This window comes from Streptomyces sp. NPDC001604 (assembly GCF_042893475.1).
Classification (GTDB): Bacteria; Actinomycetota; Actinomycetes; order Streptomycetales; family Streptomycetaceae; genus Streptomyces.
The window spans coordinates 646,881-701,731 of sequence record NZ_JBIAUY010000003.1 but is presented as its reverse complement, the minus strand read 5'-3'; the positions used below and the strand labels follow the sequence as shown (position 1 = coordinate 701,731).

Sequence of the window (54,851 nt, the reverse complement as noted above, 5' to 3'; positions counted from 1 at the left end):
CTTCCTCGGCTATCACGTCACCGTCTGCGACGCCCGGCCCGTCTTCGCCACGGCCGCCCGCTTCCCGCACGCCGACGAGGTGGTGGTCGACTGGCCCCACCGCTACCTGGAACGCGCCGAGGTGGACGCCCGTACCGCAGTGTGCGTCCTCACTCACGACGCCAAGTTCGACATCCCGCTGCTGCGCCTCGCCCTCGGCCTCCCTGCCGGCTACGTCGGCGCGATGGGCTCCCGACGCACCCACGACGAACGTCTGCGCCTCCTGCGCGAGGCCGGTCTCACCGAAGCCCAGCTGGTCGGGCTGCGTTCGCCGATCGGCCTGGACCTCGGCGCGCGTACCCCCGAGGAAACGGCGATCTCCATCACCGCGGAGATCATCGCTCATACCAACCGGGCAAGCTGCTTGCCGCTTTCTCAGGGCACTGGCCCGATTCACGGACCGACCGCTCCGGCGCACGGTGACAAGCAGGCCATCGGCGAAGCCTACGGGGCCGTGCCTATGTCTGCCGGGCAGGCTGCAGCGGTTCCGTGATTGCCCCTGGCCGACAGTGCACAGCAGGGGGCTGAAGGTCCAGAGCACGAAGGACACCGCGAACCGCGAGCGGCCGACTCCGCTGACACCCGTCCACCAGCTCAGGCGGGCACGACCGGGGCCGGCCGGGGCCCCGAAGCGCTCGGAGGATGTCCTGGCCGTACCGCCCGCTCGTGCTGGGCCGCCACTGCGGTCGTTCTGGGCGAGGGCCAGACCGTGGCGCGGCACTGAGGTCGGCACAGCCGGCCGCACGAGAACGCGTCGGCTTTCGGCGGCATGCGTGCGGATCTACGCGACTTTGTCTCAACGGCCCCTGCGGCAGCCTAAGTTCGCGGCGGTAGCCGCTCTCGTACCCAATGTTCCAGGAGGCCCGAATGCACCGCACGCTCAGTACCGCCCTGGCAGGGGCGGTGGCCGCCGCCCTTCTGGTGGGCGGTTCCGCCCATGCCACGCCCGCGGGACCGGGGGTGACCGGCCGTGTGATCAGTCGGACCACCGCGAACGGCACCGACTACATCCTTCGGGAGGTCACGATCCCGCCCGGCCAGGCCACCGGCTGGCACTACCACGACGGGCCGCTGTACGGCTTCGTCAAGCAGGGCACCCTCAGCCACTACGACTCCACGTGCGAGACCGACGGCGTCTACCGCACCGGCGACACCATCCAGGAACCGGCCGGACCCGCCCATGTCCACATCGGCCGCAACCTGGGCGACACCCCGCTCGTCCTGGTCGGCCTCTACGTCTTGCCCCACGGCTCCCCGTTCTCCGAGGACGCCCCGAACCCGGGCTGCTCCTTCGAGTGATCACCCGGCGGCCGATGACGGCGTAGGTGGCGTCGACGACGTGGAGGTCGCTCATGGCCGGGAACAATGGGTTTGGTCGCAGGGCTCAGGACCAGGAGACGGCCACCACCTCGATGGTGATGGCCGCGACGACCGGGCATACGGCGGGCTGCGGCTGCCGACGACCTGGACCGCTCCGTCGGTCCCAGGATGGTTCAGGGGCGAGGCGGATCGATCAGGTTCCGCCACGCCTCTTCTCCTATGGCGGAACGGACGTGGTCGCGCGCCGCCTCGGCCAGTCGGCGCGCCCGTGGGAGGTTGAGGCCGATCAGCTCGCCCCGGTGCTTGAGCACTCTGCCGTTCACGACGACGGTGTCGACGTCCCCGCGCCCGGCATGGAACACCAAGTGCCCGAAAGTGCTGTTCACCGGGGTCATGGAAGGGGTGTCCTGTCGGAGCAGCACGAGGTCGGCGAGCTTGCCCGGGGTGATGGAGCCGATCCGGTCGGCCATGCCGAGGGCCTCGGCGCCGCCGAGGGTCGCGTAGTGCACGACGTCGGCGGTGCGCAGGTCAAGGGTGGTCACCATTTCTCCACGCTCGTGTGCGCGCAGGTAAACCAACCCGCGTTCGGCGCTGAGGATGGCCCGCATATTGGAGAACATGCCGCCGCTCCACCCCAGCAGGCTGTCTACGGACAGGGAGATGGGGATGCCGAAGCGGCGTACCGCCCCCGCGGGCGGGTAGCCCTGTCCCATGTTCAGGTCGCTCTCCGCCGACAGCGACACGAAGGCACCACTGTCGGCGATCCGCCGGTAGGAGTCGTCCGACATCTCGGTGGCGTGGACGAGAGTCGTCCTCGGGCTCAGGAACCCGTTCTCCACCAGGCGTGTGACTTCCGAGTCCGAGGCCGAGCCGAAGACGCCGACGTGCGAGGACACCGGGAGGTCACGTTCCACCGCGTAACGCCATGCGGCGTCTCCTGCGGCGTCCGACGGCGGGTGCAGGGCAAGCTGCATGGTCACCAGCTGGTCGTCGCTGCTGAACCGGGCCTCCCTGATCCGGTCGACCTCGCCGCTGGTGACCCAGGAGGCGTCAAGGGGGAACCGGCCGTACGCCCAGCGTGCCCGGCCGGGTACGGCCATAAGGGCATCGACGGCGGCGTCGGCGTGGGCGGGGGTGACGGACCCATGAGACCAGTCCAGGACGGTGGTGACGCCGTCGGCCACCGCATCGACCATGCCGAGGTAGTTGCCGGCGTAGATGTCCTCCGGGCGGAAATGTGGGAGCAACTTCCCCATCGCGTCCAGGTAGTTGGTCAGTGTCCAGTCGGCGCCCATGCCGCGCAGCACGGACTGCCACATATGACGGTGGGTGTCGACGAAGCCCGGCATCAGCAGAGCGCCCTTGGCGTCGATGACCGCCGCACCGTGCGGCGCGGACAGCCGTCGGCCCACCGCCTTGATCCTCTCGCGCACGACGAGCACATCGGTGTCCGGCAAGATCCCATGCGCTCGGTCCATCGTGATGACGGTGGCCCCGCGGATGAGCAGCGGCCTCCCGGCGGGGAAGCGGTCGGGCTCGGTCACGCTCGTCGTGGCGGCCTGCGCGCGGGAAGCCGTCGTCATCGCGACACCTGCAGCAGCGACCGTCCCTGCCAGTAGCCCGCGGCGCTTCATGGGGAGAGGGCCGCTCTGTGTGTCCGTCCTGGCGTCCGAGTTCATGAGTCCCCTTACTCCTGATCAGTAAGGGGCGCGTCACCTCAAGGGACGCGCCCACCCTGTTCACTGATAAATCAAACGGACAGTACTCTCCGCTTATTTCGCTCTTTGTGTGTGGCGTACATCACTCGCCGGTGACCTCGGGCGCGGCCCCGTGGTGCCCGTGACGAGGTGTCGCCACGCGGGGCTGCCCTGCCGGTCGTCTTCGTGACGGCCCCTGGGTACTCCGGAACAGGAGGAGATTCTCCGGAACGAGGGCATCCCGGGCGACGCCCCTCCCGCACGGCGCGCGGGTGGCGAGCCACTGGTCATGGGTGTACTGGCAGTACATCCCAACCTGCAGGACTCCGTCGTACGGTCGTGGTGTGGACAGCCGTGATGAAGTCGGCGAGTTCCCGATCTCGCGGCGAGCCGACGCAAGCGTGGGGACTTCCGACCAGTTCACCGCGTTCCATCACCACATAGACAGGAGAGGACTGACATGGCACTGATCCTGGTGACCGGCGCAGCCGGCGGGCTCGGGCGCAACACGGCGAACGCCCTGGTCGACGAGGGACACGATGTGGTCGTCCACGTCCGAAACCCGGCCCGTCTCACCGGCGAGGAGGACACCGCCCGGTGGAAAGGTGTCGTCACGGGGGATCTCGCCGACCTCGACGAGATCCGAGAGGTCGCCCGGCAGGCCGGCGAGTTCGGCCGCTTCGATGCCGTCATTCACAACGCCGGCACTATGAACTCCCAGGATGCGGGCACCGTCAACACGGTCGCTCCCTACCTGCTGACGGCTCTGATGGACAAACCGGGCCGGCTCATCCACCTCAGCAGCTCCATGCACCGAACCGGCTCCACGGACCTTCGAAGGCTGGCCGCCGGCACCGCTTCCTACGACGACAGCAAGCTGTGGGTCACCACCCTCGTGTTCGCGTTCGCCTCCCGATGGGAGGGAACCACGAGTCATGCGGTCGACCCCGGGTGGGTGCCCACCCGGATGGGTGGGGCCGGCGCACCGGACGACCTGACCGCCGGGCACCAGACTCAGGTGTGGCTCGCCACGCACCACGACGTGACCCCGAGCACCGGCGGCTACTGGCACCACCGGCAGACGCAGACTCCACACCCCGCGGCACAGGACGAAGAGTTCCAGGCCCGCCTCGTTCACGTCTTGGAGAGCCACACAGGTGTCCCGCTCGGCTGACGCGACCTGCCCGCACTCAAGCGCGGCGTCCCTACGCGTTGCCGGGACGCGCTCTCACCACCAACGGGGTTCCGGGTTCTTCAGAACGCAGCGGTGGGGTGCCGGGTCGGATGTGGGCGGGAGCGCTGACTGTTCGGACGGAGTGGAGCCGTCCTGGCGCCCCTGGAACACCTCCGTGAACTGCGGCATGACCGCCGCAGCCAGGGTGGTGCCGCCGGGCGTCTGCACCATCTGCAGCAGATCGGTGGCCACGTCGAGGTCGTCGGCGGTCAGGTTCTCTCCGTCGCGCATACGGACCAGAGCGTCCCTGAACGCCTCGACGAGACGTGCCGCGTCGGTGTGCGACGGGTCGGGGGTTGTGGTCATGCCTGTCTGCTCCTTCTGAGTGGGGGATCTGGCGGCGGCGGGCGTGGAGCCGTTGGCGCCGGCTTTCACAGCGTCGGCAGGCCGAGTTCCTTGCGGATGGCGGGGGCGACCTCGGTGGCGAGGAGTTCGATGGACTCGTGGACCATCGAGGTGGGCATGCCGCCGAAGTCGACCTGGCCGAGGAACCGGTCGAGGCCCAACAGGTCGTGCTCGGTGAGGATCTTGTCGATGACCTCCTGCGGACTGCCGGCCACCAGTGCGCCGTACGGGCTCGATACGGCGTCGAAGTCGGCGCGGGAGACCTGCCAGCCGCGTCCGGTAGGCGGCTTGGGGCGCAGGTATTCGCGGTAGTACGGGAAGAGGTCGTCTCGTGCGCCCTGGGAGGTGGCGCCGACGTAGAAGTGGGTGGAGATGCCGAGCCTGAGCTGCTCGACGGGGTGCCCTGCCTCGGCGCCGACCGCCCGGTAGTGCTCGACGGCCGCGCGGGCGCGGCGGATGTCCCCGCCGATGTGGCCGAGGACCATGGGCAGGCCGAGCTGCCCGGCGCGTTCCACGCTGGAGGGGGTGCCGCCGACGCCGAGCCACAGCGGCAGTCGCGGCCGGCGGGGGAGCGGCGGGACGGGCAGGCCGTCCAGGGCCGGGCGGAAGCGCCCGTGCCAGGTGACGTGGTCGGGGTTCTTCCGGATGGCGAGCAGCAGGCGCAGCTTCTCGGTGAACACCTCGTCGTAGTCGTCCAGGTCGATACCGAAGAGACGGAACGCCTCGGTGAAGGCGCTGCGCCCGGCGATGATCTCGGCACGGCCGTCGCTGAGCAGGTCGAGGGAGGCGAAGTCCTGGTGCACCCGCACCGGGTCCGCGGTGGACAGCACGGACACCGCGCTGGTCAGGCGGATGCGGTCGGTGGCCTGCGCGATCGCGGCCAGCGGGACGGCGGGGTTGGCGACGGCGAAGTCCGGGCTGTGGTGCTCGCCGAGGCCGAAGACGTCCAGGCCCGCCTGGTCGGCGGCGACCGCGTAGGAGACGATCTCGCGTGTACGGCGCCCGGCGTCGTGCAGGGTTCCCGTGGCGGGGTCGGTCTGCAGGTCGGACAGGGACAGGATGCCGATCTCCACGGTCATCTCCTGAACGGGTAAGGGCAGTTGGGCTGGAAGCAGGCGACCCGTACCGCCGGGGTGTCGGGTCGCCGTGACAACGGAAGGGGCGGGGTCAGAAGGCGTGGGGCCCGAACCGCCCCCACATCACGAGGGCCGCGAGGATGAGCAGCAGCGCGTTGATCCCGATCGGCATGGACTCCTTGCGGCGGGCGTGGTAGCCCATGGCCAGGACCATGAGCACGGCGAGGCCGGTGGCGGCCAGCGGTGTGAGCACGGTCGCGAAGTCGAGGGCTGCCGGGAGGATCAGCGCGAGCGCGGCGGCGGCCTCGGCGGCACCGATCAGGCGCACCACCGGCAGGGGTATGTCCGGGCTCTGGGGCTTGGTGATCTTGACGATGCCGGAGGCGGCGAAGGCCGCGGCCAGGACGCCCTGCACGATCCAAAGGAACACGTTCATTCTGAGCGGAGACTTTCTTCAGGTTTTGCCGTGGCGCTGGTGCGGCGCGGCGTGATCGGGGTTCGACGAGGGAGCGGGTGCGGGGTCAGAGCCGGAAGACGCACTCGGCCTCGCCGATGCCGCCGAACTGTGTGGCGGCGTCTTTGAGCGCCTGAGTGAGTGCGGTCGCGGTCGAGGGCGTCCGCGCGGAACACGGGGGTGGTGATGCCCTCGGAGGCGAGCGTGCCGACGAGACCCACACGGGGTCACACAAGGACTGGAGACACCTATCCGTTTCTAGATTCGGATAGGATCCTCCGGTTCGCTGTGGCCAGCGTAGCACCAAAAATGGATAGGTCAATCCGATTGCTAGACTGGCTGGTATGAACCCTGGCGCCCAGCACTCCGACGGCCCCGCCGCTCAGCCTCTGCGCAGTGACGCCGAGCGCAACCGGGAGCGGATCATCGTCGCCGCCCGCACGGTGTTCGCGCGTGACGGCCTGAACGCCTCCATGGCCTCCGTGGCCCGCGAAGCGGGCGTGGGGATCGCGACCATGTTCCGCCGTTTTCCCACGAAGGAAGAACTGGTCGACGCTGTCTTCTCCGACCGCATGGGCGCCTACGCCGATGCGGTCACCGTCGCCCTGGAGGACCCCGACCCTTGGAACGGTTTCGTCGGCTACATCGAGGCCGCCTGCGCGATGCAGGCCGCCGACAGCGGCTTTGCCGACGTCCTGACCATGACCTTCCCCACGGCCAAGGTCCTGGAGCAACGCCGCAATGAGGCGTACGAGGCCATGCTCCGCCTCATCGACCGGGCCAAGGCCACCGGCCGCCTGCGTGAGGACTTCGACGCGTCGGACCTGGTGCTGATTCACATGGCCAACGCGGGCGTCGTCAACGCGACCGGCGATGCCGCCCCGGACGCCTGGCGACGCGTCGTCGCCCTGTTCATCCAGTCTCTGGAGGCTCCGGCACGCGGCGCTCTGCCCGACTCACCCGGGCACGAACCCCTGTACAAGGCAATGCTCCGCGCCGGCCAGGGGACCGCCCCGCCGCAGTCGGGCAAGAGCAGCTGACTTCAGGGCCGGATCGGATGTGGTTCCGGGGTGGTGTCGGGTGGGACCATGCGTCGTACCAGGTCTGCCCAGGTGGCTTGCAGACGGGCGACGGGGACACCGCAGTCGTGGCGCAGGTGGTCCACTGCGTCGATGTTCACGAAGGTGAGCAGGACGTGGGCGAGCATGTCGCGGTCGCCGTCCACCCCGGCTTCGTCCAAGAGCGATGACACGTGGCGGTGGTAGGCGCCCGCGGTCTTCGAGATGTATCGGCGCTCGCGTGGCAGTTGGCGTGCCAACGCCATACCCAGGTCGGTGTCGGTCGCGATGCGCTCGATGAGTGCACAGCCGAACGCCGTGAGCCGACGAGGCGCCGGTGCCCCGGGGCCGAGGGGCGGCGGCCCGGAACTGCACGCCTTCTGGAAATCGGCCTCGGCCTCGGCGAAGAGGGTCAGGAGAAGGCCGCCCCGGTCGCCGAACCGGCGGAAAAGGGTGGCCTTTCCCACCCCGGCTTCCGCTGCGATCGCCTCCATGGTGACGTGCTCGGCTCCGTGTTCGGCGACCAGGCGGCCGGCAGCTTCCAGCAGCCGGGCGCGGTTGCGGGCGGCATCGGAACGCTCGGCGACGGCAGCGGTCTCGTCCTGAACGTCCATCAATCCCTGCCTGTCACCCGTACGTACACTTTTCCTTCCTCGATCCGAACCGGATAGACGGGGACAGATCGTGTCGCCGGGGGCTCGAGAGGCTCGCCGGTCCGCAGGTCGAAACGCGAGGCGTGCAGCCAGCACTCTATCGTGCAGCCCTCGACCTCCCCTTCGGAGAGGGAGACGGCGCTGTGCGAACACGTGTCATGGATCGCGAAGACCTGCTCTTCAACGAGAACGAGACTCAGCTGAACACCGCCCACCTCGAATCGCCGAGGCGCGCCCTTCTTCAACGCACCGAGCGCGCACAGGTATGTGTAGTCGTTGTCGGGCATCGCGCTCCTTGAGACATCGGAAGGTAAGGGCGGTGATCGGGAGGGTGTCCGTGCTCGCGTCGAACGGAACGCGTGTGCTGATTCGATGACCCAAGCTAGCGACGAGGGTCGTCTCGAGGATCCGACACCGGTCTCATCCGTCTCTCGGTAGATGGGCCTAGGTCATGCATCGGAAGGGGATGGTGCTGGAGCCGCTGTGGCCGCCGAACGGGAGCGAGTCCGTGCGGTGGCGGGCATGGGCCCAACGACAGCTGACCGACGGCATACGGTTCCGCGTCCGCACCGAGATCCCGCGGCGGGACATGCCCGCCGGGGACGGGCCATGGCGGCGGATCTGTAGCGCCCTGCAGGCACGGCCGATGCGAAGGACCCCCTGTTGATCGTGAGCATGGCCGGGCGGCGGGGTGACTCCCCGCAGTTCGAGGTCGTCCCGGGCCGTGCCGGACGCCTTCCGCAAGAACCGCGCCTGCCTGCTGCGGCGTCGTAGCCGCTGGACCATCCCGGACAGCAGACCAGACGCGCAACCGCAGGCGGCGCGGCACCACGAGGAACCACCGGCTCGCAGTCCGCTACGAGGTAACGGTCCTCATAGCGGCCATCCAAGGAGTGGCCCGCACGTTCGATGCATGCCCTAGCCGAGGAGGGTGCCACCGCTGGTGTCGATGAACGCGCCGGTGATCCAGCGAGCTTCGTCAGTGGCGATGAAGGCCACCACGGTGGCGATGTCCTGCGGTGCGCCGAGGCGTTTGAACGCCGTCGTCCGGGACATCTGCTCCCGTACCTCGGGGATCTTCCAGAACTCCTGCCCGTTGTCCGTGACGCCGGGAGCCACGGTGTTGACCGTGATCTCCCGGGGGGCGAGGTGCCGCGCGAGGTGCAGCGTGAGCTGTTCGATCGCGCCCTTGCTCATCGAGTAGACGACCTGCGAGGGGTTGGCGACGCGGGTCAGGGCGGAGGACATGTTGATGATGCGTCCCCCGTCAGGGATGAGCCCGAGGGCGCGCTGGGTGACGAAGAAGGGCGCCTTGGCGTTGGCCGCGAACATCCTGTCGAACTCCTCGACGGAGACATCCTCCGGCGCAAGAGGGGAGCTTGTGCTCGCGGCGGCGTTGTTCACCAGGATGTCCAGGGTGGTCCGCCCGGTGTGCTGCTTCAGGCCGTCCTCCAGGCCGCGGAACAACTGGTCGATGTCGCCAGGCACGCCCAGTTCCGCGTGGACCGTCAAGGCTCGGCCGCCGTCCTTCTCGATGAGCTGGACGGTCTCCTTGGCGGCCTGCTCATTGCGTGCGTAGTGCACGGCGACCAGTGCCCCCTCGCGGGCCAGGGCGACGGCCGTGGCCCGGCCGATGCCTCGACTCGAACCGGTGACAAGAGCGGTCTTGCCGCTGAGTTTCCCCATGATCATGTCCCTTCGAAGGCCCGAACCGCGAGCTGCCGCCGGTGGCTGGACAGCTTCGCGGGCGCGGACGGATTTCCTTGGGCAGTGTCCAAGGCGTGTTGCGAGTATCATTGGGCGGTGTCCAAGACGTCAAACTCAGCAGACCAGCCCTGCCCAGCCGTTTCCCGGGCCCATGTCGGCCTGACCGAAGGGCAGATCGTTGCCGCCGCCCTGGCGGTGCTGGACGGCGACGGTTTCGACAGGTTGTCCCTGCGGGCCGTCGCCGGCCGGCTGGGGGTGCGGGTCAATGCGGTGGCCTGGCACGTGAAGGACAAGGTCGGTCTGCTCGGCGCGGTGGCCGACGCGATGATGGCCGGCTGTCTGCCCGCCCGCCTGCCCCGGCGTCCGGAAGACCGGGTCCGCAAGCTCCTCAAGTCGTTCCGTGCGACGCTGCGTTCCCATCGCGACGGTGCGCGTCTGATGCGGGAGGGCTTCTCGCTGACCCGCCCCCACCAGCTGGCGTTCGCCGAGGCGTTCAATTCTGCTCTGAGTGCCACCGGACGCAGCCCGAAGGAGGTGGCCTGGACGGCCTGGACCCTGATCTACTTCGTGATCAGCCTGGTCAACGAGGAGCAGGCATCGCCGGACCGTACCCCCGGTGTCGAGGCGGCGGCGGCCGATCCGGCGGCCTTCCCGTGCCTTGCGGAGACGATCGCGCACCTCACCGGGGGCAGTTTCGACGACCGCTTCGCCTACGGCGTCGACCTGATCCTCACCGGGCGTTCCACCGCGAACAAGGCCGGCTGAGGCGCTGCGGAGGGCCGCGAGTGGGCAGTCTGAGCCGGGCCCATCGAGGCGTAGGCTCACGCGGCGAAGGCGAGGTTGTGTACTCGGTGTCGATGTGGGTGCCATGCCCGTCGTGCGGTCGCGGACCGGGGATGAACGTGCCGCCCGCGATCCGCGGCCGCTCCACCGTCTCGATCGGCGCACGGACAAGAGTGCATTGACGTGTGCGCGCAGAGAAGGCTGGTCGGGGCCGTGGCTTTCACTCACGTCCATCGCCGCGGCGACGTGACCTTGATGCCTTGGACGATGCCTAATGAGGCTGTTGAGGCAACCTCGAACATCGTCCAAGGGGTCGAGTTCTCGTCGTCCGCATCACTGTCCACCCGGAGATCCCTGGGAGAACCGATGCCCACCCCCCAACCTCGGTGACCGAACTCAGCGGTTCTGTCGGCGGTTCCCGTCGGCCGCGCGACCATCTTGCCCGCGCGGGGGCGTCGGTGAGCTGCCGGGCGATCCCCACCTGGCGACCGTCGCCGGATGTACCTGGGAGGATCTCCTCCGGGGCTTCCGGCTCTCCGGCTACTTGACGGTGATACGTCCGATCTTGCTGACGGCTGCTTCGGCGAACCAGACCTGGCCGTCCGGGCCGGTCGTGATGCCGAATGGCAGGGCATTGGGAGTGAGGCCATCGGAGTACTCGGTGACCTTGCCCTTCAGCGTGATGCGCGCGATCCGATTCCCGTCGGTCGCGAAGGGCCCGCCGAACTCGGTGAACCATATGTTTCCGTCCGGTCCACTCGTGATGCCCCGGGGAAGGCTGCCCGGTGTGATGCCCGTGCTGAACTCGGTCACCTTGCCCTGCGGTGTGATGCGACCGATCCGGGCGCCGAAGGCCTCGGTGAACCACAGGTTGCCGTCCGCGCCGACCGTGATCTCGGCCGGCGAGCTGCCGGGCGTGATGCCCGTGCTGAACTCGGTCACCTTGCCCTGGGGGGTGATGCGGCCGATCCGGTCCTGCGCTACGGCGAACCACAGATTGCCGTCCGGACCTGCGGTGATGCCCTGGACCGAACTGCCCGGCGTGATTCCCTCACTGAACGTCGTGATCTTGCCGTTTGGCGTGATGCGGCCGACCAGGCCACCCCTGTCCTGGGCGAACCACACGTTGCCGTCCGGGCCCGCGGTGATGTAGCCGAGTCCGTCGGCGGGGTTCAGACCCTCGCTGAACTCCGTGACCTTGCCCTTCGGCGTGATACGGCCGATCTGCACCTTCTCGGGAGCGGGGCCGGTACCGTCCGTGGCGAATGCCTCGGTGAACCAGAAGTTGCCGTCGGGACCCGGGGTGATGAAGGCGGGAGCGGCGCCGGGGGTGATGCCCTCGCCGAACTCCGTGATCCTGCCGTCCGGCGTGATGCGCCCGATCTTGTTGGCCTTGGTCTCGGTGAACCACAGCCTGCCGTCACATCCCGGGACAATGTCCAGGGGCTGACTGTCCGCCGTCGGTGTGCTGAACTCCGTGATCCTGCCGGTCTGGGCTCCGGCTGAGGAAATGGCTGGCACGCTGAAGGCGAGCAGGGCGGCACCGAGCACCGCTGCCCTGCGGGTGACGGTCCGAAGAGTCTGGTTCACTAATGCTCTTGACATGGGGAATGTGCCTTTCCTGGGGGGAGAACGAGTTACGAAACGCGCCCGATTGGGCGCAGTGCTGCGCGTGGTGCCGGGGGGCAGCGCCAGGAAGTTGCCTGGCCCAGGCCCGAGTGGTTCATGGGTTCGCCAGTTCGGCGCGGATCTGGGGGAGCACCTTGGTGCCGAGCAGTTCGATGCCGTGCAGGAAGTCGCGCTGCGGCATGCCGCCGACGTCCATCTGCAGGATCTGGCGGGTGTGACCGAGCAGTTCGTGCAGGTGGAGGATGCGGTCGGCGATCTCGTCGGGGCTGCCGACGAAGACCATGCCGCCGGGTTCGAGGGCCGCGGCGCGATCAGCGCGTGACGGGGCCGGGCGGCCCACTTCGGCTGAGCCTTCAACCATCATGCGGTGCTCGTACTCCAGGTAGGCCGACCGGGCCTGGACGCCGGACTCGGCGACGAAACCGTGCATGGAGACCGCGATGTCGGCCCGCTCTGCGGGGTGGCCGGCCTGGTCCCAGGCCGCACGGTAGGCGTGGCCGTACCGCGCCCAGTACTCGGGAGTGCCGCCGAGGACACCGAGGAACATCGGCAGCCCCGACTCGACGGCACGGTAGACCGAGTCCGGGCTGCCGCCGGTGCCCAGCCAGATCTTCAGCGGCTGCTCGGGGCGGGGGAAGACGGTGGCCTCCTGCAGCGGCCGCCTGCGGTGCGGGCCGCTCCAAGTGACGTTCTCGCCGGCGTTGACGGCCATGAGCAGGGCGAGTTTGGAGGCGTACAGCATGTCGTAGTCGTGCTCGTCGTGGTCGAACAGCGGGAACGTGATCGTCGACGATCCCCGTCCGGCGACCGCTTCGATGCGTCCGGGAGCGAGGGATGCGGCAGTCGCGAGCTGCTGGAACACCCGGATCGGGTCGTCGGTCGACAGGACGGTGACCGTGGTGCCGAGCTTGATCCGGTGGGTGGTGGCCGCGGCGGCGTTGATCACGGAGGTGGGCGAGGACAGCGGCATCGCTCGCATGTGGTGCTCGCCCACTCCGAAGAAGTCCAGTCCCACCTCGTCGGCGAGTCTGATGGCCTCCAGCACATCGCGGATGGCTTGCGCGGTGGGGCCGCGGCTGCCGTCGGGCAGGCGCGGGGTGTTGCCGAAGGAGTAGACGCCGAGTTCGAAGGTCATGACGAGGTCCTGACTTCAGTTGCTGATGGCGGGCATGGCCCGCCGGTAGCGGGTGTCGGTGAGCTGGGCGACGAGGAACGCGGCGATGTCGGCGCGGCTCATCGCGGAGCCGACCTTGTCGTGGCCGAGGAAACCGGAGCGGAAGCGGCCGGTGGCAGGCTTGTCGGTGGGGTTGGTGATGCGGGCGATGGTGTAGTCGAGACCGGAGCCGGTGACGGCCTCGGTCATGCCCCTCAGCTCGGCCAGCGCGTTGGGGAACATCAGCCCGGCCATGACGGGGAGCACCTTGTGCTTCCAGTGCGGCTCGTCCCGCGGATCCGCCAGCGAGGGAGTGGCCAGGCCGATGAAGCGGGCCACCTTCTGCGCCTCCATGGCCTGCACGATGGTGCGGGTCCCGTCGGTCAGCGGGGTGCCGGTCGCGGACCGCTTCAGGGACGGGCCGAGCGCACTGATCACCGCGTCGGAGCCGGTGACGGCCTGCTCGACAGCGTCCCGGTCGGACAACTGCCCGGTGACAACCGTGAGGTGGGGGTGGGTGAGGGTGAGCTTGGAAGGAGTGCGGACCAGGGCGGTGACCTGGTGGCCGTCGTCGAGGAGCCGCTGGACGACGAGGCGACCGATGGCGCCGGACGCGCCGAAGACGGTGACATGCATCAGGGGTGGGTCCTTCACGGTGGATGGAGGAGCAGACGGTCGGGCCCGCCGGCGACGAGCGTGTGGCCTTGTGACCCCGGGCTTCGGTGGCTTAGTCGCCGGTCCGCACACATGTGGTGTCCTGGCCGGTGGGCCCGACCGCTGGGTGCTGCACGCCCCTCATGTGGGCAGGAGCGCGCGAAGAAGTCAGAAGGCCTCGAAGAAGTCAGAAGCTGTAGGGGCCGAAGCGTCCCCAGGCCACCAGGGCGGCCAGGATCAGCAGGACGGCGTTGAAGGCGATCGCGGCGGGTTCCTTGCGGCGGGCGTGGGTGATCGCGGCCAGCACCATCACCACCGCCAGGCCGGTCGCAGCAAGCGGGGTCAGGACGGGCGCGATGTCGGTGGCCGCGGGCAGGATCAGCCCGAGGGCGGCGGCGAACTCCACGATGCCGATGAAGCGGACTGTGCCCTGGGAGAAGTCGGCCGTCCAGGGCAACTTCTCGACCAGCTTGTCCTTGGGCTGGGTGGACTTCATGACACCGGCCATGGCGAACATGGCGGCGAGCACGGCCTGCACGATCCACAAGAAGACGTTCACGGTAGGGGTTCCTTGAGAAGGGGGAGAAGGGGGACGGGGTGGGGAGGGGCGGGTCGCCCCTCCCCTGGTGACCGGCCACCGGTCAGCCGCTGAAGACGACCTCGGAGCGGTGGCTGTGTTCGTACAGGTCCCAGTACAGGGGGGCGATCTGCTCGGGTGTGGCCGTCGGGAAACCCGCTGGCCCGCCGTCGCCGATCCACACGTTGATCGCCACGTGCGCGGCGTGCAGGCCGGTGCCGGCCAGCTCGTTGTGCAGGTTGATGACCCAGTTGCGCAGTGCCGCCGCGGCGGCGTTGACGTTGCCGAGCGCCGGCACGGGGCTCACGGAGCCGCCGCCCGTGGTGAACAGCAGCGTCCCGGCACCCGCCTCGCGCATGGCGGGCAGTACCGCCTGGGCGGCGGCGACGGCGCCGTAGAGGGTGTACTCGATCTGCGGCCTCAGATTGTCGACCGTGACTTCCGAGGCGGCGGCCATGGTGAGGCCGGGCACCGGGGAGTGCGGGGCCGGGGAGTACTCCAGTACGTCGATTCCGCCGAAGTGGGCCTTGGCCGCGTCCAGGGCGTCGGTGAGCGAGGCGCGGTCCATGACGTCGGCGGGGAAGGCGGCGGCAGTGATGCCTTCCTGGCCGAGCTGGTCGACCAGCGTCTGCAGCTTGTCCTTGGTGCGGGCGATCAGGGCGATGTCGAAGCCGCAGCTGCCGAAGGTGCGGGCGATGGCCAGACCCATGCCGGGGCCGGCGCCGACGATGGCGAGAGTGGGCACGATCGGCTCTCTTTCGTGAATCGTTGACGCGGGGCGGGGGTCAGGAGCAGGTGACGGCGAGCTTGCCGAGCGTGCCGGCGCCGAAGGCAGCGAACGCCTGCGGGGCCTGCTCCAGCGGGTAGGTGGCCGTGACCGGCACCCGCAGCGCGCCGGCGGCGGCCTGCTCGGCCAGGGCGGTGAGGGTCTGGGCGTTGGGGTCCGCCATCACCGAGTGGACCGTGACGTCCTGGCCCTCGACGGCATCCTGGGTCAGACCGATGGTGGAGGCGATCCTGCCGCCGGGCCGCAGCAGGCCGGCGAGCTGGACACCGTCGCCCGCCAGGTGCAGTACGGCGTCGACGCCGTCGGGTGCGATCTCGCGGACCTGGGCCTCCAGGTCACCGGTGAAGTCGGCGACGTGAATCTCGGCGCCGGTCAGGCCGGTGACGAAGTCGGCTTCCTTGCCGGGGCGGGCGGTCGCGATCACCTTCGCGCCGCGGGCGGCGGCGAGTTGCACGGCCAGCGCGCCCACCCCGCCGGTGGCACCCGAGACCAGCACCGACTCGCCCTCGGCCGGGGACAGCGCGTTCAGGCTGTCCCAGGCAGCCGCCCCCGCCAGACCCAGCGCGCCCGCGTCCTCCACCTTCAGACCCGCAGGGATCTCGGCGACGCCGATCGCAGCGGGCACGGTGACGTACTGGGCCAGCGATCCGGTGCCCAGGAACGGCTTCGTCACGACGCCGAAGACCGCGTCACCGACGGCGAAGCCGTCCACGCCCTCGCCGACGGCCTCGACGGTGCCCGCGAAGTCCTTGCCCAGCACCAGCGGGTAGCGGTGCTCCATCATCCCCTGCAGATATCCGGCCGCCGTAGACGCGTCGAAGCCGTTCACGGAGGAGACGGCCACCTTCACCAGCAGCTCACCGGCCTCCGGGCGGGGTGCGTCGACTTCGGTCACGGCGGGGGTGGCGGGGACGGAGCTCAGGGTTACTGCGCGCATGACGATCACCTCTCGATAAGTGGACCGGCCTTCCCGGTTCCAGCATCGATAGCGTAACAGCAGAAGTGGGCCTCCTGTTCCACTTAGGTAGGGTGGGGGCATGATTCCTTCCGCCCCCGGCGAAACCCCCGAACAGCAGCCCGAAGCAAGACTGCGCGCCGACGCCGAACGCAACCGCGACCGCATCCTGGCCGCCGCCCGCCGCCTCTACGCCACCGAAGGGCTCGGCGTCTCCATGGCCTCGGTCGCCCGCGAGGCGGGCGTCGGCAAAGCCACCCTCTCCCGCCGCTTCGCCACTCGGGAGGAGCTGATCACCGCGGTCTTCGCCGACCGCATGGACGCCTACGCCGACGCGGTCGCCGAGGCCCTCGCCGACCCCGACCCCTGGCACGGCTTCACCGGCTACATCGAGGCCGTCTGTGCCATGCAGGCCGCCGACCGCGGCTTCGCCGACGTCCTGACCATGACCTTCCCCGCCGCCAAGGCGCTGGAGGCCCGCCGCGCCGAGGCGTACAACGGCTTCCTCGCACTCATCTCCCGCGCCCAGAAAAGCGGACACCTCCGCGACGACTTCAACTCAGCAGACCTCGTCATCCTCCTCATGGCCAACGCCGGCGTGATCGCCGCGACCGGCGACGCCGCCCCCGACACCTGGCGCCGCCTCGTCGGCCACATGCTCCGCTCCTACGCCGCCCCCGGCGCCCCGATCCCCGCGCTGCCCGAAGCCCCGGCGCCCACCGCTCTGTACCGCGCCATGGTCCGCCTCACACGAACCGGCAAGGGGATCTCCTGAAGTTCCCCACCCCTCAAACCGACGGCCTCGGGACCGGCGGAGAGGGCGCGCTGGAACCGCCGACGCCGATCGACTTCTGCCGACGGCGGCGCTCGGGGTTCAGGGGTCGCGGGCGAACTGCACGTCCTGGGCGGCGAATCGGGCCAGCCAGTCCCAGCCGTACTTCTGCACGTAGAGCTGGTGGAGGAGGATAGACGCGATGCCGTCGTGCGGGCAGGAGGAGCTGTCGTCCCCTTCCATATGGCGTCTACGAGGTCGCGCGGGCTGGTGGATGGGGGCGCCCGAACAGACCTCCACCGGGCTGTGGACAAAAACCGAAGACGAAACGCCTGGATGGTGACCCAGGCGCTGTGTGGTTCCTTGAACGCTGGGTGGAGCCTGGAGACGCCGACACCGACGTGTAGGCGCCCCGACGATCTGGTCCAGCGGCCACGGTCGTGGACACGTCCATCGCGGCGACCGAATTCGCCGCCGAGAGCCTGGATGTTGCCCTGAGCCCGGAACGCTTTGCCCGCGGTGCGGTCCGCAGCGGACGGTTCGCGCTGCCCACGAGCGGCTCGTCCCGATGCGTCGGGCGCATTACCTCCTGCGCGGCGGGGACACCCCACAACTGTCCCCGGAGGCGCGGTCGTTCACGCAATGGCTGATGAGGAAAGGCATCGAGGACGGCCCGCTCGGCTCCCCCTGACGCCCGCTCAGGCCGTTGCCAGGGGCTGTGCGCGGCGACGAGGATCCGCGTCCGGATTTCGGCCTCGCTCGGCGCAGTGGCTGCGGGATCGTAGGGGCGGCGGACACCAGGACTCACTCCGCCCGCCAAGCTCGGCACAGTCAACGCAGCAGAAGACCTTGCTCAACGCGAGGGGCCGGTTGCTCCACGTCGGCATTCGGAGAGAGGGGCTGTCCGCGGAACTGGGCTTCGGCTCGGGCGTGACCTGCTGGCGTCGGCTGCCGGTCCGCAATAACAGGGTCCGGTAGCGACGGGACGAAGTAGCGTTGCCGGAGCTCCGGGTCGCGGACCGGCTGGGCTGGTCCCCGTGTTCGACAAGCTGACGCTCACTGAGGGGCTGCCGCCGAGGGCTGCGTGGAAGGTCGAGTGAGGTTCTCGGGCTGGAGGATCGTGTCCAACTCCTCGGTGGTGAGCAGACCGGTGTCCGTTGCGAGGTCCTTGATGGTGCGGCCTGTGGCGAGGGCTTGGCGGGCGAGGGTGGTGGAGGCGGCGTAGCCGATGTGCGGGGCGAGTGCGGTGACCAGTCCGATGGAGTGGTGGACCGTGTCGTGGAGGTGTTCGCGGTTGGCGGTGATGCCGGGGATGCAGCGGGTGGCGAGGGTGTCGCAGGCTGCGCGCAGGTGGGTCAGGGAGCGCAGCAGGCTGTAGGCGATGACCGGTTCGAAGGCGTTGAGCTGGAGCTGCCCGGCTTCGGCGGCCATGGTCACGGTCAGGTCGTTGCCGATGACCTCGAAGGCGACCTGGTTGACGACCTCGGGGATCACCGGGTTGACCTTCCCGGGCATGATCGACGAACCAGCCTGTACCGGCGGCAGGTTGATCTCGCCGAGTCCGGCGGTGGGGCCTGAGGAGGTCAGGCGCAGGTCGTTGCAGGTCTTGGAGAGTTTCACGGCCACGCGCTTGAGGACACCGGAGAGCTGGACGAAGGCGCCGCAGTCCTGGGTGGCTTCGATGAAGTCGCTCGCGGGCCGGACGGGTTCGCCGCTGATCTCGGCGAGGTGGGCGCAGGCGAGTTCGGCGTAGCGGGGGTGGCCGTTGATGCCGGTGCCGATGGCCGTGCCGCCGAGGTGGGACTCCAGCAGCAGTGTGGCGGCCTCGTTCAGGCGCTGGCGGTCCTCCTCGATCATGACGGCGTAAGTGGTGAACTCCTGGCCCAGCGTCATGGGGACGGCGTCCTGTAGCTGCGTGCGGCCCATCTTCAGTACGTCGCTGAACTCCGCCGCCTTCGCGGTGAAGGCCGTGGCCAGTGCTTGTAGCGAGTCGCCGAGCCGGCGCAGCGAGATGACCAGGGCCAGACGTACGGCGGTGGGGTAGACGTCGTTGGTGCTCTGCCCGAGGTTGACATGGTCCAGCGGGTGGATCACGTCGTAGAAGCCGCGGGGGTGGCCGAGGAGTTCGAGGGCGCGGTTGGCGATGACCTCGTTGGCGTTCATGTTCGTCGAGGTGCCCGCCCCGCCTTGGACGGGATCGAGGACGAACTGCTCGTGCAGGCGTCCGGCGCGGATCTCCTCGCATGCGCTGATGATCGCTTCGGCGATGTCCGGCGCCAGCAGGCCGAGGTCACGGTTTGCTCGCGCGGCCGCCTGCTTGACCGCCGCCAGCGACCTGATCAGGTCGGGGAACTGGGCAATGGTCGACCCGGTGATGGCGAAGTTCTCCACGGCCCGCATGGTGTGCACGCCGTAGTAGGCGTCGCCGGGGACCTCCTTGTCTCCGACCAGGTCGTGCTCCATGCGTGTGGTCAGCGCCATCCGATGCTCCTCGTCCATGCGGGCCCCTTGACAGGTCACCGCTTGCGGGCCCAGTGTATCCGCCAACATGCAGAACGCAATATATTGCGTATGCCAGGAGGTCTCGTGAACACTGCTCAATCCGATCCCACCAGCACAGACACCCGGCCGGCCCGGCCCTCAGGGTTCTGGCGACGATGTCTGCGGATGCCGATCGGGATCCAGTCGATCATCGCCGTCGGCCTCGGAGCCCTCATCGGATCCCTTGCCCCGTCCGCGGGCGAGCAGATGAAGATTCTCGGAGACGTGTTCCTGAACCTGGTGCAGGTCGTCGTGCTGCCCCTGGTCTTCCCGCTCATCGTGCTGGGCATCGCCCGCATGGAGTCGGTCAAGAAGGTCGGCCGGATCGCTGGCAAGGCGATCCTTTACTTCGAGCTCGTCACCACGGTCGTCCTGCTGATCGCGGTGGGACTGGCCAAGGTCACCGGCATCGGCAAGGGCGCCCCCGTGCACGGTGCCGACGCCAAGGACCTGGACGGCCTGAGCCAGGGCATCGACTTCCACGAGCTGATCCTGCACGCCGTGCCGAAGAACATCTTCGCCGCGTTCGGCGAGGGCAACCTGCTCGGCGCCATCACCTTCGCGCTGCTGGTGGGCGTGGCCATGGCCGCGATCGGGGAGAAGGCGGCACCCTTCGCCTCGGTGCTGGAGTCCGTCTCCGCGGTAATGTTCAAGGTCGTCGGCTACGTCATCCGCGTCGCCCCGCTGGGCGTGCTCGGTTTTATCTCCTACGACGTCGCCTACTACGGCTTCGGCAATCTGCGCAGCCTCGCGGGCTTCATCGCCGTCGTCTACGCGGGCCTCGCCATCGTCCTCGGCGTGCTCTTTCCGCTCATCGCCGCGCTCTACCGCATCCGTTACGTCGAACTGCTCAGGTCGATCGCCGGACTTGCGGGCATCGCCTTCGTCACCCGCAGCTCCGAATCCGTACTGGCCCCGCTCATGGGCAAGTTGGAGGCGTTCGGGGTCAGCCGTTCCACGACCTCCTTCGTCGTCCCCCTCGGCTACTCGTTCAACACCGACGGCTCCGTCCTCTACCAGGCCGCCGCCCTGGTCTTCCTCGCCAACGCCTACGGCGCCGACACCTCCGTGCCCGCCCTGCTGCTCATGGTCGGGGTGCTGGTGATCCTTTCCAAGGGCATGGCAGGCGTCGCCTCCGCGTCCATCGTCGTCCTGATCGCCGCCGGCAACTCCGTCGGACTGCCGGCCGAGGGCATCGCCCTGCTCCTCGGCGTCGACTTCATCGTCGACATGGCCCGCACCGGCGTGAACGTCATCGGCAACTCCCTGGCCGCCGCAGTCGTCGACAGCTCCGAGAACCGGCGCGCAGCCAAACACGGCAGTCGCGAACACCCCCACACCCCGGCCGAGCCCGGGGCCACGGTCCTCCAGAAGGAACCCGCACAGTGACCACCTCCACCCGTACGGAGATCATCGGCATCCTCGGCGGCATGGGACCGGCGGCCACTGCCGACTTCTACGCCAAGCTCGTTGCGACCACCCCCGGCACCAGCGACCAGGACCACCTCCGAACGGTCATCTGGTCCGACCCCACCATCCCCGACCGCACCGAGGCGCTGCTGGGCGGCGGTCCCGACCCCACCCCCTGGCTTCTCGACGGGAGCCGTGTCCTGCGCGAGGCCGGGGCCACTGTCATCGCCATCCCCTGCAACACCGCGCACGCCTTTGTCCCGCGCATCGCCGACCAAGTCGGCCTGCCCATCGTCCACATGATCGGTGAGGTCGCCCGGCACCTCACCGCCCTGAGTCCGCGCATCCGCACCGCAGGACTGCTTGCCACCACCGGCACCGTGCGCGCGGAGCTGTACCAGGAGTGGTTGGACCGTTCCGGCATCCGGCTCGTGCTGCCCGACGCCGACAGCCAGGACCACGAGGTCATGGCCGCCATCCACGCGGTGAAGGCGGGCATCCGCGACGACAGGACGACCGAGCTTCTGACCCGCGCCGCCCGGCGCCTCACCGAACAGGGTGCGCAGGCGGTCGTCGCCGGCTGCACCGAGATCCCGCTCGGCCTGCCCGCCGACGCCGTCGATGTCCCCCTCGTCGACCCGGCGCTCGTCTTGGCTCAGGCACTGGTCCGCCGGGCCACGGCCGCAGCCGCATAGTGCGGGGGAGTGCGATGTACTGTACGCAATATGTCACTTGACCAGCCTGTCTCCCGCCGTCTCCTCAGTGACGAGGTGTTCTATCGCCTGCGCGACTCCATCGTGCGTGGGGAGCTCGTCCCCGGTGAGAAGGTCAGGGACGGTGAGCTCGCCGAGCGCCTCGGTCTCAGCCGCACCCCGGTGCGCGAGGCGCTCGCTCGGCTCGCCGATATCGGCCTGGTCGAAGCGAAGCCCGGCGTCTACACCCGCATCACCACCCTCAACCGCCGTGACGTCGAAAAGACCCTCGCCGTGTTGCGCTCCCTCGACCAGCTCGCGATCGAGACGGCCGTGCCGGTCATGACGAAGCAGGACCTTGAGCGCATGCGCGAGGCCAACCGCGACTTCGAACGGGCCGTCGCCGCCAACGACACCACCGCAGCGCTCGCCGCCGACGACCGCTTCCACGCCATCCCCATCACGGCCGCGGACAACCCCGTACTCAGCCGGATCGTCGAGCAGCTCCACCCGCAGATCCACCGCATCCTCTACCGCAAGTTCTCCACCCTCCTCGGCGGCCGCAACACCATCGAACACCACGACGAACTCATCGCCGTCTGCGCGGGCGGCGACGCCAGGGCCGCCGCCGACCTCTCCGGACGGCACTGGTCCGAACTCGGCGGCCACATCAACCAGCTCTTCGACACCAACCAGTTCGCCGAGGCGCCCGCCGGTTAGGACACGGGTCTCTGTGCCGGGCCGCAGGTCACCCATCTCACCCGGATCGTGGAACGGGCCGTCAAGCGGGGCGAGTTGGCGGCGTGGCCGGTTGCCGCGACTTTCCTGCCGACGCTGCTCCTCGGAGTAACGACCACCCGCCCGATCCTCGACGGGACGTACGCCGACGCCGACTACATGACCCGTTTCATCGATGGCGTCCTGCTGCCTGCCCTGACGCACTCATGAGTGCCCGGACTTCTCGACTCCTGATCGACCACCCGGATTTCCTCCCATTCCCCCCATACCGAGCTACGCCGCGCCATCACAAGCGCTCACGGATGCAACGATGGTCATCAGCGCGCTGCTCTACCGGCGCGGCAAGCCCGCGATCGACGAGAACGCCGATGCTGCGTCGACCGTACACGTGCGACCTGCAGGTGGCGGGCCCTCTGTCCGCCACCCGCGGGAGAGCGTCAAGACGATCCCAGCAGTACACGACCACGCATAGCCGGCGCCTCCCTGGTGGGACGCGCCCTGATCGGCCAGGAGGCTGCCGTGACCCAGCCCGTATCGCTTCGGAAGGGCGCGCACCCTACGCAGAGCACGGCGAAGCAGAAGACCGAACGCGTCGTGCCGCTGTGGGAAACGGCCAGGACGCAGCGCCTGAGTGGCGCGGCGCCCCTTGCTGGAGTCTCCCGGTGAGCTGCGTCGTCACCTGCGTCCCTCGTAGTCGCGGTACGCGGCACCTGCCCGTGGCGGGCCGGACTGCGCCGCGGGAGATCCGCATCCCGCTCTGTGTGGCGGGGGACGTGACGACGGCGCTGGGTGTATAAGTCGTCCCTCCTCACCGTGTCCGGCGGTTCGGAGTCCTTCGTCGAGGCCGCCTGGATGTCGTCTGCCGCTGGACGTCTCCGCCCCTACGGGGCCGATGTCGCGGAGAAGGGGAGTGGCGTTCGAGCACGCTGCGGCCCAGGCACTTGCCTGGATCGGTGCCTCTGCCCCAGTACCCTTGGCGGTGCTGAGCCTGCTCTGGCCGGCCAGGCGCAACCAGAGGCTCCACGTGCGCCTTGCTACCGCGTTGCTGCTGTCCGGCGCGGCCGGTCTCGGCGTGGTCGTCGCGGCGGGGGACGGCCGGTGGGTGAAACGTCCCTGATTCGCGACTACTTGGCGCTGCCCGGTATGGGGGGCTGGAACATGCTGATGGCGCTGGAGGTGGTTGCAACCACGGCGAAGATCTAGCGCTAGAGCCCGATGAGCTCCTTGGCCACCCCCCGGTCGACCTCCTCGATCGTTAGGGGCTTGTTGGCGGCGTAGCAGAACTCGCCGGTCATGTACCGGTTCTCCTCGTCGAACGGGCTGTAGGTCGTGGCGTACCAGCTGACGAGGTACCACTTGTCCGGGTCGACCTGCTCCGCCAGCCCTGGCAGGCCGCTGCCCGGAATGACCGCGTACTGGAGGCACTCCTGGCTGATGCCTTCGGAGCCGAACGTCAGCTTCAGTTCCTTCATGGGGCCGATCGTCATGCCGGAGTCACGTGTGCTCTCGTACATCGCCTGCGCCGCCTCGCGTGACTCGACGCGCAGGCCGTCCATGCCCAGGAACGCTCCGCCCTGGAAGCGGTAGAGGACCGGCGCGATCGGCGCGAGCGTCGCGACGATCGCCGGGACGTCCCACACCACCTCCGCCCAGTAGTGGTCCCGCGCCGTCTCGACCATGTGACGGTGGACCGGGTTGTCGAGACGCTCGATCACCGCATTGATCTCGGTGAGAGTGTCGGTCGCCTTCGGAAGCGCTCGCGTCGCCATGGGACTCCTCCTGCCGTCGGCGCTGGATCGCCGGGAAGTGGAAGCATTCTGCCAAACGGTTGGTAGATAAACAATCGGACATGCGTTCACTCCGTGCCGGCCCCCGGCAGCGCACCGATGATGCGCACGGCGTCACGCATGATCCGGTCCACCAGCTCCGCGCACGACGGCAGGTCGTCGATCGCCCCGGCGACCTGCCCTGACGCCATCACCCCGAGGTCCGTCCGCCCTTCCACCATGGCCGCCCTCAGCAGCATCGGCGTGTTTGCGGCAAGCAGCACCTGGCCCCAGGTCAGGTGCCGCTTGCCGTGCCTGAGCGCGAGGCCGTCGCGGATCATCTGCGGCCAGGTGAGGCCGGAAAGTCTCCGGAAGCTGGACGCCCGGCCAGCCGACCGCAGCAGCGCCCGTATCGGCCCCGCGCGCTCCACCGATTCGACGAACGGGGTGCGCAGCATGCGGTGTGGCAACCCGTCCACGGCTCTGGTGACCGTGACGTCCTCCACGGTCGCCGCCAGGTATGCGGCCTTCACCGCATCGGGCACTGTCGAGTCCGAGGTGAGCAGGAACCGTGTCCCCATCGCCATGCCCGCTGCCCCGTACGCCAGCGCCGCGACCAGTCCCCGCCCGTCGAAGAAGCCGCCTGCCGCCACCACCGGGATGTCCACCGCGTCCACGACCCGCGGCAGAAGCACGCTCGTCGCCACCGCGCCGGTGTGCCCGCCCCCTTCGCAACCCTGCACGATCACCGCGTCCGCGCCCCAGGCGGCCACCTTCTCGGCATGCCGGCTGGCGCCCACGGAGGGTATGACGACCGTTCCCGCCGCCTTGAGGTCGGCGATCAGCTCGCGTGAGGGGGCCAGCGCGAAGGACGCAACCCGTACACCCTCGTCAACGATGATCCGCACCCGGTCGCCCGCATCCCCGGCGTCCGCGCGCAGATTCACTCCGAATGGAGCGTCTGTACGGGATTTCACCTCCCGTATCGCGTCCCGCAGCTGGTCCAGGGTCATGGTCGCGGAGGCCAGGATGCCCAGCGCCCCTGCGTTCGCGGCGGCCGAGACCAGCCGAGGACCCGCCACCCACCCCATACCGGCCTGCACAACCGGATGCCGGACGCCGACGAGACGGGTGAACGCGGTCTCCATCAGCTCCCGACCTCCCGTGCGCGGGCGTTGCCCGGATCGATCACCTCGCGAATCAGGCGCAGCTCCTCGGTGGTCGGTTCGCGGGTGAACGGCACCTCGTCCGGGACGGTCAGGCCGAAGGAGGTCGCCTGCGTGAGCTGTTCCACGGTGACACCCGGGTGCAGTGAGACAAGCCGCATCGAGTGGTCCGGCGTGGCGAAGTCGAAGACGCCCAGGTTGGAGACGACACGCGCGATGCGATGGAAGCGGGCAGTGCCACGGTGGCCCGCCGCCCGGTCGTATCCCAACCCGCACACCATGTCGACCTTCTCCACGAAGACCCGCCGTGAGTGCTTCGGTATCCAGTAACTGGTCGGATGGTTGAGGGTGTTGGCCGACGCGCCCCGCACACCCAGGAGTTGCCGCTCGGGCCGCTCCCATGCGCCGATGCAAGAGATGTTCTGGTTGCCGAAGCGATCGATCTGACTCGCGCCCATCATCACGTGCCGCCGTCCGGCGGTGACCAGTGCCAGATGCTGTCGGTAGGGCAGCCAGCCCTCGACAGTGCCATCCAGGCCCACCAGCAGTGCCTCACCGTCGGTCAGCAGCAGGTCCGGTGAGAAGGTCCGTTTCGCCAGCCGCGCACCGGCGGAGGGGATGAGACCCATGGGGCTGGCCAGGATCTCCCCGGCGTCCCGCCAGGCCTCGGCGCAGGCGACCACGCAGTACTCGGCGCGCGTGACCGCCTCGGCGGGGCTCATCGCCGCTCCTGGTGCCAGGCTTGGACGGCCGACCGGTAGGCCCGCTCGTCGCCGCCGAGGAACCGCTCGGCGAACTCCGGCCAGGGCCTGCTCGCGTAGTGCTTCTGGAAGGCCTCGTCCCGGACATGGTCGGGGGCGCAGGACGTGAAGTGGCTGCCGCCCGGCGCCTCGACCACACCGGTCACCGCGTGCCGTTTGACGAGCAGCGTCTGCGGCGAGGCCTCCTTCGTCAGCTCCGCTGTGTCGACGATCCGCTCGCAGGAGACGTACGCGGTGTCGGCCGCCTCGCAGAACAGGTCGTCGAAGTAGGGGTCCGGACCCAGGTACTGGCCGTTGCCCAGCCGGTCGGCGCGGTTGACGTGCACCAACGCCGCGTCCAGCCGCAGCGCGGGCATCGCGACGAACTCCTCCGCACCCAGGCCTTTCTCACCGAACGGCCACTCGTCCTCGTAGGGCGACGTCACGGTCCGCAGGCCGGGGTTGACCCGCATCACATCGGAACCGAGCCCGGCCCGCACCGGCAGGAAGGGCAGGCGGTTCGCCGCCGCGTGCAGGCCCCACATGAACATCGCCTCGTCGACCTCCATCAGCTCGAACGCCCCGCTCTCGCGCGCCGCCCGGTAGTGCGGTTCGAGCGGGATGGAGTCGAGGGTGACAAAGGCGGTGACCAGTCTCCGGATCCGCCCTGCGGCGGCCAGCATGCCGACGTCCGGGCCGCCGTACGAGACGACCGTGAGGTCTCTGACATCGGACCGCAGCAGAGCCCGCACCAGAGTCATGGGCTTGCGGCGTGAGCCCCAGCCGCCGATGCCGAGGGTCATTCCGTTGTGCAGCCGGGCGACCACATCTTCGGCGGTCATCGTCTTGTCACCCACCTACGCCCTCCCTCCCGAACGTGTCACGAATCCGGTCGGCGATCCCGGTGAGGTTCGCCTCGAAGGTGAAGCCCTGCTCGAAGCGGTAGCTGCGGCGCACGTCCACCGGGTCGATGCCGTTGATAGCGGCCTTGGCGAGCCGGAGCAGCTCACCGTCCTTCGCGGCGATCTCGCCCGCCAACTCCAGTGCGGCCTTGTGTAGTTCGCTCCGCGGTACGACCCGCCACACCGAGCCATGCGCGTGCAGCTCGGCCGCGGTCACCGTACGCGAGGTGTAGTACAAAACGCGCATCAGATGCCCGGGGACCAGCCGTGCCAGATGCGTGGCGGCGCCCAAGGCCCCACGGTCCAGCTCGGGCAGGCCGAACGTGGCGTCCTCGCTTGCGACGATCGCGTCGGCGTTTCCCACCAGCCCGATCCCGCCCCCGAGGCAGAATCCCTGCACCGCTGCCACCACGGGCACTTCGCACTCGTACACCGCGGCGAAGGCCTCGGCGCAGCCGCGGTTGGCGCCGATCAGCGCGCTTGAGCCCTGCGCCTGTAGCTCCTTGATGTCCACGCCCGCGTTGAACCCCCGTCCTGCCGCGGTCAGTACCACGCATCGGACCTCGCGGTGGCGGCCCGCCTCCCGCACGGCGTCGGCCAGGGCGAACCAGCCGCCTACTGGCAACGCGTTCACCGGCGGGAAGTCCACCGTCACGACGGCGACACCCTTCGATGGTTCCCCTGGCCGCGGGTTCTCGGGGAACGAGGTGGAGACACCCATCAGTGCATCAGCTGCCTTCCCGTCCCGCTGAATTCCACCAAACATTTGTTAGGTGTAGTCTTCGAAGCTACCAGCAGGCGAATCCGAACGACAGTCTCCGTCGAGAACCAAGCGGGAGGACCTGTGGACAACGCCCACCAAGCTCAGGCCGGCCGGACCGTCGTCGTCACCGGCGGTACCCGCGGCGTCGGGGCCGGGATCGTACGGACCTTCGCCGCGGCGGGTGCCGACGTCCTGGTCTGCGCCCGGCGGGCGCCTGAAGTCCCGCTGAAGAACGTCGAGTTCGCCCCGCTCGACCTGCGCGACCCGCCCGCCGTACGCGCCTTCTTCGCGGCGCTGCCCCGCCTTGACGTGTTGATCAACAACGCGGGTGGAGCGCCCTACCGCCCTCTCGCCGTGGCCGACGCCGAATGGCACGCCCGTGTCCTGGACCTCAATCTCACTGCACCGCTGACCGCCTCGCTCGCCGCGTACGACCATCTCAAGCGGGCCCGCGGATCGATCGTCATGATCGGTAGCGTGAGCGGCAGCCGCCCCTCACCAGGAACGGCAGCCTACGGGGCGGCCAAGGCCGGTCTGGAGCACCTGGCCCGTTCCATGGCCGTGGAATGGGCCCCGGAGGTCCGGGTCAACACCCTCGTCGTCGGCATGGTCCGCACGGAGAAGGCGCATCTCCACTACGGCGACGAGGAAGCAATCGCCGCGGTCTCGCGCACGGTTCCACTGGGCCGGCTGGCCACCCCGGTCGACGTCGGCGAGGCCGCCGTCTTCCTTGCCTCCGATGCCGCCGCGTACATCAGTGGGGCCAGTCTGCTGGTGCACGGGGGAGGGGAACGGCCTGCGTTCCTGGACGTGGCAAAGGTCAACGAAGACAGCGTGTGACAGCGGCCAACCATACGAAGGACAAGGGGGCATGAGGTGACAGGAATGGCTGAGGGGCGCGTGGTCGTCATCACCGGAGCGGGCCAGGGCCTTGGCCGTGCCCACGCCCTCGCGTTCGCCGCCGAGGGGGCCAAGGTTGTCGTCAACGACCTCGGGGTCGGCATCGACGGCACACCGGGCGCGGACAGCCCGGCGGGACGCGTCGTGGACGAGATCCGCGAGGCCGGTGGCGAGGCGCTCGCGCATCGCGGAGACATAGCCACCAGTGAGGGAGCCGTCTCGCTGATCGACACCGCCCTGGAGGCGTACGGGAGGCTCGACACCCTCGTCAACAACGCCGGATTCCTGCGCGACCGCATGCTGGTCAACCTGGATGAGGACGACTGGGACGCCGTCCTGCGCGTCCACCTCAAGGGCCACTTCCTGCCCCTGAAACACGCGGCCGCGCACTGGCGGGCCGAGGCCAAGGCCGGCCGGTCGCCGACGGCGCGGATCGTCAACACCAGCAGCGGGGCGGGGCTGTTGGGGTCGGTCGGGCAGGGCAACTACAGCGCGGCGAAGGCCGGCATCGTCGGACTGACGCTGGCCGCCGCGGCCGAACTCGGACGCTACGGCGTCCAGGTCAACGCGATCGCGCCCGCGGCCCGCACGCGCATGACGGAGCGGACGTTCGCCGAGACGATGGCGGCACCTGACACCGGATTCGACGCGATGGCCCCCGAGAACGTCTCTCCCCTCGTCGTGTGGCTGGGATGCGGCGCGAGCGCGGGCGTGACCGGCCGGGTCTTCGAGGTGGAGGGCGGGCGCATCACGGTCATGGAGGGCTGGCGGCCGGGCCCGAGCGCGGACAAGGGGACGCGCTGGAACCCGGCTGAGGCAGGGGAGACGGCGCTGAAGTTGCTGGCGGATGCAGAGGTGCCGCGTGCCGTGTACGGCGCGCGGTGAACGCGGCCGGCATTCAACCTTGCGGGCCACTTCCCCCAGGCGGTGCTCCACCAGGAGCACCGCTCTCGCCTGAGCTCTCGTCAGCAGTCCACTTCGTGACAGCTTGAGGTCAGAACATCGTGTTGTCGTTGGCCGAAGTCTCCGGAACTTCCTGCTTCGTGACCCAGTGTTCGACGATCTTCCCGCCTCGTACCCGGAACAGGTCGAGGACCGCCCTTCCCCGCTCACCTGGCACATCCACATAGTGGCTGTGGACGCCGACCAGATCGCCCTCCGCGACCATCCGCTTCGGCATGACCTGCAGCTGCGGGAACTGCTCGAAGTACCCGCCCAGCCCGGCCTTGAGGCCGGCCACCCCGTCAGCCATGCCGGGATCGTGCTCGTGGTAGTCACAGTCGACGTACCCGTCGATCGCGCCCAGATCCCTCTTCACCAGGAGCCGGTTGAAGTACGCCGTGACGAGCCGCTTGCTGTGTTCGGTCTGCCACCTCGGCCCGGGCTCCTCGGTCCGCGGCCGGCTCTCCGTGGAGAACATGTCGTGGCCGCCCGTGGAGTGCTCCGGCACGTCCTGCACGATGTCCCAGTGCTCGGCGATCTTGCCGTCCTGGAAGCGGAGGATGTCGAAGATGGCCCACCCCGGCGTGCCCGGTGTCAGGACGAAGTTGGAGTGGGCCAGGACGTAGTCGCCCTCGGAGATGATCCGCTTGATGTTCCACCGCGCGTCCGGGTACTCGCGGGCGAACATGGCGGCCGTGTTCTTCAGGGCCTGTGTCCCATTCGGCGCCGACGGGCTGTGCTGGATGTAGTCGGGAAGCATGTAGAGGTCGACGGCCTCGGTGTTTCCGTCCTCGAACACCTCATGGTCGATGCGGGCGACGACGCGCTTCTGGTACTCGAGGCGGGCGGAGTCGCCGTGCCCGGAGCCGGTCCGAGCAGCAGCAGCCGACGGAACCGCCGCAACAGGCACAGCAGCCGCGCCCACGACAGCAGCCGCAAGCGCGAAAAAAGCCCTGCGGCCGTACATGGTGGAGGTCATGATGGTTCCCTTTCGAAATAAGCGTCGATAGTGACTCTCTGGGGTGGATCTAGCCGATGCCTTCACGAGGGCCGGCGGCACCACCTGAGTGGGCGGACTGTCAAGCACCGGCACTCACGCCGCGCGCGACTGCCAGCATCTCCGTCCAGGCGTCGACCTTCACTCGTGCCGCCGATCGCAGAGCGCCCCGCGCCACCTCTGCGGCGTCGATTCCGCTCCATCCCGTCCAGTCCACGACCGTGCCGAGCTCACCGGCCGTCATCGGCCGGGCCCTGCCGCGCGGCAGGGCAGCACCGTTTTCCAGATCGGCGGCCAGCGTGGCGGCTGTGACCAGCGCGTCGGCCCGGTTCGTACCGATGACTCCGGTCGGGCCCCGCTTGATCCAGCCGACCACGTACTCGCGACTCGTCGCGCCGTCGCACCGATCCACCCGGCCGTCGACGTTCGGGACCACGCCGCGGCGTTCGTCGAACGGCAGCCCCGGAACAGGCCGGCCGTGACTGCCGACGGCGCCGAGGAGCAACTGCGCGGGCAGGACCGTCTCCCGCCCACCTCCCAGCGAGCTTCCGGTCGGCGCGAACACGGCGCGCTCCACCCTCGACGTGCCCTCGATCCGTGCGAGCGACAGACCGAAGTGAAAGTGCACCGTCCGGGGCTTGCTCGACATCTCACGGCCGCGCCAACCATCCAGTACAGCCGCGCAGGTCGCCTCGCCGGAAGCCGGACGGGCCGCGGCCGCCGTCCGGTTGTCCGCATGCACCCGCACGTCGGCGTTGGCCAAGTCCCCCATCTCGGTGAGTTCTTTGAGGGTGAACTTCACTTCGTCCGGACCGCGGCGGGCGACAACGTGGATGTCGCGCACCGTGCTGTGCGCCAGTTCCTCCAGCACCCGGTCCGGCACGTCGCTGACGGTCAGCTCCTGCGCAGACCTGGCCAGGACGCGGGCGACGTCCAGGGCGACGTTGCCCGCACCGACCACAACGGCCGAGCGCACTGCGTCGAGGCCGGTGAAAAGGTCCGCGTCCGGGTGGCCGCTGTACCACGAGACGAAGTCCGTGGCCGGGTGAACACCGGGCAGCGTCTCTCCAGGGACGTCCAGTGCTCGGTGGCCGGAAGCACCGACCGCGTAGACGACGGCGTCGTACCGGGCGCCGAGCTCCTCGCCGGTGATGTCCCGGCCGATCTCCACGTTTCCGAAGAAGCGCACCCCGGGCAGCTGCAGCACCTTCTCCAGCACCGCGGTGAGCTTCTTCATCCTGAGGTGATCGGGCGCCACGCCGTACCGGAGCAGGCCGTAGGGGGCGGGCAGGCGTTCGAATACGTCGACCGCCATGCCGTAGGTCCGCGCCAGCGTCTGAGCCGTGTACAGACCCGAGGGCCCGGCTCCGACCACGGCGACGTGCCGCTGCGGAAGCATCCTGATCGTTCTCCTTGTCTGCAGAACATCCCCGGGAGATCGCTCCGTCGGGTGGCGATCCCTGGCGTCGGGGCGTCCTTGGTCTACTCGCCGGGGATGCGGTCCGGGCCCAGCGGGACGTCGACTCCGCTGGCTCCGCCGGGCGATCCGATGCCGTCGAAGAAGGCGCGGTTGGCCTCGATGTGCGCCCGCTGTCCGTCGGCAGCACTCGCGTCGAAGAAGATCGCGGCCTGCGGGCAGGCCGGCTCACACGCCCCGCAGTCGATGCATTCGTCCGGATGGATGTAGAGCTTGCGGGGGCCCTCGTAAATGCAGTCCACCGGGCAGTGGTCCAGGCAGGAACGATCCATCACGTCGACACAGCCGCCGCCGATCACAAACGCCATGGTGCTTGTCTCCTCAAGAAATGATCAGAAGGCGGTCATGCCGCCGTCGACAAGGAAGTCGATGCCGGTGAGGAACCCTGCCTCGTCGCCGGCGAGATACAGGGCCAGCGACACGACATCTGTGGGGACACCGAGTCGCGCTGCCAGAGTCTGGGACAGAAGCCCGGCCTGGACTGCGGGATCGGCCAACGTCGCGGCCGTGCCAGGGGTTTCGATGGTGCCGGGGCTGATGCTGACGGCCCGGATGCCGTGGGGGGCGCCCTCGGCTGCGAGCTGGCGGGTCATCGCGACGACGCCGCCCTTGGTCGCCGTGTGCGCGAGTATCGGGACATGAGGGTTGCCCCGATGTGCCGCCACCGACGCGATGTTGATGATGACGCCGCCTCGTTCGGCGAGATGGGGCCAGGCGGCGCGGGTAACGTAGAAGACGAGGTCGAGTTCATTGCGGAGGGTGAAGCGCCAGTCTTCGTCGGACATGCTCGCCACCGGTGCGAAGCGCGCCGCGGAGGCGTTGTTGTAGACGACGTCGATGCGTCCGTGCTCCCGGGCGGCGCGTTCGACCCATGCGGTGGCTTCAGCGCTGTCGCCCAGATCGACGGGTGCCTGCCCGTCCATCTTCCCGCCCGCTGCCTCGACTTCGGCCACGGTCTGCTTGTTCGCCTCCTCGTCGAGGTCGCAGCCGACGACGATCGCACCCGCGGCAGCGAACTGCAGCGCCGCCTCGCGGCCCATCCCTGCGCCTGTGCCCGTGATCAGAACGACCTTGTCCTGCAGCCCTTGTCTCATGGTTCCTCTGTTCCTGGTGCGAATGCTGTTGTTGGCCGCCCGCCGTGGTTCGGCGGCTGATCACTGCCCGGTGCCCCGCCGAGGTGCAGAGCGGTGGTGAGGGGATCGGCCATCGTCCCCTCGGCAAGCAGCAGGCTGCGGACCATGGGCCCGTCGACCGCTTCGATTCGGGCACCGAGTTCCGGGACCTCGTGAAATGTCATGGGAAGCCCCGCACGCGGCCCGTCGAAGACCAGTCGGCATCCGCGGGCGGCGAGCACGTCACGGTCGCTGACGAGGTCGGCCGACCACACACCCAAGTGGTCGAATCGGGGCCCGTCCGGGGTGTGCCACGGGCTGCCGGGCGGGCCCTCGATCAGTTCGAGGAACGGCGGGCCCTCGACGGAGAGCGCCACTCGTGTCACCCAGGCCCCGATCTGCCGGGACTTCGCAGGCCCGAACTCCACCGACAGCGTTCTGCCGACGGCTGCCCGGGCGGCTTCGACGTCCGCAACGGCGAAGCCGACGTGGTAGAGGCCTCTCACCGGCGGCCGTCCTGTTCCTCAGGGACTGGCATGCCTCAGCCCCTCGGGGCGATGCCGAGTTCCTCGGACACGTCCCGCCCGGGGTCGCCGTCCGGCAGGTAGGAGTAGTCCCCGGCCTGTTGACGGGCCACGAGTTCGTTGTAGATACGCCGGTAGCGCAGACCCGCCTTGTCGAACCGGGAGCTGAGATCGCGCTGGCCCCCCGAGCTCAGGTAGCTGCCGTTCTGCGGGCGCACCGCCCAGTTGTCCTGCCGTCCCACGATGTGCGCGGTGATCGGGAACAGGGTGCGGGCGTACCCCGGCATCCTCTGCGGGTCGTAGGTGACCGGCGTGCGGGCGCGGGTGCGGGACTCGGGGTTGACCGGATGCAGCATCCGGATGTCCATGCCCGGCTGGAAGTCTCCGCGCAGCAGGCAGACGCCGCTGCGCACGTGCGTGATCGTGACCATCCGGATGTCCTGCTTCTTGGCCCCGCGGGCCAGGGGCTTCTGCGCATCCGGCATGGGCCGGCCGTGGGCCGTGCGGACCATGGTCACCGTCTCGGACGTGGACTCCACTTCGATGATGTCGTCCTCGGACAGCGCGTCGCCGGTCAGTTTGGAGTGCAGGAAGTCGGCGTGGGTGAGGTCGAGAAGGTTCTCGCAGACCAGCTCGTAGGTGCAGTCGAAGATCACCGAGCCCTGGAAGCGGCGCGGCATGCCATCGAGGGGCAGATGCGGGACGTTCGGCACCAGGTCCGGGGAAGCGTGGTCCGGGTCGCCGTACCAGACCCAGGCATAGCCGTACCGCTCGACGACCGGGTACTCACCGGTGCCGCCCGTGAACTCGCCGTCGTGGCGGAGCCCCGGCGGCCTGCCGGGCAGATCGTCGGTGGCGCGGATACGGTCGCCGTCGCGCCAGAGAAGCACCGGCTCCCCGTGCATCGCGCGCCGGACCGGCCGCCGCCGCACCTGGGCGGTGTGGACGAGCGGGAACCATGTGTCACGCAGCGCGAAGGTGCCGGGCGTGAACTCGGCGGGAACGGTCACCTCAGCGTGGGGAGTGGTGACGGCGGCAGCGCTCACGGGGTTCCTCCTTGGGTGTGCTGGAAGGCTTCGACAGGCCGCAGAGCCCGCAGGGCCTCGAGTCCGTCGTCGACCGTGGTGGCCACGCGGTCGGCGACCGCCTCCGGGATGTCGGAGGCCGTACGCAGCAGTCGGCGCCGGACGCTCGACGCGCCGGCCAGGGTGGAGCGCATGATCGCGCCGTTGCCGCGGGTCGTGGCACTCCAGCGCAGTACGGTGCGATACGGGCCGACGGGCGTGAGAGCGGCGACCACATGACACCCGCCGGACCCTCCGTGAGGCGCCACGGTGATGCGGGCGAGGCCGGTGGTCACCGCGAGCGTCGTGGTAGAGGTCAGCACGCGACGGCTCAGGTCCCCGAAGGTCGATGCGCGCGGGAGGTCACGGGCGAGCCTCGAACGCCGGACGGTCACCGTGCCGGCCGGTCCGCTTCCGCTCGTCGTCACCGACGGAGCGGAGACCTCCTCTCCCGCGCCCAGCAGTCCGGGCAGTCCGAGTGTGGCGCCCGGGTTGAGCAGCAGCGCCTCGGCGAGGTCGGTGTAGGCGGAACGGACGAAGACGGAACCCGTGATGGTGCGGCTGTCCACAGTGTCGGCGGCTGAGGATTCCTCAGGCACCGAGCCGGCGTCCGGAGGCTCGCCCGCCCCGGTCCAGACGAGTACCAGTCCGTCGGCGAGTACGGCGTCGAACATGGTGGTGCCGCCGTCCGGTTCCTCACCGGTGGGCTCTCCGACGGCGGGAGCGGGAACCGGTGTGCGCAGTCCGAAGCCCAGGGCGTCGGCGACGTTCTCGGCCGTCCTGAAGGCGGCGACCCGGATTCCCCGTGGCACCCGCTCGTGCTGGCCGAGATTGGGGATGGCGGTGCACTGGCCGGTGGCGCCGTCGAAGCACCAGCCGTGGTAGGCGCACTGCAGGTGGCCGTCTTCGGTGATCCTGCCCATCGACAGCGGCAGGCGCCGGTGCGGGCAGGCGTCGTCCACGGCCCGGACGACACCGCTGAGATCGCGGTAGACCGCCAGGTCCCGCGTGCCGATCCGGAACGCCGTGGGGTGTCTGCCGATCTCGTCGCCGTGAGCGATCGGCCACCAGGCGTCCGGAAGGCCCACCGACGGCCGCGGGCGTGATGGCCCGCCGCGGCCGGCGGCGGGACCCTGCACTGTCGTCGTATCCGTCATCCGATGAGCCTCCTCGTCGAGGTCACGTATGAGTTCGCCACCGGGTCGTCGCGTCAGTACGCGCCGACGGGTGTGATGTTGGGTTCGATGCCGAGGCGGTCGCGGCCGTAGATCTCGTAACCGACGGACGGGATGTGCGCCACGTGGCGGAGGCCGACGTGGAGGTCCTTCCAGAACCTCGAGAGGGGATTGGCGGTGGCGAACGCCGAGGAGCCGGCGATGTACATCAGCTCCTCGATCGAGTCGTGGATCAACTGCGCCGCCTGTGCGCAGGATGCCTTGTGCCGGGCGGAGTCCAGCGGAGTCCAGGGCTGCCCTGCGACCGCGTAGGTGTCGATCTCCTCGGCGGCATGCAGGATGAGCAGCCGGGCGGTGTCGAGCTGGGCGGCGATCCTGCCCAGGTGATGCACCACGACCTGGGACTGCGCCTTGGGCATGAACGTGGTAGTGACCAGCGGCTTCTGCTGTACGTTCTCCTCGACCAGCTCCAGCATCGCCACCGCGCCGCCGAGCATCAGGCCCAGTCCGGTCGCACGCAGGGTCGGGAGCAGAGGCTGGCGGTCGGATGCCTCCGTGAAGTGCCGCTTGTTGGGATCACGGAATCCGAACGGGCGATCGGCCGTGACGATCATGTCGTCGGGTACGAAGAGGGCGTCGACGACGATCGTGTCGGAGCCGGTGGCCTGCATACCGACCACGTGCCAGGTGTCCTCGATGGTGACCTGCTCCATCGGCACGTAGGCGAAGTTGATGCCCGGCGTGACCGGCTTGCCCTCGTCGCCCATGTGCACGAAGCCGCACTGGGCCCACTTCGCCTGCCGTGAGCCCGAGCTGTAGGGGAACTTGCCGGTGATCCGGTAGCCGCCGTCCACCTTGGTGCCGATGCCGGGCGGGTTGTAGGCGCCGCAGATGATGGTCGGTCCCTGTGCGAAAAGGCCCTCCTGCAGGGCGTCCGGTCCGGTGCTGGCGACCCAGGTGGTCGAGTTGAGGATCTGGACGACCCACGCTGCGGCGGGGTCGCCCTGCCCCAGCTCCATCTGGAACTCGGTGTAGGCCCGGTTGGACAGCCCGGCCCCGCCCCACCTGCGTGGGGTGGCCAGCGAGAACAGGTCGAGCTTGTGCAGGGCGGCCTCGACCTCAGGGGTCAGGGTGCGCAGTTCCTCGGCTCGTGCGGCCTGCTCCCTGAGCAGGGGGCGGAGCTTGCGCGCTTCCTCGAGAAGCTGGGGCAGGCGGCTGTCGTCGTAACCCTCGACGTCCCGGGTCTGGGGCAGTGCGTCGTCAAGTGCGGTCATGGTGGTCCGCTTCCTTCCGTGCCGGTCGCTCGGTGCTTCCGGCGATGATGTGGTGACGGGGGTCAACCGGCTTCGCGGTCAGACCTGCGTGCTGTCGCGGGGTCTGGTGCCGGCGGCTCACCCCTTGGCGTCGAGTTCGGCGACGAGCCGTTCGCGAAGCCGGAACTTCTGGATCTTGGTGGCGGACATCGGCCACGTGTCCACCAGGCGCAGGTACCGGGGGACCTTGAACTTGGCCAGCCCGGCCCGGCAGAAGTCGAGCAGTTCCTCCGTGCTGGCGGTCTCCCCGGGGACCAGTTGGACGAAGGCGGCCGGGACCTCGTCGTACTTGGTGTCGGGCACTCCGACCACGGCAGCCATGAGCACGGCCGGGTGGGTGGTGAGATATGCCTCGACCTCCAGGGCGCCGACGTTCTCGCCGCCGACCTTGAGCATGTCCTTGCTGCGGCCCCGGTACGTGAAGTTGCCGTGCTCGTCGAGCGAGGCAAGGTCGCCAGTGGTGAAGAATCCCTCCGAGTCGAAGGACTGCGCGGTCTTGGCGTCGTCCCTGTGGTAGCCGCGGAAGACGCTGTAGCCGCGCACCCAGACCGCTCCGGTCTCGCCTGCCGGCAGTACCTCGCCGGTCACGAGGTCGCGGATCTGCACCTCCATGCCGGCGAAGGGCTTGCCGCTGGTGACCCTTGCCTCCAGCGGGTCGTCGAGCCGCCCCATCACGGGCGAGCCGCCCAGCTCGGTCGAGCCGTAACAGCTGACGATCACAGTGTCGTCGCCGAGCTTCTTCTGGTAGTCGCGCAGCAGGTCGGGCGGGCCGACGCAGAGCACGGCGCGCACGCCCGAGAAGGTCTCCGCAGTACGGGAGGGGTGCTCCAGCATCGGGCCCAGGAGGGTGGGATAGGCGGGATACATCAGGGTGACCCGCTCCCGGACGACCTGCTCGACGGCCTCGGCCGGGGTGAAGTGCGACATCGACACGTACGCGGCCCCGGCCCGCAGCACGCCGGCGAGCGGGGCCTGGGCACTCACGTGGAACAGGGGCAGCGGGTTCCACATCCGGTCCTCCGCCGTGATGTGAAAGCCCTCCGCTCCGACGGCCGCGCCGAGCTCCATGACCGAGGAGTGCGGCAGCGGGCAGCCCTTGGGCATGGACGTCGTACCCGAGGTGTACATCATGATGTACGGGTCGTCCGGGGAGACGGCCTCGGCCCGGGCCCGCACCTTGGCGGGGTCCTGGTCCGCGCCCAGGTGCCCGAACTCCTTGCCGCCCAGGAATCCGGCCGCCTGACGGGACCCCAGGACGACGGCGTGCTCCAGATCCGGCGCGTCCTCCAGCGTGAGCCGCTCCCCGGATCGGGCCTCCCGGAGGGCCGGGAACACCTCGTAGACTCGGGCGACATAGTCGACGTACTCGTCGACCACATCGGTGAGCAGCAGAACCTTTACTCCCGAGTCCGGGATCACATAACCGAGCTCGCGTGGGCTCAGACGGGCGTTGATCGGCACGACCAGGGCGCCGGCCATGGTGGCACCGACCAGGGCGTGGACGAAATGCATGGAGTTGGGCATCAGCAGCCCTACGGAGTCGCCCGGTCGGACGCCCAGCGCTTGCAGGGAGGCCGCAACGGTGAGGCAGGACGCCTCCAGTTCCCGGTAGGTCTCGCGAGTGTCCGGAAAGACGAAGGCATCGCGATCTCCGTGGCGGCGGGCGCCCTCCATCACCAGTCGAGGGAGGGTGAGTCCCGAATCCGTCATGTATTGCTCCCTGGGGTGCGGGCCACGGGAACAGGGAGGGCCGTGGCAGTGCTCGAGGACACGAGTGCGGGTGTCGAAGGAAGAGGAAGGGAAGAGGGGCCGGAACGGCCCGTGTGCTCGGCCGGACGGCTGGATCGCGAGGGCTCTTCGTGCTGCCCACCAAACGGTGGGTAGGTAAAAGTCCTCTGGATTCTAGGAAGCCAGGCGCGCCGGGGCAAGACTTGCGCTTTTGTCCGCCTGATGTTCGGGCGGCCTCAGATGCGTCGCGACGTCGCCTCCAGCCCCCAGCGGACACGTGACCAGCTGATCGCGATCTCGTCCGGGGTGAGCGAGGCCTGCAGGCCGGCCATCTTCAGGTCACGTCCCCAACGCTGCCAGCGGCTGCTGTCGTACATCCCGCTGGCGTCTCCGGCGGTCAGCAGCCGCTCACCCGCCTGAAGCACCAGTTTCGCGGCCTGGGTCATGTCGCGGCGGAGGCGCACCCGTTCCTCCAGTCCCAGCTCCCGGCTCTCGTGGCCCAGCATGCGCAGCTCGGCGAAGCCGTCTCTGAGCACCTTCGCCGCGGTGTCGATCTCGAACGAGGACTCGGCGAACTTCAGCTGCGTCACCTCGCGCTGGAACGCCTTCTGGCCGGAGTGCAGGTCGACCCGGCTTCGGGCCCGCTCCTCGAAGATGTCCAGCAGTCCTTGCCCCATCCCGATCAGCGGGGCGAGCAGCAGCAGGTTGGCCACCAGGTTCGGCGGCACCTGATAGAGCGGTACGTCGGGATAGAGCTTGGCCCCGGGTGACCCGCCGGCGCGGAAGTCGGAGCCGGGCAGAATACGGTGCGGCGGCACCCACGCGTCGTCGATCACCAGCGACTTGCTGCCGGTGCCTCGCAGCCCCATGACGTACCAGTCGTCAACGATCCGGAAATCCCGGCGGGGCACCATGCAGACGCCGAGCGGGGCGGTCACGATGACCCAGTCCGCGTAGTCGATACCGCTGGAGAACTTGATCACGGTATCGGTGATGCGCGCGCCGCCACGCTCGGGGGACGCGTTCATGCGCATCACCGCGGAGGCGGTGGAGGACAGGGTGTCCGGGCCCGGACCCCAGTACTCCTGCTGGAATTCCAGCTCCATCATGCCGACCAGGAACTGGTGCCCCGGCCACTGGCTGGTCATCCATGCGGTCGACGGGCAGCCGCGGCCGACCTCGCGAGCTACCTGTGCCGCGGTGTCGAGCGAGGCGGACAGGCCCCCGAAAGGAATGGGCTGCCCGGCCAGGTGGAACTGCTTCTGCTTGAGTTCTTCGACGTTCTCGGGCGGGATGCGTCGCAGTTCCTCGGCGCGGGCGCTGCGTTCGATGAGTGTCGATCGCCACTGCCCGGCTCGGGCCACCAGCTCTTCATGGGACGGCCCGACGTCTGTCGCCCTGGTCAGCGATTCGGTCACGTTCAGTTCTCCCGGTCGCGCGGAGGGGACTCGGACGAGTCGCCGACTGGCACGGGAACGTGCACCTGAACCGGTACCCCGTCCCGACTACCAAACGATAGGTTGGTGGCTACCATAGAACCGGAATGCCGCCCGGTCGAGCCCCGTGACGAGGGAATCGCAATGAGGTGAACGCCATAGCCAAAGTTGCCATACAACCGTTTGGTGGGTGTTGACAGGAGGGAGGGGCGGCCCTTGAAAATGAAGGCGTTGATCAGCCTGGACGCCCGCAGCGGGGCTCGCCATCGGGGGCGCTCAGAAGCCTGTCCCCGACGCCCTGAAGGGCTGTCGCCGTTCCCTATCTCCCCGAGACCCCTGCGGAGTCATCTTGCGCATCGCCAATCTGGCCGGACGTCTGGTCATCGTCGTTCCCACGCCGAAGGGCCCGACCGCAGTCGACGTGGAAGACGCCACGTCAGGCCGCTTCTCTTCCGATCCCCACAGCGTCTACGGGCGCTGGGACGAGTTCCGGAGCTGGGCCGCCGAGGCGGAACTCCCACCCGGCCGTCCCTTCGCGGTCGAGGAACTTCACGCACCGTCGCCCACGCCGAGCCAGGTCCTCGCTATCGGCCTGAACTATCGCGAGCACGCCGCCGAGACCGGCCACGCCGTTCCGGACACACCTCTGCTGATGTTCACCAAGTGGCCGACCTGCCTGACCGGCCCGGTCACCACCGTCGAGCTGTCGGCGGACGGAAACACCGACTGGGAGGTGGAGGTCGTCGCGGTGATCGGACGGACGGCCCGCAACGTCGCCCCACAAGATGTCTGGGACCACGTCGCCGGTCTCACCGTGGGTCAGGATCTCTCCGAGCGAGTCATCCAGATGTCCGGTCCGCTGCCCCAGTTCAGCCTCGGCAAGTCGCTCCCCGGCTTCGGACCCACCGGGCCCTGGCTCATCACACCCGATGAGTTCACCAACCCCGACGACCTGGAGTTCGGCTGCGCGGTGAATGGCGAGGAGGTACAGAAGGGACGCACCAGCGACCTCGTCTTCAGCATCCCCGAGATGGTGGCGGGCCTCTCCCGGCACATTCCGCTGCTGCCCGGAGACGTGCTGTTCACCGGCACCCCCTCCGGCGTGGGTGTCGGGCGCAAGCCCCCGCGTTTCCTCGCGCCCGGTGACGAACTCGTCAGTTACGTCGAGGGCATCGGCGAGCTGCGCCAGCGCTTCACCGCCTGAACCTCCCTGGCTGGACCACCAGCCAACCCCGCCCCCCTCAACTGTGACAGGAGGCCGATCCGATGGCCCTGCACCGGCTCTCGTCGGTCACGATCGGCGTGCCCAACGTCGACGAGACGATTCGCTACTACATCGACTTCGGACTGCATCCGGAGGAGGACGGCTGGTTGTCCACCCTGGACGGAGGCCGTCAGCTCCGCATCGTCCACGCCCCGGTCCGGCGACTGATCGAACTCGTGATCGGCGTGGACGACAGGGACGACCTTCACCGCATCGCTTCCCGACTGCAGGGCCTTGGTATCGACTCCGTGCCCGGTCAGGGCACGCTGACCGCGGTGGAGCGGGTCACCGGCGTCCGCGCCGTCATCGCGATCGAACCGCGGATACAGCAGCCCGAGGTCCCCCCAACCCCGTACAACGGGCCGGGACGGCTTGAGCGGACCGGGACCAGGGCGCCCGGTGTTCTGCGGGAAGGGCCGGTCCGGCCGCGCAAGCTGGGCCACACGGTCATCGGCTCCACGGATTTCGAGACCTCGCAGTCGTTCTTCACTGACGGCATCGGGTTGAAGATCAGCGATCAGATGAAGGGCGCGGCGGCATTCATGCGCTGCTCGACGGACCATCACAACGTGCTGGTCCTGCGCGCTCCGGTCAACTTCCTGCATCACACGTCCTGGCAGGTGGACGACGTGGACGAGGTTGGCCGGGGTGCCTCGGCGATGCTGGCCGCCGATCCCGCACGGCATGTCTGGGGCCTCGGGCGGCACCATGCCGGCTCCAACTTCTTCTGGTATCTCAAGGACCCGGCCGGCAACTTCAGCGAGTACTACTCCGACCTCGACTGCATCGTCGACGACGCGCTGTGGACACCTGAGACGTTCGAGGGCGCCAAGTCGCTGTTCAGCTGGGGTCCGCCGCCGCCCCCGTCGTTCGTGGAGCCGGAGGACCTGGCCGCGCTGATGACGGGGCAGCACTCACTGCGCTGAGCGGCGCTTTCGCTCAAGGGCTGGATCAGGGGCCGCGACCATTCACCGGTCGCGGTCCCTGATGCATGTGTGACGTGGGGTGGGCGTGCATCACCACCGGGGCCGCCCCGGCTCCTCACGGGCCGGCCCCCGTCGTTGTCATACTGTCCGTGCCCGGCTCGGACCGTCGCCGTCCCTTGCGGCACCCGCCCGCCAGACCGGTCGAGCCGGACCTCCCGCAGCGGGCAGATCACCGCTGCCAGAAACCCGCTTGCCCCACGCGTTCCATCATCGGTTGGGATGCGGCTGCTCACAGCAGCGCCTGGACCTCGTCGCCGTGGCCAGGATCGTCTCACCGGTGGTGTAGCCGCCCGGAACCGAACTGAGGAACGCCGCGAGACTCGCCACCTCGATCGGCTGGCCGGCGCGGCGCAGCGGATTGTTTTCAAAGAAGCGGTCGAGCATGTCCTGGGAGGTGACACCGGCCTCGTTCGCGCGCGCCTGCAGCCATGCCCGCGCCCTGTCGGTCTCCACCGATCCGACCGCGATCGTGTTGAAGGTGATGCCGTACTGACCGTAGTCGCCGGCGAGGGTCTTGTTCAGACCGACGGCGCCCGCACGGGTCGAGTTCGCCAGTACGTAGGAGAACAGCGGTGTGGTTCGGATCGGTTGTCTGGCCGTGCCTGACCCGAGCGTCACCACACGGCCGAAACGCTTCTCGATCATCCAGGGCAGGACCGCGCGGACCATGTTGGCGTAGCAGATGGTGACCAGGTGGAAGGCGTACCGGAAGTCCTCGTCGTCGAGGTCGGCGAATGCCCCCGGCCTGGGCGCCTGGAGGTTGAAGACGGCGATCTCCGGGGCGCCGAACGTCGGGCGAACTCTACGGCGCGGGCGTAGCCCTCCACTTCGGTGAGATCGGTGGTGAAGCCGACGGCCTCACCACCGGCGTCGCGGATGGCATCCACTGTCTCGTCGATCGCCCTCTTTCGCGGGCCAAGACCACGACTCGAGCGCCTGCCTTGCCGAACAGCTTGCTCGCCTCGTGTCCGATGACTTTGCTGCCGCCGGTCAGGAGTGCGACCTTGCCGGCGATTCCAAGATCCGTGTCTTCCTCCTCGTATGCACACATGCCAACCGGACTTGCGGGGGCACGGGGCGTTTGGTGAGCGGGTGGCCACGGAGCGGTCGGCGGCAACTCGGCCCACTCGGCGTGAAACCGCAGACCGTGACCTTCAGCGGTCAGACAACGCCGACCGCTCGCCGCCGACTGTTCTCAGGGACGGATACGGATCGTCGCGGTCCCCTGCAGAACCCTCGTGCCGGGGCGGTCGAGCCAGACTTCGCAGGTGACCGTGCCGTCTTCGGCCGCGTCGGTGACGGTGCCTGACGCCGTGACCCGGTCGCCCGCGAAGACGTTGGCGAGCAGCCGGGTGGACAGGCCGGTGACCCGGCCTTCGGGAAACGCCTCCCGCAGCATGTTGAGCAGGTAGGCGATGTTGACGGGTCCCTGGTTGACCGGTGCTTCGCCGATGCCGAGCGCCCGCACGGCGTCGGCGTCGACGTGGATGACGTTGGGGTCGCCGAGGATCAGCGCCATGACGTGCATCCGGGTGGCCTCCACCTCGCCCGTCCAGGTGGGCAGCTGGTCTCCGCTGTTGATCACGTCTGCTCCGCCTCTCTCCGGGGCAGCACGAAGGTCTCCCGGCAGCGGGCCACCACCCCGCCGTCCGCTCCGCGGACCTCGTACTCGACGGTGACCAGGTCGAACACGCCGAGCGCGCGGCCCTTCTTGCGTGCGGCTCCCGTCACGCGCGCAGTGACCGCGTACTCCACACCGGCCTCGAAGGGCTCGAGCATGTCCAGATCGCACTCGCCGAGCATCGGTCCGTCGGCGCCACTGCTGCCGAACAGCCCGAGAAGCCCTTCGACGCCGAGGCCGATGCCGGTCTGCGCGGCGACGAAGGACCAGATCGGGTGAGGTTCGGGGGAGGGCCCAGGCGGGGTGGGAGCGAGCACCGCGGCGTCCAGCATGCGGCTGACCACCGGGTCGATCCGGTAGCGGCCCGGCGGGAGCTCGGTGCCGACGAGGGCGACGAGCTCTGCCTCGGCGGGCACGGTTGCGGCGCCCATCAGAACGACCTGGGAAGGCCGAGCCCCTCGGCGATCGTGTTGCGGGCCATCTCGTTGGTGATCGGGCCGATCCGGAAGAGCCGGGCGTCGCGCCAGTAGCGCTGCATGTCCGTCTCCGCCGAGTAGCCCATACCACCGAGGATCTGGATGCCGAGGTCGGCGGCATTGACCGCGTGCTCGGACGCGATCACCTTGGCCATGTTGGCCTCCTGACCGCACGGCAGGCCCTGCGACTGCAGCCAGGCCGCCTTCTGTACGACGAGCTCGGTCTGCGCGCGCCACATCGCGATGTTGGCGACGTGGTGCTGGAGTGCCTGGAACTCGCCGATCTTGTGCCCGAACGCCTCACGGACCTGCATGTAGGCGAGCGCGTCCTCAAGTACCCCGTCCAGGATGCCCAGGCAGAACGAGGACAGCATGATCCGCTCGTTGTTCAGGGTCGGCAGCAGCATGTACCAGGCGCGGTTGGGCTCGCCGAGCACAAGATCGTCCGGAACGAACACGTCGTCGAGATAGACGTCACAGGAACCCATGGCCCGCATGCCGAGCTTGGGGATCTCGCGGATCGTCACGCCCTCGGACTTGGCGGGCACCGCAAAGAGTGTGACGCCCTGATGGCGCTTGGGCGCGTCCTTGTCGGTGAGGGCCAGCAGCAGGATGTAGTCGGCGACATGGGCCGCCGAGCACCAGGTCTTCTGCCCGTTGAGGATCCAGCCGCCGTCGCCGCGCACAGCGGTGGTGCGCATCATGCCCAGCAGGTCGGTGCCGCCGCTGGGCTCGGTGAACCCGATGGACCAGCGAGAGCGGCCGGCCGCGATCTCGGGCAGGAAGCGCCGCTTCTGCTCCTCGCTGCCGTACAGGCCGATCGACTTGCCGCCCGCGAACGAGGTGATGCCCCAGATCCACGTCAGCCCGGCGAGTGAGCGGGCCAGCCCGCGGGCCAGGGTCATCTGGGTGAGGATGTCGCCGCCCTGGCCGCCGTACTCCTCGGGGATGCCGATGCCGTGGAAGCCGGCGTCGGCCAGCTTGTCCCACAGGGCGAAGGGGTAGTCGTGCTCGGCCTTCTCCAGCTCGCGGGCCCACTCCTTCGGGGCCTCTCGCTCGACCCAGTCGTGCACGAGCTTGGCGAGGTCCTGCTGTTCCTCGGTCAGCTGAAAGTCCATGAATGCTCCTTACCGGTCAAAGGCCTTGCTGGGCCCTGGAGTTGGGGTATCCGGCTGCAGGACCACCTTTCCGAAGACTTCGCCGCTCTCCAGCCGGGCGAAGGCCTTGGGCGCGTCCGCGAAAGAGTGGATCCCGTCGATGTGCGGGCGGATTCCGTGGTGCACGCACAGCGCCAGCACGGACTCCAGATCGCGGCGGCGCCCCATTGCGCTGCCACGAACGGTGATGTTGTTCAGCGAGAGCCGTGACAGGTCGGCAGCGGGACCGGCGCCGGTGGTCCAGCCTGCGACCACGACGGTGCCGCCCGGGCGGACACTGCGCACCGAGTGACCCCAGGTCGCCTCGCCGACCGTGTCGATCACGGCGTCCACGCGCTCCGGAAGCCGCTCGCCGGAGGCGAACGTGCGGTCGGCGCCGATTGCGGCGGCTTTCTCCCGCTTGGCCTCCGAGCGGCTGGTCACCCACATCCGCAGGCCCGCCGCCGCGCCCAGCTGGATGGCGGCGGTCGAGACCCCGCCGCCGGCGCCCTGCACCAGAACGGTGTCTCCGGGGCGGACGTCGGCGCGGTCGAACAGCATGCGAAAGGCGGTCAGCCAGGCCGTGGGCATGCAGGCGGCCTCCGCGAAGGTCAGCTGCCCGGGTTTGGGCACCAGGTTCGCGGTGGGCACCACCACCTGCTCGGCGAAGGCCCCGCCGAGGCGGTCGGAGAGGGTGCCGCGGCGGGGGTCGAGGAGTTCGTCCCCGCCTCCGCGGGCGGCCTCGGCGACGAGGGCGTGGACCACGACGGGGGTGCCGTCGGGTGTGGTTCCGGCCACGTCACAGCCCAGGACGTGCGGGAAGGCGGCGACGCCTCCCGCACCGCGCAGGGTCCACAGGTCGTGGTGGTTGAGAGAGGCGGCGGCCACCGTGACCAGGGTCTGTCCGGGGCCTGGTGCGGGGAGCGGCAGGTCTGTGACATCGACGCAACGCACTGGGTCGTCAGCGTCGGCAGAGGTAGCGACGACTGCTTTCATGAGGGCGACGCTAGCTTACCTGCCAACTGTTTGGTAGATAGGATCGGGATTCCACCTGCCAACTGTTTGGTAGATAAGGTGGAAGCCCTGTACCGGCACTGCTGTGACCAGTGCAGACGTGCCGAACCACATCTGGAAACACACGGCGAGGAGGCCGACAGTGCAGGTACAGAACTCGGTTGCCCTGATAACAGGCGGAGCGGGCGGGCTGGGAGCCGGCGTGGCCCGGATGGTCACCGCCGGCGGCGGGCGAGCAGTCCTCATCGACCTCCCCTCCTCGCCCGGCAAGGAACTGGCCGCGGAACTTGGGACGGACAGCGCCCTGTTCGTCCCCACCGACATCACCGACACCGAACAGGTGGCGTCGGCGATCGTGGCCGCCCTGGAGCGGTTCGGCCGGATCGACCTCTGCGTCAACGCGGCCGGGGTCAGCCCCGGCATCCGCACGATCGACCGCTCCGGAAAGCTCTTTCCGCTCGATGTCTTCCGCGCCGCCGTGGAGATCAACCTCATCGGGGCGTTCGACGTCTCCCGGCAGGCAGCCCTGGCGATGACCCGCAACGAGCCGGGGGAGGACGGCGAGCGGGGACTGATCGTCCAGGTCTCCTCCATCGCCGCGGTCGAGGGGCAGGTCGGCCAGACCGCCTACACCGCCTCCAAGGCGGGCCTGGCGGCGATGGTGCTGCCGCTGGCCCGGGACCTGGCCCCGTCCGGCATCCGCGTCATGGGCGTGATGCCCGGCATCATGGACACCCCGATGCTGGCTGGCCTGGACGACAAGCGCCGCTCGGCCCTGGTGGGGCTGAGCCTGTTCCCCAAGCGGCTCGGCACCCCGGAGGACTTCGCCGCGCTGGTCCGGTCCTTCATGGAGAACACCCTGCTCAACGCCGACGTCGTGCGCCTCGACGCCGCCGCCCGGCTGGTGTGAGCATGCGCAGGACACTGTTCACCGAGGCGCACGGGGACTTCCGGGACGCGTTCCGTTCGTTCCTGCTGAGGCACGCAGTCCCTCACACCCAGCGGTGGGAGGACCAGGGCTTCGTCGACCGCCCGTTCTGGAAGGAGGCAGGAGCGGCGGGGTTCCTCTCCTTCGAGGCACCGGAAGAGTACGGCGGACTGGGCGTCGACGACTTCCGCTACAACGTGGTCATCGCAGAGGAACTGGTGGCGAACGAGATCGCGGGGGACGGATTCGCCCTGCACAACGACATCGTCACGCCCTACCTGCTCCACCAGTGCAGCCCGCAGCAGCAGCGCCGCTGGCTGCCCGGCTGCGTCGCCGGCGACACAGTGACCGCGATCGCGATGACCGAGCCCGGTGCGGGCTCCGACCTGGCGGGCATCCGCACGACGGCGCGATTCGAGGGCGACGAGGTCGTGCTCGACGGTGCCAAGACGTTCATCACCAACGGGACCACCGCCGATCTGGTCTTCGTCCTCGCCCGGACCGGCGAGGCAGGCGGCCGCGGAATGACACTCGTCGCGGTCGAAACGGGCACGGCCGGCTTCGAACCGGGCCGTCCCCTGCACAAGATCGGGCGGCGGGCCCAGGACACCGGCGAAATGTCCTTCACAAGGTGCCGGGTGCCGGCTGCCAACATCGTGGGAGAACCGGGCCGAGCGCTGGAACTCGTGAAGCGGAACCTTCCACGCGAGCGGCTGTCGATCGCCGTGACCGCGGTCGCCGGAGCCCGGCGCGCCTTCGAACTGGCCCTGGACTACTGCAAGGAACGCCAGACCTTCGGCCAGACCCTCGGCAGGCACCAGACGGTGCTGCACCGCCTGGCCGGAATGCACACCGCGATCGAAGTGACGGCCAGCCATGTCGACCGCTGCGTCGAGGCGCTGAACGCCGGAGAACTGACCGCCGAAGAAGCCGCCGCCGCCAAGCTCTGGGCCACCGAGACACAGTGGTCGGTCACCGACCAGGCCCTGCAGTTCTTCGGAGGCTACGGCTACATGGAGGAATACCCCATCGCTCGCATCTGGCGTGACGCGCGCGTGCAGCGCATCTACGGAGGGACCAGCGAGATCATGACCGAGATAGTGGGACGGGGGCTGCTGCGATGAACGGACTTGACCTGACCGGGCGGACTGCCCTGGTCACCGGGGGCTCACGGGGCATCGGCAGCGCGGTCGTGCGCAGACTCGCCGCCGCGGGCGCCGACGTGGCCTTCTCCTACCGGCGCGAAGAGGAACAGGCCGCGGCCCTGCGCGACAAGCTGCTCGCGGACGGCCGTCGGGCAGAGACGTTCCAGGCTGACCTCGCCGAGACCGGGGCTGCCGCTCGGCTGCACCGCGCCTGCGTGGCGGAGCTGGGCGTGCCGACCCTGCTGGTGTGCAACGCGGGCAACGCCTCGCGCGGCAACGCCGTCACCGAGACCCCCGAGAAGGAGTTCGAGCTCCTTTGGCGGGTCCATGTCCTGTCCACGCTGGAGCTGCTGCGAACCGCCATACCGGCGATGAGGGCGTCGGGCGGCGGCTCCGTGGTTCTCGTGTCCAGTTCCTACGCAGCCTCCCGCCCCGCGGGCACGGCCCCTTACGTCGCGGCCAAGTCGGCGCTGGAAGGCATCGCGACCGTGCTGGCCAAGGAGGAACGCCCGCACGAGATCCGGGTCAACGTCGTTGCCCCGGGCCTGGTGGCCACGGACATGGGCGACCGGCTGGTCCGCTCTGGCGGCGTCCACCGCAGCGCGAGCGACCTGGACGCAGGGGCCCCCTTCGGCAGGGTGTGCCGGCCCGAGGACGTGGCTGACGTCGTCCTCACCGCCCTGGCACCCCTCTCATCCTACGTCACGGGGCACCGCTACGTCGTGGACGGCGGTGACTCCCTGTGACACTCCACTATGACGAAGTGTCCGGGGCGAACGGCGCCGTTGCAGTCGTCACCCTCGACAATCCGCCGGCCAACACACTCACCCGCGATCTCATGTGCCGGTTCCTCGACCACGTGGACAAGTGGCGCGACGACGAGAACATCGTCGTGGTCGTCCTGACCTCGGCCGTTCCGGGCATCTTCACAGCCGGTGGCGACGTGGGGGAGTTGCTCGCCTCCGCCGGCAGTGCGGACGCCGTCGCTGCCCACACAGAGCTCACCGACATGCTCTTCGGAGCACTCGATACGCTCCCTCAACCGGTTGTCGCGGCCGTCGACGGGGTTGCCGCGGGGGGTGGGCTCGAACTCCTGCTCTGCTGTGACCTGGTGGTGGCCTCCGACCGCTCCCGCTTCGGTACACCGGAGGTCACCCTCGGCCTGATCCCCGGGGCGGGCGGCACACAACGCCTTCCCCGCCGGGTGGGCCCGGGGCCGGCCCTCGACATGCTGCTCACCGGTCGCCTCGTCCCAGCCGATCATGCCCTGACGATCGGACTGGTGAACGAGGTCACCGCGCCGCAACACGTCAAGGACCGGGCGCTGAGCCTGGCCGGGCGCCTGGCCGGCCTGCCCCGTACGGCGGTACGCGCCGCGAAGGCCGCAGGCCGGGCGGCGGCCGACCCGTCGCTGTCCGATGGGCTTGCCTTCGAACGGAAGCTGTTCACCGACCTGCTCCTCGGCGACGAGGCGCGGAACCGGCTGGCCGCCTTCTCCAGGGCGAGCGCCTCTGACACGCCGGCTTTCCCAGAAGCGGAGGGAGTCGAGGTACTGCCGCAGAGCAGTGCCGCATCAGTCGGCATCTGACATGGGAGTGACGGTGCCGCCACAGCTTCTGGTCCCGGCGGGCTCAAGCTGTGGCTCAGGAGGCTGCTGCGCCACCCCGGTTGGGACGAGCGGCGTTCAGCCCGAACGGTTCAAACAACCGCCGAACTTCATTGTGTACGGTCATATGTGAGCCGACGGACGAGTCCGATCCGGTCGGTGACCGCCTCGACCAGCCGGACGGTGCGGCGTCCGCCCGGCGCGCCGTCGCTCCTGGATTCCGCGATGCCTGTGCAGAAGAGAGAGGCCGGGATACCGCGCTGGTCGTCGAGCCCGGGCAGACCTCCGTCGTACACGCCGTCGACGCGCGCCGCGAACGGGACTTCAGGGCCGGCCGAGAAGGCGTCCAGGACCGTCCACTGTGCATCCGACAGCAAGGGCCGTACGGGAACCGCGCCGACCGGACCGTCGTCGAATCGGTCGGTCCGAGCGCTGTCGAGTCCGCCTTCCCGCAGCCAATCCACAACGGAGTTGAGCGCCGTGACGTCCTCGGCCGCGACCGGAGCGCTCCAGGGGTCGTGTCCCGGTGCGCTCACGGGATCGGGGACGCCGTCGGTCAACTGTCGGCGCCTGGCGAAGTAGTCCTGTTCGACGGTGCAGTCAAGCAGCCGTGTGCCGTCCCAGTGGTAGAGGCTGACGCCGCGCCAGGCGGCCGGCCGCCCCCCGTGCCGCCGTGAGGCGCCGTGCTCGGTGAAGACCAGGGCGAGCCGTTCGCCGTTGGTGACGAGCCGGTGGACGGTGAATCCCAGGCCGGGGAACTGGTCGTACTGCCGCTGTGTGGCAGCGCGGTAGGCCGTGTCGCGGCCCCGGATCTCGTGCTCGCCCATCCGCAGCAGGTAGTCGTCCACCATCAAGGAGGCCAGCTGCGAGAAGTCGTGGGAAGCCGTATAGGCGAAGGAGTACCGGCGCATCAGGGCATGGAAGGGCGTGAGGCCCTTCGTAGCGTCTGGGGAATCAGTTCGCAAGGGCATGATGCCCACCATACGTTTGTTTGGTAAATTCCCTCAAGGTCCCCCCGGGGCGAACCGTGGACCCGGGGGTGGGGTTCTCAGGCCTCGAGGGATTTGCGGCACATGCGGGCGATCTCCTCCGCGATCTCCTCCGGTGAGGAGTTCCCTCCCGGCCGGTACCACCGGTAGACCCAGTTCGCGGCCCCGAGTATGGTCAGCGCCCCCAGGTGGGGATCGGCATCGGGACGGATCGTGCCGTCCTCCTTGCCGTCGACGACGAGCTTCTCCAGCCTGGCGATGAAACCGTGCACGGGCAGCTTGGCCCGGCGGTCCGCGGTGAGCTGATCCGCCTCGTGCAGGTACACGGTCGTCTCGGTGAGGTGCTCGATCAGGAAGATCACGTGCTCTCGGACCAGCACCTCCAGCCGGTCGACGGCCGGCCCGTCGTCCGGGACGCGCTCGGCCAGGCGTTCCTCCGCCAGTACGAGCACCGAGCGGACGAGCTCGAAGAGCAGGTCTTCCTTGGTGCGGATGTAGTAGTAGAGGCTGCCCTTGAGCATGCCGAGCTCATCCGCGATGCCCTGCAGGGTGGTCGCGGAGTACCCCTTGTCCGCGAAGGTCTTTGCGGCGACCTGGAGGAGTTCGGCCCAGCGCTCGTCCCCGGGCTTCCGGGTGGCTTCCGTGCGCCCGGACCGGCTTTTTCTGGCCGTGCGTCCGACCTCACCCACGCGCGTTTTACCAGTCACTTCGGGCACCTTACACGATCGCTGTTGACGGAACTCCGACTTGTAACGCAGGCTATTCTACCAACCGATCGTTTGACAGATGAGGTACCCATGACGATCCACCTGGCTCCCGAGCTGGGAGACCTGGACCTGCGCGGCGAGTCCGCGAGCCGGGATCCCTACGCCGTCTACGACGCCCTGCGGGCACGCGGTCCGGTCGTCCTGAGCTCCGTCCACCGCGCGTGGCTGATCACCTCGCACGCCGCCGTCGCCGACGCCTACACCCGCCCCGAACTGTCGTCGGACCGCATCGGACCGATGATCGACGCCGGCCATGTCGGTCTGGGCGCGGATTCGCTCAGCGTGCTGTCACTGATGCGTGACTGGATGGTCGTCTCCGACCCGCCTGCTCACACCCGCCTGCGGCGAGTCGCCGCGGCCGCCTTCAAGCGCCAGCGGATCGGCCTGATGGCTGACCGGATCCGGGACCGCGTCGACGAGCTGCTGGACGCCTTCGTACGATCCGGCGAATCAGACCTCATCGAACACGTCGCCCACCCTCTGCCGGCCTCCCTGATCGCGGAGCTGCTCGGCGCACCCGCTGCGGACCGGGACAGGTTCCGCCACTGGTCGGACAACCTCGCTCTGGTGGCGTTCGGCGCGGGTGGCGAGGCACAGGAGGAACGGCACGCCCGGGCGTTGTCCGGTCTGGAGAGCATGTTCACCTACTTCCGCGGCCTGCTGGAGCAGGCTCGCTCGGTCTCCGGCGACACGATGCTGTCCGTCCTCGCGGCTGCGCAGCCCGACGGCGAACGGCTGACCGACGACGAGATCCTGTCCATGTGCGCCCTTCTGCTGTTCGCCGGCCATGAGACGACGATCAACTCGATCTCCAACGGCATCCTCGCCCTGCTGCGTCACCCCGACCAGCTACAGCAGCTCAAGGCCGACCCGTCGCTGATGGCCGGCGCCGTGGAGGAGATGCTGCGCTACGACGGCCCGGTCAAGCTCGTCGTACGGTGGGTGAACCGGGATCTCGAACTCGGCGGCCAGACACTGCGCACGGGCGACCGCACGTACCTCGTGAACTCGGCGGCCAACCGAGACCCATCGGTGTTCGCCTCCCCTGCCTCCTTCGACATCCGTCGCTCGCCCAACCCGCACCTGGCCTTCGGCCGCGGCGTGCACGCCTGCATCGGGGCCCAGTTGGCCCGGCTCGAGATGCGGGTCGCTATCGAGCGGATCCTGGAGCGGCTGCCCGGGCTGCGCCTGGACGGGGAGCCGCAGTGGCTGCCGAGCCTCGCCTCGCGGGCCATGCGTGAACTGCGGGTGGTGCACGATGCCCGCTGAGCGCGCCAACACCCGCGACGCAGAGGCCACGGGGAACGTCCGGGTCGTCGCACGGCGGGAGACCTGCGAGGGCAGCGCCCAGTGCATGCTGGCCCTGCCCGACCGCTTCGTCCTCGACGGGCGGTCCCGAGTCGTCGTCGAGGTCGCCGAGGTGGACGAGGCGGACTACGACGATGTCGCGGCGGCGGTGCGGAACTGCCCCACCGGCTCGCTGCGGATCGAGTTCTGATGATCGGCCCGTTTCTGATCCGCAGGACACAGGCCGGTCCGGAAAGAAGGGAAGAGATGACGACTCATGAGACATCCCTGGTGATCGGGAGCAATCTTCAAGACCGGTTCCGTGAGGTGATGGCGGGCGTCGCCACACCGGTCTCGGTGGTCACCGCGCTGAGTGACGGCCGACCACATGGCACCACGGTCAGTGCCTTCGCGTCACTGTCGATGAGGCCGCCGATGGTGCTCGTCTCGCTCGATCGCGGTTCGAACCTGCTCACGCTGGTTCGACGTTCAGGCCGGTTCGGCCTGAACGTCCTGGGAGCACACCAGACCGCGCTGGCCATGGCATTTGCCAAGAAGGGCGCCGACAAGTTCACCGATGTGGTCTGGGGCGAGGAAGACGGAGTGCCCCGTCTGTCCGGCGCCCTCGGTTGGCTCTCGTGCGACGTGGCGGACCTTGTCGACGGCGGCGACCACGTGGTGGTGTTCGGTGCGGTCCGCGCCGCCCAGACCACCGAGGGCAAGCCCTTGACCTACCATGCTCGGGTCTTCGGCACTCACGCGGCATTCGAACAGGTCTGATTGACCGGCCCGGCGTCTGCCTGGGCAGCCTCACGGCGGGACAGCGGTGACCGGCGTCTGCCGGGCACTCCCGCATCGGCCGCGCGTCGCGCGCCACCCTCAGGGAGTTCTCCGCCTCTCTCTCATCTCTCGTAGTCAGAAATGCCATGGCTGTGTCCGCCGAACATGCGCTCCTGACTGATACCGCCCTCACCGTCATGGCACCCCCGACCTGATCCGAGGAAATCGCACGCGGCCACGGCCGAGACGCGTGTGAGCCGACAAAACGCCACGGTCCAACTCTTGTCCGAACCCTCACTCACCCCCTTTGTTCTATCTGGAGTCCCCTGATGCGAGATGCAGTCATCGTCGAAGCAGTACGTACCCCTCTCGGCAAACGCGGCGGCGGGCTGTCCGGCGTGCACGCCGTGGACCTCGCGGCGCACGTGCTCGACGCCCTGGCCGAACGCTCCGGCATCGACCCCGCCGTCGTGGAGGACGTGTTCTGGGGGTGTGTCAGCCAGACCGGCGAGCAGACCTTCAACATCGGCCGCAACGCCGTCCTGGCAGCGGGCTGGCCCGAATCGGTCCCCG

The 54,851-nt window shown here is 69.1% G+C and carries 58 protein-coding genes and 1 pseudogene (2 of these 59 cut by a window edge); 22 read left to right on the top strand and 37 right to left on the bottom strand.

Going from position 1 to position 54,851, the window contains the following annotated elements; genetic code table 11:
* A protein-coding gene (locus ACFY1E_RS12620; protein ID WP_389074666.1) for an XdhC family protein crosses the window boundary here: on the top strand, positions 1-532 show its final stretch. 665 nt of this gene lie to the left of the window's left edge; 532 of the gene's 1,197 nt are visible here — the last part of the coding sequence; its start codon lies beyond the left edge, outside the window; the stop codon is at positions 530-532.
* A 374-nt stretch (positions 533-906) separates the two neighbouring features.
* Complete coding sequence (locus tag ACFY1E_RS12615) at positions 907-1,338, top strand: cupin domain-containing protein (protein ID WP_389074663.1); 432 nt, start codon at positions 907-909, stop codon at positions 1,336-1,338.
* Positions 1,339-1,532: 194 nt separating this feature from the next.
* On the opposite strand, the gene ACFY1E_RS12610 is transcribed toward ACFY1E_RS12615, so the two are convergent.
* Positions 1,533-2,942 (bottom strand): amidohydrolase family protein, encoded by a 1,410-nt coding sequence (locus ACFY1E_RS12610; RefSeq protein ID WP_389074661.1) that lies wholly within the window; start codon positions 2,940-2,942, stop codon positions 1,533-1,535.
* Positions 2,943-3,516: 574 nt separating this feature from the next.
* Between ACFY1E_RS12610 and ACFY1E_RS12605 the strand changes: the two genes are divergently transcribed.
* Positions 3,517-4,230, top strand: a complete 714-nt coding sequence (locus tag ACFY1E_RS12605; RefSeq protein ID WP_389074658.1) for an SDR family NAD(P)-dependent oxidoreductase — start codon at positions 3,517-3,519, stop codon at positions 4,228-4,230.
* Between the two features lie 54 nt (positions 4,231-4,284).
* Here ACFY1E_RS12605 and ACFY1E_RS12600 read toward each other — a convergent pair whose 3' ends face one another.
* The 3 genes from ACFY1E_RS12600 to ACFY1E_RS12590 form a co-directional block, all read right to left on the bottom strand.
* Complete coding sequence (locus ACFY1E_RS12600) at positions 4,285-4,596, bottom strand: hypothetical protein (RefSeq protein ID WP_389074656.1); 312 nt, start codon at positions 4,594-4,596, stop codon at positions 4,285-4,287.
* A gap of 65 nt (positions 4,597-4,661) precedes the next feature.
* On the bottom strand, positions 4,662-5,714 hold the full coding sequence (locus ACFY1E_RS12595; protein WP_389074654.1) for an LLM class flavin-dependent oxidoreductase: 1,053 nt from the start codon (positions 5,712-5,714) through the stop codon (positions 4,662-4,664).
* Positions 5,715-5,802: 88 nt separating this feature from the next.
* Positions 5,803-6,147 carry a DoxX family protein gene (locus ACFY1E_RS12590; RefSeq protein WP_389074651.1) on the bottom strand — a complete coding sequence of 115 codons (345 nt, stop codon included), beginning with the start codon at positions 6,145-6,147 and terminating at the stop codon, positions 5,803-5,805.
* 362 nt (positions 6,148-6,509) lie between these two features.
* On the opposite strand from ACFY1E_RS12590, the gene ACFY1E_RS12585 reads away from it, so the two are divergent.
* Positions 6,510-7,205, top strand: a complete 696-nt coding sequence (locus ACFY1E_RS12585) for a TetR/AcrR family transcriptional regulator (RefSeq protein WP_389074649.1) — start codon at positions 6,510-6,512, stop codon at positions 7,203-7,205.
* A 2-nt stretch (positions 7,206-7,207) separates the two neighbouring features.
* Here the strand turns inward: ACFY1E_RS12585 and ACFY1E_RS12580 are convergent, their stop codons facing one another.
* From ACFY1E_RS12580 to ACFY1E_RS12570, 3 genes are all read right to left on the bottom strand, one after another.
* Positions 7,208-7,837: a TetR/AcrR family transcriptional regulator gene (locus ACFY1E_RS12580; RefSeq protein ID WP_389074646.1), complete on the bottom strand. Its 630-nt coding sequence runs from the start codon at positions 7,835-7,837 to the stop codon at positions 7,208-7,210.
* Entirely contained in the window at positions 7,837-8,163 is a 327-nt protein-coding gene (locus ACFY1E_RS12575) for a non-heme iron oxygenase ferredoxin subunit (protein WP_389074644.1), read from the bottom strand. The genes ACFY1E_RS12580 and ACFY1E_RS12575 overlap by 1 nt, the downstream gene beginning before the upstream one ends.
* A 631-nt stretch (positions 8,164-8,794) precedes the next feature.
* Entirely contained in the window at positions 8,795-9,562 is a 768-nt protein-coding gene (locus ACFY1E_RS12570; protein ID WP_389074641.1) for an SDR family NAD(P)-dependent oxidoreductase, read from the bottom strand.
* A gap of 117 nt (positions 9,563-9,679) precedes the next feature.
* On the opposite strand from ACFY1E_RS12570, the gene ACFY1E_RS12565 reads away from it, so the two are divergent.
* Entirely contained in the window at positions 9,680-10,348 is a 669-nt protein-coding gene (locus ACFY1E_RS12565; RefSeq protein ID WP_389074639.1) for a TetR/AcrR family transcriptional regulator C-terminal domain-containing protein, read from the top strand.
* A 558-nt stretch (positions 10,349-10,906) separates the two neighbouring features.
* Here ACFY1E_RS12565 and ACFY1E_RS12560 read toward each other — a convergent pair.
* From ACFY1E_RS12560 to ACFY1E_RS12535, 6 genes are all read right to left on the bottom strand, one after another.
* A complete protein-coding gene (locus ACFY1E_RS12560) occupies positions 10,907-11,956 on the bottom strand; it encodes a virginiamycin B lyase (RefSeq protein WP_389074636.1) in 1,050 nt (349 codons plus the stop codon).
* A 133-nt stretch (positions 11,957-12,089) separates the two neighbouring features.
* Entirely contained in the window at positions 12,090-13,130 is a 1,041-nt protein-coding gene (locus ACFY1E_RS12555; protein WP_389074634.1) for an LLM class flavin-dependent oxidoreductase, read from the bottom strand.
* Between the two features lie 15 nt (positions 13,131-13,145).
* Positions 13,146-13,784 carry an NAD(P)-dependent oxidoreductase gene (locus ACFY1E_RS12550; protein WP_389074631.1) on the bottom strand — a complete coding sequence of 213 codons (639 nt, stop codon included), beginning with the start codon at positions 13,782-13,784 and terminating at the stop codon, positions 13,146-13,148.
* Between the two features lie 205 nt (positions 13,785-13,989).
* On the bottom strand, positions 13,990-14,361 hold the full coding sequence (locus ACFY1E_RS12545; RefSeq protein ID WP_389074629.1) for a DoxX family protein: 372 nt from the start codon (positions 14,359-14,361) through the stop codon (positions 13,990-13,992).
* A gap of 82 nt (positions 14,362-14,443) precedes the next feature.
* Complete coding sequence (locus tag ACFY1E_RS12540; protein ID WP_389074626.1) at positions 14,444-15,124, bottom strand: SDR family NAD(P)-dependent oxidoreductase; 681 nt, start codon at positions 15,122-15,124, stop codon at positions 14,444-14,446.
* A 40-nt stretch (positions 15,125-15,164) separates the two neighbouring features.
* Entirely contained in the window at positions 15,165-16,103 is a 939-nt protein-coding gene (locus ACFY1E_RS12535; RefSeq protein ID WP_389074623.1) for an NADP-dependent oxidoreductase, read from the bottom strand.
* 100 nt (positions 16,104-16,203) lie between these two features.
* On the opposite strand from ACFY1E_RS12535, the gene ACFY1E_RS12530 reads away from it, so the two are divergent.
* Entirely contained in the window at positions 16,204-16,896 is a 693-nt protein-coding gene (locus ACFY1E_RS12530) for a TetR/AcrR family transcriptional regulator (RefSeq protein WP_389074621.1), read from the top strand.
* A 99-nt stretch (positions 16,897-16,995) separates the two neighbouring features.
* On the opposite strand, the gene ACFY1E_RS12525 is transcribed toward ACFY1E_RS12530, so the two are convergent.
* Both ACFY1E_RS12525 and aspA read right to left on the bottom strand, forming a co-directional pair.
* Entirely contained in the window at positions 16,996-17,136 is a 141-nt protein-coding gene (locus tag ACFY1E_RS12525; protein ID WP_389074618.1) for a hypothetical protein, read from the bottom strand.
* 813 nt (positions 17,137-17,949) lie between these two features.
* The gene (aspA, locus tag ACFY1E_RS12520) at positions 17,950-19,374 is read right to left on the bottom strand and encodes an aspartate ammonia-lyase (protein WP_389074919.1); all 1,425 of its coding nucleotides are present in this window, start codon (positions 19,372-19,374) and stop codon (positions 17,950-17,952) included.
* 186 nt (positions 19,375-19,560) lie between these two features.
* On the opposite strand from aspA, the gene ACFY1E_RS12515 reads away from it, so the two are divergent.
* The 4 genes from ACFY1E_RS12515 to ACFY1E_RS12500 are packed head-to-tail and all read left to right on the top strand — an operon-like array spanning position 19,561 to position 22,484.
* Positions 19,561-20,823: a dicarboxylate/amino acid:cation symporter gene (locus ACFY1E_RS12515; protein WP_389074616.1), complete on the top strand. Its 1,263-nt coding sequence runs from the start codon at positions 19,561-19,563 to the stop codon at positions 20,821-20,823.
* Complete coding sequence (locus tag ACFY1E_RS12510) at positions 20,820-21,539, top strand: aspartate/glutamate racemase family protein (protein WP_389074614.1); 720 nt, start codon at positions 20,820-20,822, stop codon at positions 21,537-21,539. The genes ACFY1E_RS12515 and ACFY1E_RS12510 overlap by 4 nt, the downstream gene beginning before the upstream one ends.
* A gap of 30 nt (positions 21,540-21,569) precedes the next feature.
* Positions 21,570-22,256: a GntR family transcriptional regulator gene (locus ACFY1E_RS12505; protein ID WP_389074611.1), complete on the top strand. Its 687-nt coding sequence runs from the start codon at positions 21,570-21,572 to the stop codon at positions 22,254-22,256.
* A gap of 48 nt (positions 22,257-22,304) precedes the next feature.
* Positions 22,305-22,484, top strand: a complete 180-nt coding sequence (locus tag ACFY1E_RS12500) for a hypothetical protein (protein WP_389074608.1) — start codon at positions 22,305-22,307, stop codon at positions 22,482-22,484.
* 995 nt (positions 22,485-23,479) lie between these two features.
* On the opposite strand, the gene ACFY1E_RS12495 is transcribed toward ACFY1E_RS12500, so the two are convergent.
* The 5 genes from ACFY1E_RS12495 to ACFY1E_RS12475 all read right to left on the bottom strand — a co-directional run bounded on the left by ACFY1E_RS12495 (position 23,480) and on the right by ACFY1E_RS12475 (position 27,569).
* A complete protein-coding gene (locus ACFY1E_RS12495; protein ID WP_389074605.1) occupies positions 23,480-24,043 on the bottom strand; it encodes a hypothetical protein in 564 nt (187 codons plus the stop codon).
* Between the two features lie 86 nt (positions 24,044-24,129).
* Positions 24,130-25,188, bottom strand: coding sequence for an NAD(P)H-dependent flavin oxidoreductase (locus tag ACFY1E_RS12490; RefSeq protein ID WP_389074602.1), 1,059 nt, complete (start codon positions 25,186-25,188; stop codon positions 24,130-24,132).
* Positions 25,188-25,928: a CoA-transferase subunit beta gene (locus ACFY1E_RS12485; RefSeq protein WP_389074600.1), complete on the bottom strand. Its 741-nt coding sequence runs from the start codon at positions 25,926-25,928 to the stop codon at positions 25,188-25,190. The genes ACFY1E_RS12490 and ACFY1E_RS12485 overlap by 1 nt, the downstream gene beginning before the upstream one ends.
* Positions 25,925-26,803, bottom strand: coding sequence for a CoA transferase subunit A (locus ACFY1E_RS12480; RefSeq protein WP_389074597.1), 879 nt, complete (start codon positions 26,801-26,803; stop codon positions 25,925-25,927). The genes ACFY1E_RS12485 and ACFY1E_RS12480 overlap by 4 nt, the downstream gene beginning before the upstream one ends.
* Complete coding sequence (locus ACFY1E_RS12475; RefSeq protein WP_389074595.1) at positions 26,796-27,569, bottom strand: enoyl-CoA hydratase family protein; 774 nt, start codon at positions 27,567-27,569, stop codon at positions 26,796-26,798. Before ACFY1E_RS12475 ends, ACFY1E_RS12480 begins: the two co-directional genes overlap by 8 nt.
* A gap of 123 nt (positions 27,570-27,692) precedes the next feature.
* Between ACFY1E_RS12475 and ACFY1E_RS12470 the strand changes: the two genes are divergently transcribed.
* Positions 27,693-28,451, top strand: coding sequence for an SDR family oxidoreductase (locus tag ACFY1E_RS12470; protein ID WP_389074592.1), 759 nt, complete (start codon positions 27,693-27,695; stop codon positions 28,449-28,451).
* Between the two features lie 36 nt (positions 28,452-28,487).
* The gene (locus tag ACFY1E_RS12465) at positions 28,488-29,396 is read left to right on the top strand and encodes an SDR family oxidoreductase (protein WP_389074589.1); all 909 of its coding nucleotides are present in this window, start codon (positions 28,488-28,490) and stop codon (positions 29,394-29,396) included.
* 109 nt (positions 29,397-29,505) lie between these two features.
* On the opposite strand, the gene ACFY1E_RS12460 is transcribed toward ACFY1E_RS12465, so the two are convergent.
* From ACFY1E_RS12460 to ACFY1E_RS12415, 10 genes are all read right to left on the bottom strand, one after another.
* Complete coding sequence (locus ACFY1E_RS12460; protein ID WP_389074586.1) at positions 29,506-30,432, bottom strand: nuclear transport factor 2 family protein; 927 nt, start codon at positions 30,430-30,432, stop codon at positions 29,506-29,508.
* A gap of 100 nt (positions 30,433-30,532) precedes the next feature.
* Positions 30,533-31,849 carry an FAD-dependent oxidoreductase gene (locus tag ACFY1E_RS12455; RefSeq protein ID WP_389074584.1) on the bottom strand — a complete coding sequence of 439 codons (1,317 nt, stop codon included), beginning with the start codon at positions 31,847-31,849 and terminating at the stop codon, positions 30,533-30,535.
* An 83-nt stretch (positions 31,850-31,932) separates the two neighbouring features.
* Positions 31,933-32,235 (bottom strand): ferredoxin, encoded by a 303-nt coding sequence (gene fdxA / locus ACFY1E_RS12450; protein ID WP_389074582.1) that lies wholly within the window; start codon positions 32,233-32,235, stop codon positions 31,933-31,935.
* A 24-nt stretch (positions 32,236-32,259) separates the two neighbouring features.
* Entirely contained in the window at positions 32,260-33,021 is a 762-nt protein-coding gene (locus ACFY1E_RS12445; protein ID WP_389074579.1) for an SDR family NAD(P)-dependent oxidoreductase, read from the bottom strand.
* Positions 33,018-33,545, bottom strand: coding sequence for a VOC family protein (locus ACFY1E_RS12440; RefSeq protein ID WP_389074577.1), 528 nt, complete (start codon positions 33,543-33,545; stop codon positions 33,018-33,020). The genes ACFY1E_RS12445 and ACFY1E_RS12440 overlap by 4 nt, the downstream gene beginning before the upstream one ends.
* Positions 33,546-33,580: 35 nt before the next feature.
* Complete coding sequence (locus ACFY1E_RS12435; protein WP_389074575.1) at positions 33,581-34,609, bottom strand: hypothetical protein; 1,029 nt, start codon at positions 34,607-34,609, stop codon at positions 33,581-33,583.
* On the bottom strand, positions 34,606-35,784 hold the full coding sequence (locus ACFY1E_RS12430) for a Rieske 2Fe-2S domain-containing protein (protein ID WP_389074572.1): 1,179 nt from the start codon (positions 35,782-35,784) through the stop codon (positions 34,606-34,608). Before ACFY1E_RS12430 ends, ACFY1E_RS12435 begins: the two co-directional genes overlap by 4 nt.
* Positions 35,785-35,837: 53 nt before the next feature.
* Positions 35,838-37,076, bottom strand: a complete 1,239-nt coding sequence (locus ACFY1E_RS12425; protein ID WP_389074570.1) for an acyl-CoA dehydrogenase family protein — start codon at positions 37,074-37,076, stop codon at positions 35,838-35,840.
* Positions 37,077-37,193: 117 nt separating this feature from the next.
* Positions 37,194-38,825, bottom strand: coding sequence for a class I adenylate-forming enzyme family protein (locus ACFY1E_RS12420; protein WP_389074567.1), 1,632 nt, complete (start codon positions 38,823-38,825; stop codon positions 37,194-37,196).
* 254 nt (positions 38,826-39,079) lie between these two features.
* Positions 39,080-40,261, bottom strand: a complete 1,182-nt coding sequence (locus tag ACFY1E_RS12415; RefSeq protein WP_389074565.1) for a hypothetical protein — start codon at positions 40,259-40,261, stop codon at positions 39,080-39,082.
* Between the two features lie 367 nt (positions 40,262-40,628).
* On the opposite strand from ACFY1E_RS12415, the gene ACFY1E_RS12410 reads away from it, so the two are divergent.
* Together ACFY1E_RS12410 and ACFY1E_RS12405 are read left to right on the top strand one after the other, a co-directional pair.
* Positions 40,629-41,483 (top strand): fumarylacetoacetate hydrolase family protein, encoded by an 855-nt coding sequence (locus ACFY1E_RS12410; protein ID WP_389074563.1) that lies wholly within the window; start codon positions 40,629-40,631, stop codon positions 41,481-41,483.
* Positions 41,484-41,545: 62 nt separating this feature from the next.
* On the top strand, positions 41,546-42,469 hold the full coding sequence (locus tag ACFY1E_RS12405) for a VOC family protein (protein ID WP_389074561.1): 924 nt from the start codon (positions 41,546-41,548) through the stop codon (positions 42,467-42,469).
* A 267-nt stretch (positions 42,470-42,736) separates the two neighbouring features.
* Here ACFY1E_RS12405 and ACFY1E_RS12400 read toward each other — a convergent pair.
* From ACFY1E_RS12400 to ACFY1E_RS12380, 5 genes and pseudogenes are all read right to left on the bottom strand, one after another.
* Positions 42,737-43,306 (bottom strand): annotated as a pseudogene (locus ACFY1E_RS12400) (SDR family oxidoreductase); the annotation flags it as partial.
* Positions 43,307-43,724: 418 nt separating this feature from the next.
* Complete coding sequence (locus ACFY1E_RS12395) at positions 43,725-44,114, bottom strand: MaoC family dehydratase (protein WP_389074559.1); 390 nt, start codon at positions 44,112-44,114, stop codon at positions 43,725-43,727.
* Positions 44,111-44,581: a hypothetical protein gene (locus ACFY1E_RS12390; protein WP_389074557.1), complete on the bottom strand. Its 471-nt coding sequence runs from the start codon at positions 44,579-44,581 to the stop codon at positions 44,111-44,113. The genes ACFY1E_RS12395 and ACFY1E_RS12390 overlap by 4 nt, the downstream gene beginning before the upstream one ends.
* Positions 44,581-45,744, bottom strand: coding sequence for an acyl-CoA dehydrogenase family protein (locus ACFY1E_RS12385; protein ID WP_389074555.1), 1,164 nt, complete (start codon positions 45,742-45,744; stop codon positions 44,581-44,583). Before ACFY1E_RS12385 ends, ACFY1E_RS12390 begins: the two co-directional genes overlap by 1 nt.
* Before the next feature lie 9 nt (positions 45,745-45,753).
* Entirely contained in the window at positions 45,754-46,758 is a 1,005-nt protein-coding gene (locus ACFY1E_RS12380) for a zinc-binding dehydrogenase (RefSeq protein WP_389074553.1), read from the bottom strand.
* 103 nt (positions 46,759-46,861) lie between these two features.
* Here ACFY1E_RS12380 and ACFY1E_RS12375 point away from each other — a divergent pair, with 103 nt between their 5' ends.
* From ACFY1E_RS12375 to ACFY1E_RS12360, 4 genes are read left to right on the top strand one after another with little or no spacing between them, the layout of a single operon-like run.
* Positions 46,862-47,686, top strand: a complete 825-nt coding sequence (locus ACFY1E_RS12375) for an SDR family NAD(P)-dependent oxidoreductase (protein ID WP_389074550.1) — start codon at positions 46,862-46,864, stop codon at positions 47,684-47,686.
* Positions 47,687-47,688: 2 nt separating this feature from the next.
* Positions 47,689-48,828, top strand: coding sequence for an acyl-CoA dehydrogenase family protein (locus ACFY1E_RS12370; protein ID WP_389074548.1), 1,140 nt, complete (start codon positions 47,689-47,691; stop codon positions 48,826-48,828).
* Positions 48,825-49,595 (top strand): SDR family NAD(P)-dependent oxidoreductase, encoded by a 771-nt coding sequence (locus ACFY1E_RS12365; protein ID WP_389074546.1) that lies wholly within the window; start codon positions 48,825-48,827, stop codon positions 49,593-49,595. The genes ACFY1E_RS12370 and ACFY1E_RS12365 overlap by 4 nt, the downstream gene beginning before the upstream one ends.
* A gap of 17 nt (positions 49,596-49,612) precedes the next feature.
* On the top strand, positions 49,613-50,437 hold the full coding sequence (locus ACFY1E_RS12360) for an enoyl-CoA hydratase/isomerase family protein (RefSeq protein WP_389074543.1): 825 nt from the start codon (positions 49,613-49,615) through the stop codon (positions 50,435-50,437).
* 128 nt (positions 50,438-50,565) lie between these two features.
* Here the strand turns inward: ACFY1E_RS12360 and ACFY1E_RS12355 are convergent, their stop codons facing one another.
* Both ACFY1E_RS12355 and ACFY1E_RS12350 read right to left on the bottom strand, forming a co-directional pair.
* Positions 50,566-51,366 (bottom strand): nuclear transport factor 2 family protein, encoded by an 801-nt coding sequence (locus ACFY1E_RS12355; RefSeq protein ID WP_389074541.1) that lies wholly within the window; start codon positions 51,364-51,366, stop codon positions 50,566-50,568.
* A 137-nt stretch (positions 51,367-51,503) separates the two neighbouring features.
* On the bottom strand, positions 51,504-52,151 hold the full coding sequence (locus tag ACFY1E_RS12350) for a TetR/AcrR family transcriptional regulator (protein WP_389074538.1): 648 nt from the start codon (positions 52,149-52,151) through the stop codon (positions 51,504-51,506).
* Between the two features lie 90 nt (positions 52,152-52,241).
* On the opposite strand from ACFY1E_RS12350, the gene ACFY1E_RS12345 reads away from it, so the two are divergent.
* From ACFY1E_RS12345 to ACFY1E_RS12330, 4 genes are all read left to right on the top strand, one after another.
* Positions 52,242-53,480, top strand: a complete 1,239-nt coding sequence (locus tag ACFY1E_RS12345) for a cytochrome P450 (RefSeq protein ID WP_389074536.1) — start codon at positions 52,242-52,244, stop codon at positions 53,478-53,480.
* Positions 53,470-53,709, top strand: coding sequence for a ferredoxin (locus tag ACFY1E_RS12340; protein WP_389074533.1), 240 nt, complete (start codon positions 53,470-53,472; stop codon positions 53,707-53,709). Before ACFY1E_RS12345 ends, ACFY1E_RS12340 begins: the two co-directional genes overlap by 11 nt.
* Entirely contained in the window at positions 53,709-54,278 is a 570-nt protein-coding gene (locus ACFY1E_RS12335) for a flavin reductase family protein (RefSeq protein WP_389074530.1), read from the top strand. The genes ACFY1E_RS12340 and ACFY1E_RS12335 overlap by 1 nt, the downstream gene beginning before the upstream one ends.
* Positions 54,279-54,607: 329 nt before the next feature.
* Positions 54,608-54,851, top strand: partial view of a thiolase family protein gene (locus tag ACFY1E_RS12330; RefSeq protein WP_389074528.1) — the 5' portion only. It continues 917 nt past the right edge of the window; the window shows 244 of its 1,161 coding nt (coding positions 1-244); it begins with the start codon at positions 54,608-54,610; the stop codon falls past the right edge of the window.

Excerpts from the sequence above, each read along its gene's own strand:
- ACFY1E_RS12615 (WP_389074663.1), top strand. The coding sequence starts at position 907 with ATGCACCGCACGCTCAGTACCGCCCTGGCAGGGGCGGTGGCCGCCGCC.
- ACFY1E_RS12610 (WP_389074661.1), bottom strand. The coding sequence starts at position 2,942 with ATGACGACGGCTTCCCGCGCGCAGGCCGCCACGACGAGCGTGACCGAG.
- ACFY1E_RS12605 (WP_389074658.1), top strand. The coding sequence starts at position 3,517 with ATGGCACTGATCCTGGTGACCGGCGCAGCCGGCGGGCTCGGGCGCAAC.
- ACFY1E_RS12600 (WP_389074656.1), bottom strand. The coding sequence starts at position 4,596 with ATGACCACAACCCCCGACCCGTCGCACACCGACGCGGCACGTCTCGTC.
- ACFY1E_RS12595 (WP_389074654.1), bottom strand. The coding sequence starts at position 5,714 with ATGACCGTGGAGATCGGCATCCTGTCCCTGTCCGACCTGCAGACCGAC.
- ACFY1E_RS12590 (WP_389074651.1), bottom strand. The coding sequence starts at position 6,147 with ATGAACGTGTTCCTTTGGATCGTGCAGGGCGTCCTGGCCGCGGCCTTC.
- ACFY1E_RS12585 (WP_389074649.1), top strand. The coding sequence starts at position 6,510 with ATGAACCCTGGCGCCCAGCACTCCGACGGCCCCGCCGCTCAGCCTCTG.
- ACFY1E_RS12580 (WP_389074646.1), bottom strand. The coding sequence starts at position 7,837 with ATGGACGTTCAGGACGAGACCGCTGCCGTCGCCGAGCGTTCCGATGCC.
- ACFY1E_RS12575 (WP_389074644.1), bottom strand. The coding sequence starts at position 8,163 with ATGCCCGACAACGACTACACATACCTGTGCGCGCTCGGTGCGTTGAAG.
- ACFY1E_RS12570 (WP_389074641.1), bottom strand. The coding sequence starts at position 9,562 with ATGGGGAAACTCAGCGGCAAGACCGCTCTTGTCACCGGTTCGAGTCGA.
- ACFY1E_RS12555 (WP_389074634.1), bottom strand. The coding sequence starts at position 13,130 with ATGACCTTCGAACTCGGCGTCTACTCCTTCGGCAACACCCCGCGCCTG.
- ACFY1E_RS12550 (WP_389074631.1), bottom strand. The coding sequence starts at position 13,784 with ATGCATGTCACCGTCTTCGGCGCGTCCGGCGCCATCGGTCGCCTCGTC.
- ACFY1E_RS12535 (WP_389074623.1), bottom strand. The coding sequence starts at position 16,103 with ATGCGCGCAGTAACCCTGAGCTCCGTCCCCGCCACCCCCGCCGTGACC.
- ACFY1E_RS12530 (WP_389074621.1), top strand. The coding sequence starts at position 16,204 with ATGATTCCTTCCGCCCCCGGCGAAACCCCCGAACAGCAGCCCGAAGCA.
- ACFY1E_RS12525 (WP_389074618.1), bottom strand. The coding sequence starts at position 17,136 with ATGGAAGGGGACGACAGCTCCTCCTGCCCGCACGACGGCATCGCGTCT.
- aspA (WP_389074919.1), bottom strand. The coding sequence starts at position 19,374 with ATGGCGCTGACCACACGCATGGAGCACGACCTGGTCGGAGACAAGGAG.
- ACFY1E_RS12515 (WP_389074616.1), top strand. The coding sequence starts at position 19,561 with ATGCCGATCGGGATCCAGTCGATCATCGCCGTCGGCCTCGGAGCCCTC.
- ACFY1E_RS12505 (WP_389074611.1), top strand. The coding sequence starts at position 21,570 with ATGTCACTTGACCAGCCTGTCTCCCGCCGTCTCCTCAGTGACGAGGTG.
- ACFY1E_RS12495 (WP_389074605.1), bottom strand. The coding sequence starts at position 24,043 with ATGGCGACGCGAGCGCTTCCGAAGGCGACCGACACTCTCACCGAGATC.
- ACFY1E_RS12490 (WP_389074602.1), bottom strand. The coding sequence starts at position 25,188 with ATGGAGACCGCGTTCACCCGTCTCGTCGGCGTCCGGCATCCGGTTGTG.
- ACFY1E_RS12485 (WP_389074600.1), bottom strand. The coding sequence starts at position 25,928 with ATGAGCCCCGCCGAGGCGGTCACGCGCGCCGAGTACTGCGTGGTCGCC.
- ACFY1E_RS12475 (WP_389074595.1), bottom strand. The coding sequence starts at position 27,569 with ATGGGTGTCTCCACCTCGTTCCCCGAGAACCCGCGGCCAGGGGAACCA.
- ACFY1E_RS12460 (WP_389074586.1), bottom strand. The coding sequence starts at position 30,432 with ATGACCTCCACCATGTACGGCCGCAGGGCTTTTTTCGCGCTTGCGGCT.
- ACFY1E_RS12455 (WP_389074584.1), bottom strand. The coding sequence starts at position 31,849 with ATGCTTCCGCAGCGGCACGTCGCCGTGGTCGGAGCCGGGCCCTCGGGT.
- fdxA (WP_389074582.1), bottom strand. The coding sequence starts at position 32,235 with ATGGCGTTTGTGATCGGCGGCGGCTGTGTCGACGTGATGGATCGTTCC.
- ACFY1E_RS12445 (WP_389074579.1), bottom strand. The coding sequence starts at position 33,021 with ATGAGACAAGGGCTGCAGGACAAGGTCGTTCTGATCACGGGCACAGGC.
- ACFY1E_RS12430 (WP_389074572.1), bottom strand. The coding sequence starts at position 35,784 with ATGACGGATACGACGACAGTGCAGGGTCCCGCCGCCGGCCGCGGCGGG.
- ACFY1E_RS12425 (WP_389074570.1), bottom strand. The coding sequence starts at position 37,076 with ATGACCGCACTTGACGACGCACTGCCCCAGACCCGGGACGTCGAGGGT.
- ACFY1E_RS12420 (WP_389074567.1), bottom strand. The coding sequence starts at position 38,825 with ATGACGGATTCGGGACTCACCCTCCCTCGACTGGTGATGGAGGGCGCC.
- ACFY1E_RS12405 (WP_389074561.1), top strand. The coding sequence starts at position 41,546 with ATGGCCCTGCACCGGCTCTCGTCGGTCACGATCGGCGTGCCCAACGTC.
- ACFY1E_RS12390 (WP_389074557.1), bottom strand. The coding sequence starts at position 44,581 with ATGGGCGCCGCAACCGTGCCCGCCGAGGCAGAGCTCGTCGCCCTCGTC.
- ACFY1E_RS12385 (WP_389074555.1), bottom strand. The coding sequence starts at position 45,744 with ATGGACTTTCAGCTGACCGAGGAACAGCAGGACCTCGCCAAGCTCGTG.
- ACFY1E_RS12380 (WP_389074553.1), bottom strand. The coding sequence starts at position 46,758 with ATGAAAGCAGTCGTCGCTACCTCTGCCGACGCTGACGACCCAGTGCGT.
- ACFY1E_RS12370 (WP_389074548.1), top strand. The coding sequence starts at position 47,689 with ATGCGCAGGACACTGTTCACCGAGGCGCACGGGGACTTCCGGGACGCG.
- ACFY1E_RS12365 (WP_389074546.1), top strand. The coding sequence starts at position 48,825 with ATGAACGGACTTGACCTGACCGGGCGGACTGCCCTGGTCACCGGGGGC.
- ACFY1E_RS12355 (WP_389074541.1), bottom strand. The coding sequence starts at position 51,366 with ATGCGCCGGTACTCCTTCGCCTATACGGCTTCCCACGACTTCTCGCAG.
- ACFY1E_RS12345 (WP_389074536.1), top strand. The coding sequence starts at position 52,242 with ATGACGATCCACCTGGCTCCCGAGCTGGGAGACCTGGACCTGCGCGGC.
- ACFY1E_RS12340 (WP_389074533.1), top strand. The coding sequence starts at position 53,470 with ATGCCCGCTGAGCGCGCCAACACCCGCGACGCAGAGGCCACGGGGAAC.
- ACFY1E_RS12335 (WP_389074530.1), top strand. The coding sequence starts at position 53,709 with ATGATCGGCCCGTTTCTGATCCGCAGGACACAGGCCGGTCCGGAAAGA.